The 54590-nt window shown below is 71.4% G+C and carries 59 protein-coding genes (1 of these 59 running past the window's edge); 25 read left to right on the forward strand and 34 right to left on the reverse strand.

What is annotated here, in order from left to right:
- Positions 1–208: 208 nt before the first annotated feature.
- Positions 209–697 carry a hypothetical protein gene (locus tag ABZX22_RS31560; protein WP_354915951.1) on the reverse strand — a complete coding sequence of 163 codons (489 nt, stop codon included), beginning with the start codon at positions 695–697 and terminating at the stop codon, positions 209–211.
- A 183-nt stretch (positions 698–880) separates the two neighbouring features.
- Between ABZX22_RS31560 and ABZX22_RS31565 the strand changes: the two genes are divergently transcribed.
- A complete protein-coding gene (locus ABZX22_RS31565; protein ID WP_354915954.1) occupies positions 881–1510 on the forward strand; it encodes a pyridoxamine 5'-phosphate oxidase family protein in 630 nt (209 codons plus the stop codon).
- Between the two features lie 50 nt (positions 1511–1560).
- Here ABZX22_RS31565 and ABZX22_RS31570 read toward each other — a convergent pair whose 3' ends face one another.
- The 5 genes from ABZX22_RS31570 to ABZX22_RS31590 are packed head-to-tail and all read right to left on the reverse strand — an operon-like array spanning position 1561 to position 5597.
- Complete coding sequence (locus tag ABZX22_RS31570) at positions 1561–2502, reverse strand: asparaginase (RefSeq protein WP_354915957.1); 942 nt, start codon at positions 2500–2502, stop codon at positions 1561–1563.
- The gene (locus ABZX22_RS31575; protein WP_354915960.1) at positions 2495–3292 is read right to left on the reverse strand and encodes an amino acid ABC transporter permease; all 798 of its coding nucleotides are present in this window, start codon (positions 3290–3292) and stop codon (positions 2495–2497) included. The genes ABZX22_RS31570 and ABZX22_RS31575 overlap by 8 nt, the downstream gene beginning before the upstream one ends.
- The gene (locus tag ABZX22_RS31580; protein ID WP_354915963.1) at positions 3289–3933 is read right to left on the reverse strand and encodes an amino acid ABC transporter permease; all 645 of its coding nucleotides are present in this window, start codon (positions 3931–3933) and stop codon (positions 3289–3291) included. Before ABZX22_RS31580 ends, ABZX22_RS31575 begins: the two co-directional genes overlap by 4 nt.
- Positions 3933–4850, reverse strand: coding sequence for a glutamate ABC transporter substrate-binding protein (locus ABZX22_RS31585; RefSeq protein WP_354915966.1), 918 nt, complete (start codon positions 4848–4850; stop codon positions 3933–3935). The genes ABZX22_RS31580 and ABZX22_RS31585 overlap by 1 nt, the downstream gene beginning before the upstream one ends.
- An 18-nt stretch (positions 4851–4868) precedes the next feature.
- A complete protein-coding gene (locus ABZX22_RS31590; RefSeq protein ID WP_354915969.1) occupies positions 4869–5597 on the reverse strand; it encodes an amino acid ABC transporter ATP-binding protein in 729 nt (242 codons plus the stop codon).
- Positions 5598–5744: 147 nt separating this feature from the next.
- Between ABZX22_RS31590 and ABZX22_RS31595 the strand changes: the two genes are divergently transcribed.
- From ABZX22_RS31595 to ABZX22_RS31610, 4 genes are all read left to right on the forward strand, one after another.
- Positions 5745–6884: an ROK family transcriptional regulator gene (locus ABZX22_RS31595; RefSeq protein WP_354915971.1), complete on the forward strand. Its 1140-nt coding sequence runs from the start codon at positions 5745–5747 to the stop codon at positions 6882–6884.
- A gap of 123 nt (positions 6885–7007) precedes the next feature.
- Positions 7008–7232: a hypothetical protein gene (locus tag ABZX22_RS31600; RefSeq protein WP_354915974.1), complete on the forward strand. Its 225-nt coding sequence runs from the start codon at positions 7008–7010 to the stop codon at positions 7230–7232.
- Positions 7222–8370, forward strand: a complete 1149-nt coding sequence (locus ABZX22_RS31605) for an amidohydrolase family protein (protein ID WP_354915977.1) — start codon at positions 7222–7224, stop codon at positions 8368–8370. Before ABZX22_RS31600 ends, ABZX22_RS31605 begins: the two co-directional genes overlap by 11 nt.
- A 293-nt stretch (positions 8371–8663) precedes the next feature.
- Complete coding sequence (locus tag ABZX22_RS31610) at positions 8664–9194, forward strand: hypothetical protein (protein ID WP_354915979.1); 531 nt, start codon at positions 8664–8666, stop codon at positions 9192–9194.
- A gap of 292 nt (positions 9195–9486) precedes the next feature.
- Here ABZX22_RS31610 and ABZX22_RS31615 read toward each other — a convergent pair whose 3' ends face one another.
- On the reverse strand, positions 9487–10392 hold the full coding sequence (locus tag ABZX22_RS31615) for a branched-chain amino acid transaminase (protein WP_354915982.1): 906 nt from the start codon (positions 10390–10392) through the stop codon (positions 9487–9489).
- A 108-nt stretch (positions 10393–10500) separates the two neighbouring features.
- Here ABZX22_RS31615 and ABZX22_RS31620 point away from each other — a divergent pair, with 108 nt between their 5' ends.
- A complete protein-coding gene (locus ABZX22_RS31620) occupies positions 10501–11856 on the forward strand; it encodes a PLP-dependent aminotransferase family protein (protein WP_354915985.1) in 1356 nt (451 codons plus the stop codon).
- A gap of 153 nt (positions 11857–12009) precedes the next feature.
- Here ABZX22_RS31620 and ABZX22_RS31625 read toward each other — a convergent pair whose 3' ends face one another.
- The gene (locus tag ABZX22_RS31625; protein ID WP_354915988.1) at positions 12010–12891 is read right to left on the reverse strand and encodes a LysR family transcriptional regulator; all 882 of its coding nucleotides are present in this window, start codon (positions 12889–12891) and stop codon (positions 12010–12012) included.
- An 83-nt stretch (positions 12892–12974) separates the two neighbouring features.
- Here ABZX22_RS31625 and ABZX22_RS31630 point away from each other — a divergent pair, with 83 nt between their 5' ends.
- The gene (locus tag ABZX22_RS31630; RefSeq protein ID WP_354915991.1) at positions 12975–13346 is read left to right on the forward strand and encodes a DoxX family protein; all 372 of its coding nucleotides are present in this window, start codon (positions 12975–12977) and stop codon (positions 13344–13346) included.
- Between the two features lie 23 nt (positions 13347–13369).
- Here ABZX22_RS31630 and ABZX22_RS31635 read toward each other — a convergent pair whose 3' ends face one another.
- On the reverse strand, positions 13370–14656 hold the full coding sequence (locus ABZX22_RS31635; protein ID WP_354915994.1) for an MFS transporter: 1287 nt from the start codon (positions 14654–14656) through the stop codon (positions 13370–13372).
- A gap of 97 nt (positions 14657–14753) precedes the next feature.
- Here ABZX22_RS31635 and ABZX22_RS31640 point away from each other — a divergent pair, with 97 nt between their 5' ends.
- Entirely contained in the window at positions 14754–15644 is an 891-nt protein-coding gene (locus tag ABZX22_RS31640; protein ID WP_354915997.1) for a LysR family transcriptional regulator, read from the forward strand.
- Positions 15645–15697: 53 nt separating this feature from the next.
- Complete coding sequence (locus ABZX22_RS31645; RefSeq protein ID WP_354916000.1) at positions 15698–16747, forward strand: serine hydrolase domain-containing protein; 1050 nt, start codon at positions 15698–15700, stop codon at positions 16745–16747.
- Between the two features lie 110 nt (positions 16748–16857).
- Here the strand turns inward: ABZX22_RS31645 and ABZX22_RS31650 are convergent, their stop codons facing one another.
- The 3 genes from ABZX22_RS31650 to ABZX22_RS31660 form a co-directional block, all read right to left on the reverse strand.
- Positions 16858–17511 (reverse strand): hypothetical protein, encoded by a 654-nt coding sequence (locus ABZX22_RS31650; protein ID WP_354916003.1) that lies wholly within the window; start codon positions 17509–17511, stop codon positions 16858–16860.
- A gap of 278 nt (positions 17512–17789) precedes the next feature.
- The gene (locus ABZX22_RS31655; protein WP_354916006.1) at positions 17790–18692 is read right to left on the reverse strand and encodes an aminoglycoside phosphotransferase family protein; all 903 of its coding nucleotides are present in this window, start codon (positions 18690–18692) and stop codon (positions 17790–17792) included.
- Positions 18693–19197: 505 nt separating this feature from the next.
- The gene (locus ABZX22_RS31660) at positions 19198–19848 is read right to left on the reverse strand and encodes a hypothetical protein (RefSeq protein WP_354916009.1); all 651 of its coding nucleotides are present in this window, start codon (positions 19846–19848) and stop codon (positions 19198–19200) included.
- 364 nt (positions 19849–20212) lie between these two features.
- On the opposite strand from ABZX22_RS31660, the gene ABZX22_RS31665 reads away from it, so the two are divergent.
- Together ABZX22_RS31665 and ABZX22_RS31670 are read left to right on the forward strand one after the other, a co-directional pair.
- Entirely contained in the window at positions 20213–20377 is a 165-nt protein-coding gene (locus ABZX22_RS31665; protein WP_354916011.1) for a hypothetical protein, read from the forward strand.
- A 382-nt stretch (positions 20378–20759) separates the two neighbouring features.
- Entirely contained in the window at positions 20760–23192 is a 2433-nt protein-coding gene (locus tag ABZX22_RS31670) for an NPCBM/NEW2 domain-containing protein (RefSeq protein WP_354916014.1), read from the forward strand.
- A 116-nt stretch (positions 23193–23308) separates the two neighbouring features.
- Here ABZX22_RS31670 and ABZX22_RS31675 read toward each other — a convergent pair whose 3' ends face one another.
- From ABZX22_RS31675 to ABZX22_RS31690, 4 genes are all read right to left on the reverse strand, one after another.
- Positions 23309–25546, reverse strand: coding sequence for an Orn/Lys/Arg decarboxylase N-terminal domain-containing protein (locus tag ABZX22_RS31675; RefSeq protein ID WP_354916017.1), 2238 nt, complete (start codon positions 25544–25546; stop codon positions 23309–23311).
- A gap of 222 nt (positions 25547–25768) precedes the next feature.
- Positions 25769–26500, reverse strand: coding sequence for a hypothetical protein (locus tag ABZX22_RS31680; RefSeq protein ID WP_354916020.1), 732 nt, complete (start codon positions 26498–26500; stop codon positions 25769–25771).
- Positions 26501–26588: 88 nt separating this feature from the next.
- On the reverse strand, positions 26589–27638 hold the full coding sequence (locus tag ABZX22_RS31685; RefSeq protein WP_354916023.1) for a helix-turn-helix transcriptional regulator: 1050 nt from the start codon (positions 27636–27638) through the stop codon (positions 26589–26591).
- Positions 27639–27707: 69 nt separating this feature from the next.
- A complete protein-coding gene (locus ABZX22_RS31690; RefSeq protein ID WP_354916026.1) occupies positions 27708–28130 on the reverse strand; it encodes a hypothetical protein in 423 nt (140 codons plus the stop codon).
- A gap of 18 nt (positions 28131–28148) precedes the next feature.
- Between ABZX22_RS31690 and ABZX22_RS31695 the strand changes: the two genes are divergently transcribed.
- Complete coding sequence (locus ABZX22_RS31695) at positions 28149–28514, forward strand: SDR family NAD(P)-dependent oxidoreductase (RefSeq protein WP_354916337.1); 366 nt, start codon at positions 28149–28151, stop codon at positions 28512–28514.
- Between the two features lie 165 nt (positions 28515–28679).
- Here the strand turns inward: ABZX22_RS31695 and ABZX22_RS31700 are convergent, their stop codons facing one another.
- A complete protein-coding gene (locus ABZX22_RS31700) occupies positions 28680–29516 on the reverse strand; it encodes a class II glutamine amidotransferase (RefSeq protein WP_354916029.1) in 837 nt (278 codons plus the stop codon).
- 145 nt (positions 29517–29661) lie between these two features.
- Positions 29662–30294, reverse strand: coding sequence for a TetR/AcrR family transcriptional regulator (locus ABZX22_RS31705; protein ID WP_354916032.1), 633 nt, complete (start codon positions 30292–30294; stop codon positions 29662–29664).
- Positions 30295–30380: 86 nt separating this feature from the next.
- On the opposite strand from ABZX22_RS31705, the gene ABZX22_RS31710 reads away from it, so the two are divergent.
- Positions 30381–31208: an alpha/beta hydrolase gene (locus ABZX22_RS31710; RefSeq protein ID WP_354916034.1), complete on the forward strand. Its 828-nt coding sequence runs from the start codon at positions 30381–30383 to the stop codon at positions 31206–31208.
- 214 nt (positions 31209–31422) lie between these two features.
- Here the strand turns inward: ABZX22_RS31710 and ABZX22_RS31715 are convergent, their stop codons facing one another.
- Complete coding sequence (locus ABZX22_RS31715) at positions 31423–31881, reverse strand: hypothetical protein (RefSeq protein ID WP_354916037.1); 459 nt, start codon at positions 31879–31881, stop codon at positions 31423–31425.
- 240 nt (positions 31882–32121) lie between these two features.
- Positions 32122–32988, reverse strand: a complete 867-nt coding sequence (locus tag ABZX22_RS31720) for an alpha/beta hydrolase (RefSeq protein ID WP_354916040.1) — start codon at positions 32986–32988, stop codon at positions 32122–32124.
- 76 nt (positions 32989–33064) lie between these two features.
- Between ABZX22_RS31720 and ABZX22_RS31725 the strand changes: the two genes are divergently transcribed.
- The 3 genes from ABZX22_RS31725 (at position 33065) to ABZX22_RS31735 (ending at position 36811) form a co-directional block, all read left to right on the forward strand.
- A complete protein-coding gene (locus ABZX22_RS31725; protein WP_354916043.1) occupies positions 33065–33604 on the forward strand; it encodes a CGNR zinc finger domain-containing protein in 540 nt (179 codons plus the stop codon).
- Positions 33605–33614: 10 nt separating this feature from the next.
- Positions 33615–35384, forward strand: a complete 1770-nt coding sequence (locus ABZX22_RS31730) for a CocE/NonD family hydrolase (protein WP_354916046.1) — start codon at positions 33615–33617, stop codon at positions 35382–35384.
- Between the two features lie 98 nt (positions 35385–35482).
- Positions 35483–36811, forward strand: a complete 1329-nt coding sequence (locus tag ABZX22_RS31735) for a serine hydrolase domain-containing protein (RefSeq protein ID WP_354916049.1) — start codon at positions 35483–35485, stop codon at positions 36809–36811.
- A gap of 289 nt (positions 36812–37100) precedes the next feature.
- Here ABZX22_RS31735 and ABZX22_RS31740 read toward each other — a convergent pair whose 3' ends face one another.
- Genes ABZX22_RS31740 through ABZX22_RS31765 form a run of 6 tightly spaced genes read right to left on the reverse strand, consistent with a single transcriptional unit; the run spans position 37101 to position 39740 of the window.
- Positions 37101–37664: a hypothetical protein gene (locus ABZX22_RS31740; protein WP_354916052.1), complete on the reverse strand. Its 564-nt coding sequence runs from the start codon at positions 37662–37664 to the stop codon at positions 37101–37103.
- An 18-nt stretch (positions 37665–37682) separates the two neighbouring features.
- A complete protein-coding gene (locus ABZX22_RS31745; RefSeq protein ID WP_354916055.1) occupies positions 37683–37859 on the reverse strand; it encodes a hypothetical protein in 177 nt (58 codons plus the stop codon).
- A 34-nt stretch (positions 37860–37893) separates the two neighbouring features.
- Positions 37894–38208, reverse strand: a complete 315-nt coding sequence (locus ABZX22_RS31750; RefSeq protein WP_354916058.1) for a hypothetical protein — start codon at positions 38206–38208, stop codon at positions 37894–37896.
- Positions 38205–38783 carry a hypothetical protein gene (locus ABZX22_RS31755; protein ID WP_354916061.1) on the reverse strand — a complete coding sequence of 193 codons (579 nt, stop codon included), beginning with the start codon at positions 38781–38783 and terminating at the stop codon, positions 38205–38207. The genes ABZX22_RS31750 and ABZX22_RS31755 overlap by 4 nt, the downstream gene beginning before the upstream one ends.
- Positions 38784–38838: 55 nt before the next feature.
- Positions 38839–39420 carry a MauE/DoxX family redox-associated membrane protein gene (locus ABZX22_RS31760; protein ID WP_354916064.1) on the reverse strand — a complete coding sequence of 194 codons (582 nt, stop codon included), beginning with the start codon at positions 39418–39420 and terminating at the stop codon, positions 38839–38841.
- Positions 39417–39740, reverse strand: coding sequence for a hypothetical protein (locus ABZX22_RS31765; protein WP_354916067.1), 324 nt, complete (start codon positions 39738–39740; stop codon positions 39417–39419). Before ABZX22_RS31765 ends, ABZX22_RS31760 begins: the two co-directional genes overlap by 4 nt.
- Before the next feature lie 796 nt (positions 39741–40536).
- Here ABZX22_RS31765 and ABZX22_RS31770 point away from each other — a divergent pair.
- Positions 40537–41130 (forward strand): WHG domain-containing protein, encoded by a 594-nt coding sequence (locus ABZX22_RS31770; protein ID WP_354916340.1) that lies wholly within the window; start codon positions 40537–40539, stop codon positions 41128–41130.
- A complete protein-coding gene (locus ABZX22_RS31775) occupies positions 41127–41975 on the forward strand; it encodes an alpha/beta hydrolase (protein ID WP_354916070.1) in 849 nt (282 codons plus the stop codon). Before ABZX22_RS31770 ends, ABZX22_RS31775 begins: the two co-directional genes overlap by 4 nt.
- A gap of 197 nt (positions 41976–42172) precedes the next feature.
- On the opposite strand, the gene ABZX22_RS31780 is transcribed toward ABZX22_RS31775, so the two are convergent.
- On the reverse strand, positions 42173–43459 hold the full coding sequence (locus ABZX22_RS31780; RefSeq protein WP_354916073.1) for an MFS transporter: 1287 nt from the start codon (positions 43457–43459) through the stop codon (positions 42173–42175).
- Entirely contained in the window at positions 43459–43812 is a 354-nt protein-coding gene (locus ABZX22_RS31785; protein WP_354916076.1) for a hypothetical protein, read from the reverse strand. The genes ABZX22_RS31780 and ABZX22_RS31785 overlap by 1 nt, the downstream gene beginning before the upstream one ends.
- 124 nt (positions 43813–43936) lie before the next feature.
- Between ABZX22_RS31785 and ABZX22_RS31790 the strand changes: the two genes are divergently transcribed.
- Together ABZX22_RS31790 and ABZX22_RS31795 are read left to right on the forward strand one after the other, a co-directional pair.
- Entirely contained in the window at positions 43937–44515 is a 579-nt protein-coding gene (locus tag ABZX22_RS31790; RefSeq protein WP_354916078.1) for an XRE family transcriptional regulator, read from the forward strand.
- 129 nt (positions 44516–44644) lie between these two features.
- Positions 44645–45109, forward strand: a complete 465-nt coding sequence (locus ABZX22_RS31795; protein WP_354916081.1) for a luciferase family protein — start codon at positions 44645–44647, stop codon at positions 45107–45109.
- A gap of 106 nt (positions 45110–45215) precedes the next feature.
- Here the strand turns inward: ABZX22_RS31795 and ABZX22_RS31800 are convergent, their stop codons facing one another.
- Positions 45216–45779 carry a TetR/AcrR family transcriptional regulator C-terminal ligand-binding domain-containing protein gene (locus ABZX22_RS31800; protein ID WP_354916084.1) on the reverse strand — a complete coding sequence of 188 codons (564 nt, stop codon included), beginning with the start codon at positions 45777–45779 and terminating at the stop codon, positions 45216–45218.
- Between the two features lie 87 nt (positions 45780–45866).
- On the opposite strand from ABZX22_RS31800, the gene ABZX22_RS31805 reads away from it, so the two are divergent.
- The 4 genes from ABZX22_RS31805 (at position 45867) to ABZX22_RS31820 (ending at position 49945) form a co-directional block, all read left to right on the forward strand.
- The gene (locus ABZX22_RS31805; protein WP_354916087.1) at positions 45867–47027 is read left to right on the forward strand and encodes an alpha/beta fold hydrolase; all 1161 of its coding nucleotides are present in this window, start codon (positions 45867–45869) and stop codon (positions 47025–47027) included.
- A complete protein-coding gene (locus ABZX22_RS31810; RefSeq protein ID WP_354916090.1) occupies positions 47028–47642 on the forward strand; it encodes a VC0807 family protein in 615 nt (204 codons plus the stop codon).
- A gap of 177 nt (positions 47643–47819) precedes the next feature.
- Positions 47820–49148: a hypothetical protein gene (locus ABZX22_RS31815; protein WP_354916093.1), complete on the forward strand. Its 1329-nt coding sequence runs from the start codon at positions 47820–47822 to the stop codon at positions 49146–49148.
- Positions 49145–49945 (forward strand): transporter substrate-binding domain-containing protein, encoded by an 801-nt coding sequence (locus ABZX22_RS31820; RefSeq protein WP_354916096.1) that lies wholly within the window; start codon positions 49145–49147, stop codon positions 49943–49945. The genes ABZX22_RS31815 and ABZX22_RS31820 overlap by 4 nt, the downstream gene beginning before the upstream one ends.
- Here ABZX22_RS31820 and ABZX22_RS31825 read toward each other — a convergent pair.
- Positions 49942–50070, reverse strand: a complete 129-nt coding sequence (locus ABZX22_RS31825; RefSeq protein ID WP_354916098.1) for a hypothetical protein — start codon at positions 50068–50070, stop codon at positions 49942–49944. The genes ABZX22_RS31820 and ABZX22_RS31825 overlap by 4 nt on opposite strands.
- 269 nt (positions 50071–50339) lie before the next feature.
- Here ABZX22_RS31825 and ABZX22_RS31830 point away from each other — a divergent pair, with 269 nt between their 5' ends.
- Positions 50340–51311, forward strand: coding sequence for a hypothetical protein (locus ABZX22_RS31830; protein ID WP_354916100.1), 972 nt, complete (start codon positions 50340–50342; stop codon positions 51309–51311).
- Between the two features lie 144 nt (positions 51312–51455).
- Here the strand turns inward: ABZX22_RS31830 and ABZX22_RS31835 are convergent, their stop codons facing one another.
- The 4 genes from ABZX22_RS31835 to ABZX22_RS31850 form a co-directional block, all read right to left on the reverse strand.
- Entirely contained in the window at positions 51456–51686 is a 231-nt protein-coding gene (locus tag ABZX22_RS31835) for a hypothetical protein (protein ID WP_354916103.1), read from the reverse strand.
- Between the two features lie 77 nt (positions 51687–51763).
- Positions 51764–52522: an SDR family oxidoreductase gene (locus tag ABZX22_RS31840; protein WP_354916106.1), complete on the reverse strand. Its 759-nt coding sequence runs from the start codon at positions 52520–52522 to the stop codon at positions 51764–51766.
- 303 nt (positions 52523–52825) lie between these two features.
- Entirely contained in the window at positions 52826–54040 is a 1215-nt protein-coding gene (locus ABZX22_RS31845; protein WP_354916109.1) for a low temperature requirement protein A, read from the reverse strand.
- 159 nt (positions 54041–54199) lie between these two features.
- Positions 54200–54590: the 3' portion of a TetR/AcrR family transcriptional regulator gene (locus ABZX22_RS31850; RefSeq protein ID WP_354916112.1), read on the reverse strand. It continues 182 nt past the right edge of the window; the window shows 391 of its 573 coding nt (coding positions 183–573); the start codon falls outside the window, past its right edge; the stop codon is at positions 54200–54202.

Here is a 54590-nt window from a genome sequence, read left to right on the forward strand (position 1 = left end):
TCCAGATCCAGGTCACTGCCCACCGACACCACCGCGTCCAGCAACGCGTGCACCCGGTCACGGGTGGCCAGCACGGCGTTCAACCGGACCTGGAGCTCCTCCAGCAGCTCGTCGAGCCGCATGTGTGGCAGCAGCGGGTTGGACACACCTGGAAGTTTTCCACCGGGACGGCAAAACGCCCACCACGGATGGGTGGGCGTTTGTTGGACTATTTGAGGTACGGCCTGGCGACGAGCCTGCCGAGACCGAGTGTGTCCCCCGCCCTGACCACGGCGAGCAGGGCCAGCCCGACGGCGTAGACGATGTACTCGTGGGCGAACGGCCCGCCGGGCAGCGGCAGCGCGGCCGCCCACATGAGGGCCAGCGTGATCCCGCCCGCCGTGGCCACCGCCCGGGTGGCGACGCCGAGCACGAGACAGAGACCGAATCCGAGCAGCCCGAACATGAACAGCCCGTCCACCCACGGCTGCCCGGCCAGCGCCGGCAGACCGCCGTGCCGGATGGCCGAGGTCGGGCTGCCGCCGTACATCCATGCCTGGTGGACGGGCGTGACCAGGCCGAAGGCCCGGTCCACGTAGGCCCACAGGAACAGCGAGCCGGCGGCGATGCGGGCCACGCCCCAGACGTAGTCGAGCGGCCTGACCGGATCCTCTGCCGGCTCCTCCGCGGAATCGGCTTCGGTGAGAGAGTGGTGCATTGTTCCTTCCCAGTGCCGAGTGCCGACACCAGCACACCATCCGGATCCGTCCGCCGGGCAGGGCCGAAAGTCCTTTTCTGCTGCCTACGGAGGTCCCGGCGACGCGATGTCCGACGGCCGTGGCGGGCCGCCGGAGGCGTCCGTAGCGTCGGAGCGTACCGGACGACGAGGAGGAGCCCCACGATGACCAGCGATCTGGGCCGCAGGGTCCGTCACCACCGCGAACGCCTCGGCCTCACCACCGAAGAGGCGGCCGAGCGGGCGCGGCTGTCCCCCGGCTACCTGCGGCACCTGGAGGCGCAGGTGGCCACGCCCGGTATGGAGACGTTGCAGCGGCTGGCCGACGCCCTGGGCACCACGACCAGGGACCTGCTCGGCGACGTCCCTGACCGGCCGCAGGGCGGCGCTCCGGCGCTGGCGGCCCCCCGGCTGGAGCCGCTCGCGGCCGAGGAGTGCCTGCGGCTGATCGCGCCTGGCGGGGTGGGCCGCGTGGCGTTCGACGGGCTGCGCGGGCCGACGGTGCTGCCTGTCAACTACCGCCTCGACGAGGGGGCGATCGTCTTCCGCACCGCGCACGGCGGGCCGATGGACGAGGACCTGCGGACGGGTCTCGAAGGGGTCGAGCGGATGGTCGGCTTCGAGGTCGACAGGATCGACGACGCGATGCGGACGGGCTGGAGCGTGCTGGTCCAGGGTCCGGCGCGGCACGAGCCGACCGGGCCGGAGGTGATCCCGTGGGCGGGCGGCGACCGGACGCTCTACGTCAGGATCAGGCCCACCCGGATCACCGGCCGCCGCATCGTCGCCGCGTGACCTGCCCGGCACCGCACCGGCACCGCACCTGTGCGGGGCCTGCCCCGCACCTAAACCGCGTGGATCCGCCCCACGGGCACGCCGCCGCCCAGCACCGGGACCGTGGTGAAGGCGCCGGTGTCCGAGACGTCGCAGCCCATCCGGCGCAGCACCGCGAGCGCGATCGCCGTCGTGGCCCTGGGGCTGCCGTCGATGACCTTGACGGCGACGGCGTGGCCCGAGCCGAGCGCCGCGACCAGCACACCCTCGGCGCCGCCCTTCACCACCGCGCCGGGCAGGGCGCGCATGAGCTCGGTGTTCTGGTGTCCGGTGCCGCCGACGTACTCGGGGTGTTCCCGCATGGCGTCGGCGACCTGGCGGGGCGCGCTGCCCGGCGCGGCCAGCACCAGCGCCCGTACCGCCCCGGCCAGGCCGGCCAGAGACAGCCCGAACAGGGGCGCGCCGCATCCGTCGACGGCCACCGCGGCGGCCCTCTCCCCTGACAGCTCCTCCACGGCCGTCCTGACCCGGCGCTGGAGCGGGTGGTCCTGGTCGAGGTAGGAGGCCACGTCCCAGCCGTTGGCGACGCAGGCGGCCAGCATCGCGGCGTGCTTGCCCGAGCAGTTCATCCGCTCGCGCGTCCTGCCGTGGCCGTCACGGATCAGCCGGTGGCGGGTGGCCTCGTCCTCCGGCCAGTCCTCGGGGCAGCGCAGGTGGCCGAGGCCGAGGCCGTACTCCTCGAGGAGTTCGGCGACCAGCCGTACGTGGAAGTCCTCGCCGGTGTGGCTGCCGGCCGCGATCGCCAGGCGCGGGCCAGACAGGGCCGCGCCCGCGGCCAGGCAGGCCAGCGCCTGGAACGGCTTGGCCGACGAGCGGGGCAGGACAGGGGCGTCCACGCAGCCGAGGGCGACCTCGACCCGGCCGTCGGGGCCGAGGCCGACGGCGCTGCCGTAGTGGACGCTCTCGACGAACCCCGAGCGGACCACCTCGGCGAGGACGGCGGGCTCAGGCACGGGCTTTGCTCCTTCGCTCCAGGACCCTGGCCAGCTTGGACAGCGAGGCGTTGACCACGAGGTAGATCAGCGCCAGCACCACGTAGGTCTGGATGAGCAGGCCGTTGTAGGCGGCCAGGACCTTGCCCGAGTACAGCAGTTCGCCGTAGCTGACCACGAAACCGAGCGAGGTGTCCTTGAGCAGCCCGACGGACTGGCTGACGATCGACGGCAGCACCCGGCGGGCGGCCTGCGGCAGCACGATCATCCGCATGGTCTGCAGGCGGGTCAGCCCGACGGCCAGGCCCGCCTCGGTCTGCCCGCGCTCGACCGACAGGATGCCGGCGCGGAAGATCTCGGCGAAGGCGGCCGCGTTCGAGACGGTCAGCGGCACCACGAGCTTCCAGAACAGCGGCAGGTCGAGGCCGTACCTGGGCAGCGCGAACAGCACCACGTACACCAGCAGCAGCGCCGGGATGACCCGCACCACCTCGACATAGCCGGCCGACGGCCCGCGCACCCAGCGCCGCTCGGACAGCCGGCCGAGGGCCAGCAGCAGGCCCAGGGCCATGGACAGGGCCGCCGACACCACGGCGGCCAACGCTGTCGACCACAGGCCGTTGAGCAGGTAGCGCCACATGGGCCAGGTGGCGTACGGCTGCCAGCGCTCGTAGGCCAGTTGCCCGTTGGCGGCGAACTGGCGGATCGCGAGCGCGGCGAGCGCGAGCGCGGCCAGGACGCCCAGGACGGTGGCGATCCGGATCCTGCGCCTGGCGCGCGGCCCCGGCTCGTCGAACAGGACACTGCTCATCGGATCATCACCAGCCGTCGCTCGAGCCGTCCCGTCGTGAAGCCGATGACGGCGGCGATGAGCGCGTACATCAGGCCCGCACCGACGAAGATCGGGATGGGCTGGGCCTCCATCAGGTTCACCCTGTTGGCCGCGGCGGTCAGGTCGACCACGCTGATCGCGCCGGCAAGCGCGGTGTTCATGGTGAGCGCGATGAGGATGTTGCCGAGCGGCTGGACGACCGTGCGCAGCGCCTGGGGCAGGATGACATGCCACAGGGACTGCCGGAACGTCAGCCCGAGCGCCCTGGCCGCCTCACCCTGGCCCTGGCCGACCGCGTTGACGCCCGAACGCAGCGCCTCGGCCACGTAGGCGGCCTCGTAGACCGAGATCACCACGATCGCGGTCACCATCGGCCCCGCCTTGATCCCGATCTCGGGCAGGCCGAACCAGGCCAGCAGGAGCAGGACCAGCAGCGGCAGGTTCTGGAACGCCTCCACGTAGGCGGTGCCCATGGCGCGCAGCACGCCGACCGGGCTCACCCGCATCGCGGTGACCAGCACCCCGAGCACCGCCGCGCCGACGAAGGACGCGACGGTGAGCTGGAGCGTCACGACCAGGCCCTGCCAGAGTTCGGGCAGGTGGTCCAGGAGGACGGACATCAGGAACCCGGCACCGAGCCGATCTGCGGCGGGGCGGGCGCCTCGCCCTGGACGACGGTGCCGATGGAGTTCTTCCAGGCCTGCTGCCAGACGCCGGTGCTCTGCGTCTTCTTCAGCCAGTCGTTGACGAACGACTTGAACTGGTCGTCGCCGTGCTTGAGGCCGATGCCGTACGGATCCTGGGTGAAGGGGTTACCGACCACCTGGATGGAGGGGTCCTTCTGCGCGTTGGCGATCAGGAGCGTCTCGTCCTGCACGTAGGCGACGCCCCGGTCCTGCTTGAGCGCCTGCATGCACTCGGGGTCGCTGCCGAAGGTGATGATCTCCGCCTGCGGCGCCAGCTTCTTGATCGCGGGGATGGCCGGGGTGTTGGCGCCCGCGATGACCTTCTTGCCGTTGAGGTCCTCGGGCTTGGCGATGCCCGTGGCGCCCTTCTTGACGGCGATCGTCAGGCCGGAGGTGTAGTACGGCCCGGCGAAGGCGACCTGCTTGGCCCGCTCGGGGGTGATCGTGTACGTCTGGAAGACGACGTCGACGGTCCCGTTGCTGAGCAGCGCCTCACGCGTCTCCGAGGCCGAGTTGACGATCTTCACCTTCGGCTCGCCGATGATGTACTTCGCCAGGGCCTTGCCCATGTCGGCGTCGAAGCCCTCGACCTCGCCGCTGACCGGGTTCTGCTGTGACAGCAGCGGGGCGTCGAGCGAGCCGCCGACGAGGAGCTCGCCGCGCTTCTTGATCTTCTCCATCGTCGAGCCGGGCAGGATCGCGGCGGCGTCGGCGACGGGGGCCTTGGCGAGCAGGTCGTCGGCGGCGGGCTTCGCCTCTCCTGGTACGGCGGGGCTGCCGGTGGACTCCGTGCTTGAGCAGGCGGCGAGGCCGAGCAGCGACACGGCGACGACAGCGACCATCTTCTTCATGGGCACCATCCCTTGCGTTCAGTGAGTGAGTACCTTGGCCAGGAAGTCCCTGGCCCGGTCCGTCTGGGGGGCGTCGAAGAAGGCCGCGGGAGCGCCCTCCTCGACGATCTGGCCGTCGGCCATGAACACCACGCGGTCGGCCGCCCTGCGCGCGAAACCCATCTCGTGGGTGACGACGACCATGGTCATGCCGTCGGCGGCCAGGCCGGTCATGACGTCCAGCACCTCGCCGACCATCTCGGGGTCGAGGGCGGAGGTCGGCTCGTCGAAGAGCATGACCTTGGGTCGCATGGCCAGGGCGCGGGCGATGGCGGCGCGCTGCTGCTGCCCGCCGGACAGCTGTCCCGGCAGCTTGCCCGCCTGCGCGCCGATGCCGACGCGGTCGAGCAGGTCGCGAGCGGTCTTCTCGGCCTCGTCACGGCCGACGCCGCGCACCTTCATCGGGGCGAGCGTGATGTTCTCCAGCACGGTCTTGTGCTGGAAGAGGTTGAACGACTGGAAGACCATGCCGACGTCGGCGCGCAGCCTGGCCAGCTCGCGGCCCTCCAGCGGGGCGGGCGCGCCGTCGATGGCGATCTCGCCCTGCTGGGCCGTCTCCAGCCGGTTGAGGCAGCGGCACAGCGTGGACTTGCCCGAACCCGACGGGCCGATCACCACCACGACCTCGCCGCGCGCGACGTCGAGGTCGATGTCGCGCAGCACGTGGTGCCGGCCGAACCACTTGTTCAGCCCTCGTACCCGAATCATCCAGTCCTCCCACGGTCACGGAACCCTCTTTGCCAGGTATCCCGCGACACTTCCTTCGATATCGAAGATATGGCGGACCGTAATGGATGATTTCGCGCTAAGTCAACACATTGTCGTACGAAGGTAAAGCGTGGTATTCATCTGCTCATGTCTGGCAAAGAGCGGCTGCCCGTGACGGGGGCGCAGGGGGAACTGCTGCGGCTCGTCGCCACCGGCCAGGCCGAGTCACGCGCCGATCTGGCGCGGCTTTCCGGCCTGGCCGCCTCCAGCGTGTCGCTGCGGGTCGAGGAGCTGCTCGAGGCCGGGCTGCTGGTCGAGGAGGGCTCGGGCACCTCGCGCGGCGGGCGCAGGCCCCGCCGGCTGCGGCTGGCCCCCAGCGCGGGCCTGCTGGCGGTCGCCGACCTCGGCTCCCATCACGTACGGCTCGGCCTGCTCGATCTGAGCGGGACACCGCTTGCCGTACAGGAACGGGCCTGTGACATCGCGGCCGGCCCCGAAGCGGTGCTCGACTGGATGGCCGACGCCTTCGACGACCTGCTGCGCACGCGCGCCCCCTCCGGGATGCCGCTGCGCGGCGTCGGCACCGGGATCCCCGGGCCGGTCGACCCGGCCTCCGGGCGCGTCGTCGGCCCCTCCCGCATGCCGGGGTGGAACAACTACCCGGTGGCCGAGCACCTGGGCGCCCGCTACGACCTGCCGGTGCTCGTCGAGAACGACGCCAACCTCATGGCCGTCGGCGAGGCCCGCTCGTGGCCCGGCTCGGACAACCTCATGGTGCTCAAGACCGGCACCGGCATAGGGTGCGGCGTGATCGTCAACGGCCACCTGCACAGAGGCAGGGGCGCGGCGGGCGACATCAGCCACGTCAGGGTCCGCACCGACCCCTCGGTGATGTGCTCGTGCGGCCACCCCGACTGCCTGGAGGCCTACGCCAGCGGCGCCGCGCTGATGGCCGCGCTGGCCGAGGCGGGCATCGTGGTCGACCGGCCCGCCGACATCATCGGCCTGGTCAGCGACGCGGTGCCCGAGGCGACCAGCCTGGTGCGCGGCGCCGGACGGCTGATCGGCGAGGTCCTCACCGTGCTCGTCAACTTCTTCAACCCCGACGTGATCGCCGTCGGCGGCAGCCTGTCGGCGGCCGAGCCACTGATCGCGGCGATCAGGGCGGCGGTGTACGAGCGCTGCTTGCCGCTGGCCACCCGCGACCTGGAGATCGCGCCGGCACGGGCGGGCAAGGACGTCGCGCTGCTCGGCGCGGGCGCCCTCCTCCTCGACGCCGTCCTCTGACCCCCGGGCCGGACGCGGCCCGGCGGTACGGGGAAACGGTTCCTAGAGCCGTTCGACGCGCTCGCCCTCGGCTCGGCGACCGGCCAGAATGATGGGCGGGACAACCCTGATCGAGAGGCGTCGATGACTGGAGAGCGCGCGGAGGTGTGCGTCTCGGTCGCGGCCGTGCCGCCGCTGCCGAAGCCGCAGGACGAGGCGCTCGACGCACTCGAGGCCGACCAGGTCGTCCGCGGCCTGTTCGCGCCCGACCTCATCGACACGTACCTGTCGGCCAAGCGGGCGGAGTCGCGCGCGCTCGACGGTCTGGACGACGTGGAAAGCCGCCGGAGGATCGCTGATGTCTTCTGAGTCCCTCGATCAGTCGATCGAGGCCATCGCGCTGGTGGACCACCATGTCCACGGCGCCGCGGGCAACGACCTGTCCAGGGCGGAGTTCGAGGAGCTCATCACCGAGTCGGACCGGCCGGTACCCGGCTGGATGAGCCAGTTCGACACCCAGATCGGCTTCGCGATCCTGCGGCACTGCGCGCCCGTGCTGGGTCTCGACCCGCACGCCTCGCCCGAGGCGTACATGGCGCGGCGTGCCGAACTCGGCGCCGCGGAGGTGAACAGGCGGCTGCTGGCCGCGAGCGGGGTCGGCCACTTCCTGGTGGAGACCGGTTGTCGCGGCGACGAGATCCTCGGGGTCGCGGGCATGGCCGAGGTCACCGGACGGCCCGCCGAGGAGGTCGTCCGCTTGGAGGCGGTGGCCGAACAGGTGGTCGCCGAGGGCGTCAGCGCGGCCGGGTTCGCCGCGCGCTTCGCCGAACTGCTGTGGAAGCTCAGCCGTACGGCCCGCGGCCTCAAGACGATCGCCGCCTACCGGCACGGGCTCGACCTCGACCCGAGCCCGCCCGCCCCCGCCGAGGTCACAGTGGCGGCGGGGCGGTGGCTGCGGGCGGTCGAGGAGACCGCGACGGTCCGGGTCGACGATCCGGTGCTGCTACGCCACCTGATCTGGACCGGGATCGAGCGCGGGCTGCCACTGCAGTTCCACACCGGCTACGGCGATCCTGACGTCGACCTGCGCCGCTCCGACCCGCTGCTGCTGCGGGGGCTCATCGAGCGGGCCGAGCCCAGTGGTGTGCCGCTGCTCCTGCTGCACTGCTATCCGTTCCACCGCAACGCGGGCTACCTGGCCCAGGTCTACCCCAACGTCTACTTCGACGTGGGCCTTGGAGTGAACTACACCGGAGCGCGCAGCGTGGCCGTCGTGGCGGAGAGCCTGGAGCTGGCGCCGTTCGCCAAGATCCTCTTCTCCTCCGACGCCTGGGGCCCGGCCGAGCTGCACCACCTGGGCGCCCTGCTGTGGCGCCGGGCCATGTCCCGCGTCCTCGGCGGCTTCGTGGCCGACGGGGAGTGGTCGCCGGCCCAGGCGGTCCGGGTGGCCACCATGATCGGCAAGGACAACGCGCGTCGCGTCTACCGCCTGGGAGACGACGCGTGACGGATCAGACCGAGCGCTACCCCGGACAAGACACGCGAACACACCCCGACGAGAACGCGTGCAGTCGGAGGGCGCGCAGCGTGCCGCCCGATCGGGACCGCACGACCTCCCTCCAGCCCGCCCCCTTCGCTGACACCCATCAGCGGCTCGACCCAGGCCGGGTGGGTGGCGGCGGGGTCTGGTGGCCACGCCGGTCGGGGCGGTGCTCCGGCTCGCGGCGGAGCGTTGACGGGAGCGGCCGCATCGAAGGTCGGCGGCTTGCGATGATGCCAGGTTGACGCCATAGTGGCGTCATGGATCTCGCGCCATACGTCGACTATCTGCGCCAGGAGCTGGCCGCCGCCGCCGAGGTCGGTGGCGACGACGCCCGTGCGCTCGCCGAGCGGCTCACCGGGCCGCTGGAGTCAGCGACCAGGCTCGCCCTGCTGGAGGCGCTGTCAAAGGCGGCCGACGAGATCACGCGCGACCTCGCACCCGGGTCGGTCGACGTCCGCCTGCGCGGTCGCGACCCGGATTTCGTCGTCAGGGTCCCCGTCGACGAGTCCGCCGACCAGACCGTCGAGCCCGTGCCCGCCGTCGCGGCCAGGCCGCCGGCTCCCCCGCTGCCACCGGAGGGCGACGAGGGCGGTACGGCGCGCATCAACTTCCGGCTCCCCGAACACCTCAAGGTCAGGGTGGAGGAGGCGGCCGGCAGGGAGAGCCTGTCGGTGAACGCCTGGCTCGTCAGGGCGGTCGCCGCCACCCTCGAACCCGCCGAGGGCCGCGGCGGCGGGCGCTCCTCGGGCACGTCGTCGGGACGCCGCTACACCGGCTGGGTCCGCTGACACCCCAGCCTGACCATCCGCCGGCCTCCCCATCCACCGGCCCTCGTCCGCCGGCCTCCCCGTTCGTCGACCTGCCGGTCCGTCGACCTGCCGTTCGCCTGCCTGCTGACCGTCCTGCTGTCCACCCGACCGCCTCCACGTCCGCCGACTCCCCGTCCGCCCGACCGTCCGTCCTGCCGTCCTCCTGCCCACAGCGCCCCGCGCGCGTCATGGACGCCGCCCGCCGCCCCGCGAGTACCGCGTTCCATCCGGCCCGCATGCGGACCTGATCACGCCGCGGGGTCGGCCGGACCTAACCGACAGGGGTGAGCCAGTCGCGGTAGCGGTCGTCACGACCGTGCACGGCCGCGTCGTAGGCGTTTCTGAGCTTGGCGGTCACCGGGCCTTCCGGACCGCTCTCGCGGTGGTCGACGGAGGCGACCGGCACGATCCCGACGGCCGTGCCGCACAGGAACAGCTCGTCGGCCGTGTAGAGCTCGGCGCGCAGGATGTCGCGCCGCCGTACGGGCAGGCCGAGGTCGGCGGCGAGCCGCTCGACGGTGTCCTGGGTGATGCCCTCCAGGGCCCCGGCGGTGGCGGGCGGGGTGGCCAGCGCGCCGTCGCTGACGAGGAACAGGTTGGCGGCCGTGCACTCGCTCACGTGGCCGGCGGCGTTGAGCAGCACGGCCTCGTCGAAGCCCGCGTCCAGCGCCTCGGCCTTGGCCAGCACCGAGTTCAGGTAGGGGCCGGTCGCCTTGGCGACCGTGGGGACGACGGCGGGGTCGTTGCGGCGCCAGGAGCTGGTCATCAGCCGCACCCCGTCGCCCAGGTACGTGCCCCACTCCCAGGTGGCGATCGACACCGTGACCGGGCAGTTCCGCGCCGAGATGCCCATCTCGCCGTAACCGCGGTGGACGAGGTGGCGGATGTAGCAGGTCGAGTGGCCGTTGTCCCTGACCGTTCGCAGGGTGGCGGCGTGCAGCTCACCCGGGGTGTACGGCACGGCAAGGCCGATGATCTTCGCGCTCCGGTAGAGCCTGGCCAGATGGGCGTCGAGCCGGAAGACCGCCGGGCCCTGCGGGGTGTCGTGGACGTTGGTGCCCTCCAGCACGGCCGTGCCGTAGTGCAGGGCGTGGGACAGCACGTGGACGCGGGCCTCCGGCCACGGAACCAGCGCGCCGTCCATCCAGATCGTCCCGGTCTCGGGCAGCTTCATCATGTCCCCTCAAGTGGCTCAATCAAGTGGCCACTTCTGAGCCACTTTTCCAATGAGTGGCGAATCTAGCGGCGGTCGACCAGGCCACACAAGAGCGGGCACAATAGCCCGGTGGGAACCGAGGATCTGAACAGGTTCGCCGTGCTCGTCCGCGACCGGCTGCGGCTGCGCGAGGGCAGGCAGCCGCCCAGTCGCAGGCTCGCCGGGGCGCTGAGCGATCTCGCCGAGATCGGCGCGCTGGCCCCCGGCGGCAGGCTGCCGTCCGAACGCGACCTCGCCCTGATCGTCGGGCTCAGCCGCGGCACGGTCGCCGCCGCACTCAACGCCCTGTGCGAGGAGGGGCTGTTCGAGCGCCGCCACGGCAGCGGCACCTACCTGCGCGAGACCGTCGCCACGGGCACGCCGTCCTTCTCGGGGCTGCTGCGCGCGGGCGCCGTCCTCGCCGACCTGTCGACCTCGGTCGTGCCCGACCCCTCACACCTCGTCGTGCCCCCGTTCGACGCCGCGGAACTCCTGCGCACACCCACCGGCCACGGGTACGACGCCAAGGGTGACCCCCGCCTGCGCGCGCTGCTGGGCGGGGACGTCCTGATCACCGGTGGCGCCCAGCAGGGCATCGATCTGGCGGCCAGGGTCCTGCTGCGCCCGGGGGACAAGGTGCTCGTCGAGGATCCGACGTACGGCGGCGCGCTCGCGGCCTTCCAGCGGGCCGGAGCGCTGGCCGTACCCGTCGAGCTGGCCGACCCGCGAGCGGCCCGCGCGGCGATCGGCCTGCACCGGCCCGCGCTGATCTACGCCGTCAGCGTCAACAACCCGACGGGCGCGGTCCCCGACCTGCGGCACGTGGCCGACCTGGCCCGCGCCGAGGACATCCTGATCGTCGAGGACCGGACCCTCGCGGAGCTGGTGTTCGAAGGCGCCTGCCCGGCGCCGCTCGCGGACGGTCACCCGCACGGCACGGTCACCGTGGGCTCGCTGTCCAAGGTGCTGTGGGGCGGACTGCGGGTGGGCTGGCTGCGCGCCGCCGAGCCGCTGCTGGCCCGGCTGGCCGAGGCCAAGCAGGACGCCGACCTCGCCACCAGCGCCGTCTCCCAGCGGATGGCGGCCGAACTCCTGGAAGGCAACCCCGCCGGCTCCTGGCGCGCCGAGCTGGCCGCCCGCCGCGACCACCTGTCCGCCGCGCTCGCCGCCGCACTACCGGCGTGGACCTGGGAACCGCCGGGCGGCGGCCTGTCACTGTGGGTCCGCCTGCCCGGCACCGACACCGACCGCTTCTCGGCGCTCACCCGCCGGTACGGCGTCGCCGTCGCCCCCGGCTCGCTCTTCTCCGCCGACGGCCGCCACCGCGACCGCCTGCGCCTGAGCTTCGCCCTGCGGCCCGAGCTGCTCGACCAGGCCGTCGCCGGCCTCGCCGAAGCCTGGCGCGCCCGCGACCAACGGACCGGCACGCCCGCGCAGAACGGCTGATCCCCGTCTCGATCGGCTCGGGCCCTCGCCCTACGCCCACGAGCACGGTCGAGGTCGCGGCGGGCGCTCGCCGGTCGTCAGGGTCGCCCCGGACCGCGGTCATCAGGTCCGCGCCGGACCGGAGGAATCAGGTTTCGCGCCGGACCGGAGGAGTCAGGTCCGGGCCGGACCGCGGTCGAGCTCGTCGCGAAGGCGGCCGACGGCCTCCCTGCCGTCGGCACGGCGCCAGGCCAGGGCGACGCGGTGGCGGGGGGCGTCCCGCAGCGGGCGCCAGGCCAGCTCGGGATGGCCGGCCTTGGCGGCGGGCACCAGCGTGACCAGGTCCGGCTCGGCGGTGAGCAGCAGGACGACGGCGCTGAGCCGCCGGCTGTCGCACACCTGGATCTCGGGCCGCCATCCGGTTGCTGCGCAGGCGTCGAGCACGTGGTCGTGGTAGCCGGGGGCCTCCTCCCGGTCGAACCAGAGCAGGCGGGTGCCGGTGAGATCGTCCGCGGTGAGCCGGTCCGGCAGCCGGTGCCGCTTGCCGGCGATCACGCCGAGGGGTTCGTCGACCAGGCGCAGCAGCCTCAGGTCCGTGTCGTCGGTCGCGGGCTCGAGCACGAGGCCGAGGTCGAGTTCACCCCTGCGCAGCAGGTCCGGCTGTTCGGCGGAGGCGGCGTCGCGGAAGGCGATGTCCACCCCCACGGCTGCGGCGGCCAGCCGTACCCGGCCGAGCAGGTCGGGACCGATCCCCGTGGACAGCCCGAGCCTGAGCGCGGGCGCGGAGCCGGCGGCCAGGTCCCTGATGTCGCGCAGGGTGCGGTCGGAGCGGGCGAGCAGGTCGCGGGCCGCCTCCAGCGCCGCCGCCCCCGCGGGGGTCAACCGCACCCCGCGCGGCGTGCGCTCCAGGAGGGTGGCGCCGACCGCCCGTTCCAGAGCCTTGATCTGCTGGCTCAGCGACGGCTGGGCGATGTGCAGCCGGCGGGCCGCCCGGCCGAAGTGCAGTTCTTCGGCCACTGCCTGGAAATACCGCAGCCGCCGCAGATCCCATCCCATTCCGGCCATGATAGGCCGCGCCTGTCGGGCAGGTGGAAACCGGTCTTGGACAGTCCCGTCGGGGACGCTGTGCACTGAACGGCATGTCCATTGTGTTCTGGGTGTTTCAGGGGTTGCTGGCGGTGTTGTTCCTCCTCGCCGGTGGCCTCAAGATCTTCGCGCCGCTCGAGGCCATCAGCGGGATCATGCCGTGGGTCGAGGACTTCTCCCGGCCCCAGGTGGCGGGCATCGGGATCCTGGAGGTGTGCGGCGCGGCGGGCCTCGTCCTTCCCGGCGTGACGCGGATCGCGCCCGTGCTGACGCCGGTCGCGGCGATCGGTCTGGTGATCCTCATGGCCGGCGCCACGATCACGCACCTGGGTCGCGGGGAGGCGCACCTGGTCGGCGGGAATATCGCCGTCATGGTCGTCGCTGCGATCGTCGCATGGGGGCGTCTCACCTCGTGGCCGCTCTGAGCCCGCCCGCCGGGGCCCCGATGTCACCTCAGCCGGGCGCCGGCGGGCTGCAGGAAACCGGCGGCCGCCACCGCGCAGACGGCCGCGGCCAGCAGGAGCGGCAGGGCCGGGCCGGTGGTCACCAGCGCGCCCATGGCCGCCACCCCGAGCGTCGCGCCGACCTGCCTGACGCTGTTGAGCAGCCCGCCGGCCGCGCCTGCCGTACCCTCAGGAGCGGCCGCGACGACGGCCGCGGCCAGCGCGGGCAGCACGAAGGAGACGCCGAGGCCGGCCAGCAGCAGCCCGGCGGGCAGCCATCCGGCGGCCAGCGCGAGGCTGCCGGCCACCAGCAGCGCCAGCCCGGCCAGGATGGGCGGGCGGGGGCCGAAGCGGGCCACCAGCCGGCCGGTCAGCGGCGGGTTGAGCACGAAGGGCAGGGTCATCGGCAGGAACGCCAAGCCGGTGGCGGTCGCGCCGAGGTGCTGGTCCCGCAGCAGGAGCGGCAGCACGAACAGGATGCCGTTGAGCGTGAAGGTGACCGCGGCGCCGGCCGCCAGCCCGGCGCGCACGCCGCGGCCGGCCAGCAGCCCGCGGTGGAGCACCGGCGCCGGGCTGTGACGTTCGAACGCCGCGAAGAGACCGGCCGCCGCCAGGGTGACCGCTCCTGAGGCGGCCGCGTGCGCCCAGGCGCGGGAGCCGGCGGCCACCACGGTGTTGGTGAGCAGCGCCAGCACCGCCACGGCGGTCAGCTGCGCACGCCAGTCGATCCGCCGCTCCCCCGCCGGGCAGGTGATCGCCGCGCCCCTGACCAGGGACAGCACGAGGAGGGTGATGGGCACGTTGACGAGGAAGATCGCCCGCCAGCCGGCCAGGTCCACCAGCGCTCCCCCGGCGATCGGGCCGGCGGCCACCGCCGCGCCGCTGACGGCCGCCCAGGTGGCCAAGGCGCGTGCGCGGCGCGGCGGGTCAGGGTAGAGCCGCGCGATGATCGCCATCGAGCTCGGCAGGCAGGCCGCCGCCGCTGCCCCGAGCACGGCGCGCAGGCCGACCAGGGCCGGCAGCGTCGGCGCCAGCGCCGACAGGAGCGAGAGCGCGCCGAACGCGCTCACCCCGGCGCGGAAGACGCGGTGCGCGCCGTACCGGTCGGAGACGGCGCCGGCCGACAGCAGCGACGCCCCGAACACCACGGTGTAGGCGGTGGTCGCCCACTGCAGGCCGGCCACGGAGGTCTCCAGCGAGGCGGCCAGGTCCGGCTCGGCGACCGCCAGCACCGTCATGTCCAGCAGCACCATGAAGTAGCCGAGCGAGACGCCCACGAGATATCTGATCATGGCGCCCACCCTCGCCCGGCACCGACCGCCGCCTCCACCGGCTGACCCGAAGGCAGCGTTCGGAATTTCCGAACGCCCGGCGCGGGTTGGCAGCGGCATGGAACTGCGCCAGCTGCGCACCTTCGAGACCCTGCTACGGCACGGCACCGTCACCGACGCCGCCGTCGCCCTGGACCTGGCGCCCTCCAGCGTCTCCGAGCAGATCCGCGCGCTGGAGCGCTCGCTCGGGGTGTCACTGTTCGAGCGCACGCCGCGCGGCATGCGCCCCACCGCGGCCGCCGAGCGGCTGACCGGCTGGGCGCGCCGCCTGCTGGAGCTGGCCGAGCAGGCCCGGCTGGAGGTGACCGGGCAGCCGTACCGGCTGCGCCTCGGGGCGCTGGAGACCATCGCCGCCACCCACGCGCCGCGCGTGCTGGCCCACCTGGCCGAACACCATCCCGGCTTGGAGGTGCGGGTGCGTCCCAGCTCCAGCAGGGACGAGCTGATGGCCGAGGTCGCGGCCGGGCGGCTGGAGGCGGCGCTGCTGCTGGACGCGGGCCAGGCGCTGGGCGGGCTGGGGTTCGCGCCACCTGAGCCGCTGACCTTCCTCGACGTCGACGAGGTCCCGCTGGTGCTGGTGGCGGCACCGGGACACCCCCTGGCCGGGCGCGGCCTGGTCGGCCCTGGTGACCTGGCGGGCGAGCGGCTGCTGGTCAACGTGCCGGGCTGCTCCTTCCGCCTGGCCGCCGACAGCGTGCTCGGGCCGGCGCCCGAACGGGTCGCCGCGGGCGGGGTGGCGGTGATGCGCGCCTGGGCCGAGCAGGGTCTGGGCATCGCGTTGTTGCCGGAGTTCGCGGTGGCCCCGGCGCTGGAGTCGGGTGCACTGGTACGGCTGGCGCTACCGGCTCCGCGGCTGAGCCTGCGCCTGGTGTGGCGGGAGGACCGCGAGGAACTGCCGGGGTTGCGGCAGCTGCTGTACGCCGCCGCCGGCCGGCCACACCACTCGTAGCCGCACGGTTCGGCGGCTCCGCCCGCACGCCGCAACACCGATAATTGCCAGATGTGACAGATCTGGACGGCCTCGTGAGGGAGTCAGCTGAGCGGCTGGCCGCGAAACACGTCGGCGTGGTGGTCGCCGCGCTGACCCCCGGCTCGGTGGAGATCCGGGGTGCCGGTCGCGCCGGCGGTGACAACGACGGCCCGCCCGGCGCCGAGACGGTGTTCGAGGTCGGCTCGGTGACCAAGGTGTTCACGGCTCTAACCCTGGCGCGGCTGGGTGTCGCCGGCACGGTCGACCTCGACGAGCCCGTGGCCGCGCTGCTGCCCGAGGGGGCACGCGTGCCGTCACGGGATGGCCAGGAGATCACCCTTCGCCATCTGGCGGCCCACACCTCAGGGCTGCCCCGACTGCCCAAGGGCATGATGCTGGAGGCGCTGCTCCGCCCGTGGAAGCCGGATCCGTACGCCGGATGCACGATCGATCTCCTGCTCCGGGGGCTGGCTCGGACCCGGTTGGGCGCCACGCCCGGACGCCGGTTCCGTTACTCCAACCTCGGCGCCGGCCTGCTGGGAGCGGCGCTCGCCCACCGGGCGGGCACCGACTACGAGACGCTGATCTCCCGGGAGATCAGCTCCCCGCTGGACCTGACCGGCACCGGCATCACCGTCGAAGGTGCCGTCGGCAGCGGCCGGTCGGCGCGCCTGGCGCAGGGCCACACCCGGCGGGGCAGGCCCGCCGCGGCCTGGCACCTGGCGGACATGGCCGGTGCCGGAGGGCTGCGATCCACGCCGGCCGACCTGGTCGCCTTCCTCCGCGCCCACGTGGACGACGGCGCCGGCGCGCTGGCCGAGGCGATCCGGCTCAGCCGCCGGACCGAGCATCGGATCAGCCCCTTCTCCTGGGTTCACCTGGGCTGGATGGGGCAACGGCTGCATGCTCGGCAGGGCGCCCACCTGCAGCTCTGGCACAGCGGGATGACCGGCGGGTTCTCCTCGTTCGTGGGCTTCGACCCCGAGAAGGGGGTGGGCGTCGCCGTCCTCAGCAACACGCGACGTTCCGTGGACCGTCCTGCCTTCGAGCTGCTCCGCACCTTGCAGACGGCGCGTTCCTGAGCTGTTGAGCCGGTCGGGCAGCCGCGGCGGGGGGTGAGTGCTCACCCCCCGCCAACTGATCGCCGACATCGCTGTACTCATCCGCGGCTGCCGATCAAACCGGCAGGAAATCAGGGGCGCAGCAGGGGACGTCCTTCAAGCGCGGCTTCCCAGAGCTTTTCCGCGGCATCTTCAGTGTCGCCGTCCAGGAACTCGGGCAACAGGATGTCAGCCGCGTCATCCGCGTCGGCGTCTTCAAGGTAATCGCCCTCGGACACGCGCAGCCGACGGGCCTTCAGATCATCGACAAAGGCGACCTCGCCCCTGTCCCATGTTTCGAGCCACGCGCCCGCAGATGCAGCACCGTGTACGACGAGCATTCCCGAGTCGGAGAGTTCCGTCATCAGCAGGCCCCCGACGGTGAGCGAGCCGCCGATGAACAGATTGCTGTCCACGAGGCACATCAGGTGCTGCGCGGTGACCGAGCCGGTGACATAAAGCGGCGTGTAGACGTCTGCGTTCAAAAAGCGCATCGGCCCGTTGACCGTCAGGTCGCCATCGATGACGTAAACGGTGTCCTGCGCCAGACCAGGGTCGTTCCCTATCGACAAAGGCCCGTCGATGGTGAGGTCACCCTGGTGAACGAAGAAGCACTCTGGTTCGTCCCCGAAGAGTTCTTCCAGGTCATCCACGTGATTCTCGCTGGCTTTGCAGATGTCGTAGCGCTCTGTCGCCTCGGACAGCGGTACTGATTCCCAACGTGTGCTCCACTGCTCGAAGGACACCTGACTCCTCGCGTTCTGTCCGATCCCGGTTTGCTGTGCTGGGGGCCGCATGCGGGCCGCAGCACAGCAAAGGCAATCCAACGAGTCTTGCACACGCGTCATGGGCAGCATCGGCAGAACTACGCAGTCCATTCCGTCAACCCGTTCCCGCTGGACCGGCGCGTCGCTCCGGCCGCGCGCACGCGCACCACAACCCAGATAGACGCCTGGGCGCCGGAGCGGACAGGCCGCTACCGGCCCACGGTTCACCAAGATCGAGAATGTCAAAGAATCGTGCGTCAAACGCCCTTCAGAACACGATCAAGTGCCGCCCGGCCTGCGGGTCCCCAGTTCGGCTTGCCGCCGGGAAGGCCCCGATCTCCGTTCTGCCCCATGAGCATCAGGAAGAGGCTCTTCATAGCGGCCAGCCCGCGGGCGCGCCGGATCGCCGCCTCGTCTGCGTGCGCGTACATGTCGAAGAACCGTGCGGCCGTGCCCGCGGGTAGCAGCACCCATGCGGCGGCGAGGTCCCACGCCGGATCGCCGGCGAACATGCCACCGAAGTCGACGATGCCCGAGAGCGTTCCGTCCGAGACGACGACGTTCGCGGGATGGAGGTCGCCGTGCACCCACACCGGCGGGCCCTCCCACTCGGGGGCCGCGACGGCGTCGGCCCAGACGGCCCGGACGGCGCGGACATCGCCGACGGCGTCGCGGTCAATGGCCTGCAAGAACTGCTCGAAGCCGCCCGTGCACCTCTTGGGGTGAGCGCCGAAGTCCGAACTGGCGGGGGCCTCGGCGGGCGCCTCCACATGGAGCGCCTGGAGGAAGCCCGCCAGCGTGTCGGCCGCGTGGGTGCCGCGGCTGATCGAGCCGTGGTCCAGCGGCTCGCCGGGAACCCACGTCATCACGGTCCAGTGCTTGGGGAAGCGCTCGGACGGTTCGCCGAACCGCACCGGGGTCGGCACCGGGAGCGGCAGGCGCGGGGCCAGCACGGGTAGCCACCGCCGCTCCTTGAGTTGGAGCTCCGGGGTGGGGTCCATGCGCTGCATGCGCACGGCCAACTCGTCCCCGAGGCGCCACATCTGGTTGCCCCAGCCGCCCTCCACCTCGCGGATGGCCAGCCCAGCAAGGTCCGGATGTTGCTCCTGCAGCAGGTCGCGAACCAGGTCTGCGGTGATCTCAATCTCGGTGTCGGTCATGCGAGATCACAGTACTGAGGCGGCAGGCGGAGCGGCTCGGTACGGCAGTTCGCCGGCGTGGTCATGGCCACACCTTCCCGCCCGCGATCCGACTCCGTGACGCCCTCCCGCGACCACGGATCCTCACCGGGCCATACGGTCAACCTGCCGACATTCTCGGCAGGCGCCTGGAACGCTGATGACCGGTGACTCTTCCGGCATGCGCCCAAGCACGCGATCGCCACGGCCCGGTTCGGTAGCTGTCGTAGTGGTCAGACGTCGGGAGCGGCCATTCACGTAGGCCGGAGGCGAGAAGGCAGACGGGACCGTGCGATCGCGTGCTGGTGGCCGGCGCAGGTCCCGCGCCGCGGCTGGGACCGGAGCGCCGGCGTGGCGCCCGCCGAGCGAGCCTGACCAGCTACGGGCCGGGCTCGCTCGGGCAACAGCCCAGAGGGGCATCGCTCGGCGGAAGAAGCCAGCGGAGAAGGCCGAAGAAGCCAGCAGAGAAGAACGAAGGGACCGTGAACTATTGACGGGGCATGGCGAATATGTGATCACACTCAGGGCGCTCCAGAAGCGCCACCACGTAGGTCGTCGTAGCGACCACCACGTCCCAGATCGGGCCATCCGCCCTCTCGAACTCTTCCATCGATTTCCGAACAGCTCGGCGGGCCCTGGAGATCTCCTGGTCCGCCCCGATGCTCAGCGCTTCATGGAGGGCTTCGCCGAAGCCGATGATCCTTCGGCAGGTGGCGATGTCCCGCTGCCTTCCGCGTGGGAGGACTCCCCGTTCTATCTGTGCGGCATGCGCTGAATCGCCGGCCTCTTCGGCGTCCCGGAACCCGAGGACACGGGCCGCCCTGGTCGCGAGGTCGGTATCCAGTTTCTCCCACGCCTGAGTATCCAGCCGGGACAGCATGTAGATCGTCCGGCCGACGAGGAGCTCATAGGCCGACGACCGCTTCTTCGAGGTTTCCTTCGTGGCATACCAGTCGAAGCCGATGCTGATCACGAGGGACGCCGCGGAGAATCCCACAACGCCGGACAGCAGGTTGACCATGATCGGATGCCGGTCGAGGTACTCCAGATGGTTTTCCTCCAGGTACACGCTCAGGCTGAATGACAGAAGCGCCACGAGAGCCAGGAGAAGTTGCAGCCTTAGCGGAAGTGACTTCATGGGTACTCCGTGAGGCGTCGAGGGCGATCGCCCGAAGCTGGCGGCTGTCGATCCAACGGTCAGTGGTCCAGCACGGTTCCCTGCCGTGTCCCGCCGGTGAGGGGCGCGCGCGCAGGGTGCGGACCTTCTCCTCCAGACCCGGCCTGCCGACCTCCTTGAAGTCGATCAGGTGATAGGTGCCGGCGTCCGGTCGCGTGGTGCAGGAGACCGGTGTCGGGGGCGGCACGGCGGCGCCGCCGAGCATCTCCACCTCCTGGCCGAGCGTCCCGGTAGCCGGTGCCGCGGGGTCGGCGTGGTCGTATGCGCGCGCCAAGGTGTCGAGGACCCGCCGAAGGGGCACCCCGGGCGGGCAAGGGTGACAGCGGTGATCGTTCGGGCTCGCAGGCCGCCCAGCTTCGGCCGCGCGATGATCACCGGGCATCGGCCGGAGGGCGGCACCGCTCCGCTCCCGCGCACGACCGGCGGGGTAGGGCCGGTAGGCCAGGCGGCATACCGGCAGAGCCCTGGTGCGCTGCTGGTCGAGCGTTGACGAGCGGCACTCACCCAGAGCCGAGCGTGAATCAACAGGACCGAACCCGCCGCTTCGCCCGCATGTATCGCCATCGCTGTCCGTCTTTCCGACTGCTTCCAGCCCGTCCGAGTGCAGATGTGTTGAGATCTAGTCGTTATAAAGTGCGGTATTGCATGATTCTGATGATTCATGGTGAATTGCAAGGGCAAGGCTGTTCGTATTCGTCCCGGCCGCCCCATCCCCGGCCCGCGACGGGCCACCGTCCCAGCACTTCCCACCCGTTTTCACCGTGCCGCCTCACGGCTCTCCCCAGCACCCCCGCGAGGGCAGGCTCCGGCATGCCCCAGCCGGGCCGTACCAGTGGAGCCTGCCCGCCATCCACCCCCCATGGAGGCAGTTCGTGCGTGCGCTTCGACAACTTCTCTCCGGCTTCGCCGCGACGACCCTGCTGAGTACGGCCCTGGTGAGCGCCGGGCTGGCCGCGACCGTGGCAACGGCCGCTCCCGCAGCCGCGGCGGCGGTCGACGACGGTCTCGCGCTCACCCCGCCCATGGGTTTCAACAACTGGAACAGCACCCACTGCCGTGCCGAGTTCAACGAGGAGATGGTCAAGGGAATCGCGGACCTGTTCGTCTCGAAGGGACTGAAGGACGCGGGATACCAGTACGTCAACCTCGACGACTGCTGGGCGCTGCCGCAGCGCGACCAGAACGGCAACCTGGTGCCCGATCCCGTACGGTTCCCCCACGGCATCAAGGCGGTGGCCGACTACGTCCACTCCAAGGGCCTGAAGTTCGGCATCTACACCAGCGCCGGCACCAGGACGTGCGATGTCCAGGGCTTCCCCGGCGGGATCGGCCACGAGCAGCAGGACGCGAACCTGTTCGCCTCCTGGGGCGTGGACTACCTCAAGTACGACAACTGCGGCGACCATCTCGGGCAGAGCGCGCTTGAGCGGTACACCACGATGCGCGACGCGCTCAGGGCCACCGGGCGGCCGATCGTCTTCAGCATCTGCGAGTGGGGCTCCAACCAGCCGTGGCTCTGGGCCCAGGGCGTCGGCCACCTGTGGCGCACCACGGGCGACATCAGCGACAGCTGGTCCTCGATGCTCGACATCATGAAGCGCAATCTGGCGCTGGCGCAGTACGCCAAGCCGGGGGCCTGGAACGACCCCGACATGCTCGAAGTGGGCAACGGCGGCATGACGGACACCGAGTACCGCACCCACTTCAGCATGTGGTCGATCATGGCCGCTCCGCTGCTCATCGGCTCCGACCTGCGCAGGGCCTCCGGCGAGACGTTCGACATCCTGCTCAACAAGGAGGTCATCGCCGTCGACCAGGACCCGCTCGGGATCCAGGGAAGCGTGCTGAAGTCCGAGGGCGGCCGGTGGGTCGTCGTCAAGCCGCTGGCCAACGGGGACAAGGCGGTCGCCCTGTTCAACGAGAGCGACCGGGCGCAGCGCGTCGCCACCTCGGTGACCGAGATCGGGCTGGCCGACGGCAGCCCGGCCTACCGGGTGCGCGACCTGTGGGCCCGCACGGACGCCCACACCGAGGACGTGCTCGCGGCGACGGTCCCCGCGCACGGCACGGTCATGCTGCGCGTCTCCAAGGACGCCGGATGGGCTCGGTACGCCCCCGCGGTCGAGCTGAGCCCGCAGGGCGAGGCCGCCTATCCGGACGGCCCGGTGCTCGCCCACCCCGGCAAGCCTCTCACCCTCACCACGACCGCGGTCAACCACGGGCACGTCCGGGCCGAGCGGCTCTCGGTGCGGGTGAACGCGCCCGAAGGGTGGAAGGTGGAGGCGACCTCCCCCACGACGAAGGGCATCCTCGCTCCCGGCAGGACCTTCCGTACCACCTGGAAGGTCACCGCGCCCGCCACAGCCCCCACCGGTCACCACGAGGTGACCGCCACGCTGGACTACACCGGCCCGGGCGGCCGGCCGCAGGCCCGGACCACGGGCACGACGGGCCTGCTGGTGCCGCCCGCGGCCCCCACCGGCAGCGCCCACCTCAGCGACGTCGCCTGGCTCAGTTCGACGAACGGCTGGGGCCCCGTGGAGCGGGACCGCAGCGTCGGTGAGGACGGCTCGGGGGACGGCGGGCCGCTCACCGTCGGCGGAGCGGTGTACGCCAAGGGCCTCGGCGTGCACGCCCCGAGCGCGGTCGAGTACTACATCGGCGGCGCCTGCACCCAGGTGACGGCCGTGGCCGGCCTGGACGACGAGGCGGGGACCCGCGGCACGGCCGCGTTCGAGATCTGGGCGGACGGGCGGAAGGTCGCAAGCACCGAGGTCATGACCAACGCGATGCCCGGGCAGCGGCTCACGGCCGACATCTCGGGAGCCGCCCTGCTGCGCCTGGTGGTCACCGACGGCGGGGACGGCATCAACTACGACCACGCCGACTGGGCGGACGCCAAGCTCACCTGCGCCGGCCCCACCCACAACCACTACGAGGCCGAGGCGCCGGCCAGCGCCGTCGAGGGCGCTGCCCTGCGGGCCGCGTGCGGCGGGTGCTCCGGCGGCGCGAAGGTCGGCTACATCGGCAACGGCGCCGCCAACGCCGTCACCCTCACCGGCGTCACCGCGCCGAGCGAGGGCGACTACCGGCTGGAGATCCACGGCCTGGTCGACGGCTCCCGGTCCTTCTCCGTCAGCGTCAACGGCGGCCCCGCGACGCAGGTGGCGCTGACCGGCACCAGCTGGTCCGTCCCGGCCGTCGTGACCGTCACCGTACGGCTCGCCGCCGGCGCCAACACGCTCCGCTTCGGCAACGACACCGCCTATGCCCCCGACCTCGACAAGGTCGTCGTCCACGGATGACCACGGCTCCCGGCCCCGGGCGGACCGCCGCCCGGGACCACGGATCCGGCCCGGGGTGAACCGCCGCCCGGGGCCGTCCGGCCGCCCACCGGCCACCCGGCGCACGACCGCCGACCTCAGTCCTTGACGACCTCCACCCAGTAGCGGCCGTCACCGTCACGGTGGGCGCCGTGGATGTCGGTGGCCAGGTCGGGGAAGGCCCGATCGAAGTCCTCCAGAGCCCGTAGATAGGTCATCAGCGGACCGTCGGCCGGGCCGGTCGCCTCGCCGGGCATCAGCATGGGGATCCCGGGCGGGGTGACCACCACCGTGGCCGCGGCTACCCGCCCCGGCAGGCCGTCCAGCGAGACGCGCTCGGTGCGGGCCCGGATCATGGCCTGGTAGCAGTCGGCGGGAGTCGACACCGCCTCGGGCAGGGTGGTGAAGACCTGGTCGAGCAGCTTCCCGACACCGGAGTCGCGCAGCTTCTCATGGACCAGGGTGCAGAACTTCTGCAGCGAGATCGCGGACGGCCCGAAGCCCGGCAGCACCTCCGCCAGGTCCAGATCGTTGTCGTAGGCGTTCTTGAAGTCGGTGAGCGCGTCGATCAGCGTGCCCCACTTGCCCTTGGTGATCCCCATGGAGAACAGCACCAGCAACGTGTGGTCGCCGGTCTTCTCCACCACGATGCCGCGCCGCTCCAGGTAGGCGGCCACGACGCGCGCCGGGATGCCCCAGTCGAGCGTGCCCGTGGCGGCGTCGGCACCCGGGCAGGTGATCGTCACCTTGACCGGGTCGAGCAGGCAGTAGCCCTCGGACATCCCGTCGAACCCGTGCCACGCGGCCCCCTCGTCCAGCGTCCAGCACCGGGGCTCGGCGCACAGCAGCGCAGGGTCGGCGTCGGCGAACGAGACGTCCTGGCCGGTGCGCGGGTCGGTGACCGTGGGGGGCTGCCAGACGCCGAAGAACCAGTCGGGCCGCAGGCCGTCCTCGCGGATGCGGGCGGCCAGCCGTACCATCGCCTGCCGGAAGCGGACCGCCTCGACGATCGCCTCCCCGGTCAGGAACGGCCCGGACGGGCCGTCCATCATCGCCGCCGCGACGTCCAGCGAGGCGATCATCGGGTAGAGCGGCGACGTGGAGGCGTGCATGAGGTAGGTCTCGTTGAACGCGTCGTAGTCGACCGGCGCCCGCTCCGCCGGGCGGACGTGCAGCATCGCCGCCTGCGACAGCGCGGCCAGCAGCTTGTGGGTCGACTGGGTGGCGAACACGGTGGGACGCCCCGCGCCCGGCAGCGTACGCTCGTCGATCGCCATGCCGTAGCGGCCGGCGTAGAGCGGGTTGAACCGGGCGTAGGCGAACCACGCCTCGTCGAAGTGCAGCCGCGGCACGCTGGCGCCCAGCAGCTCGCCGACCCGCACCGCGTCGTAGCACACCCCGTCGTAGGTGGAGTTCGTGATCACCGCGTACGTCGGATCCCCGGCGGCGAGGGGGTGGGCGGCCACCCGGTCACGGACCGCGTCCGCCTGCAGTACGGCGGGCGGGATCGGGCCCGCCAGCCCCAGCCCGTTGCGCTCGGGTACGAGGTAGACCGGGCGGGCGCCGCTGATGGCCAGCGCGTGCTGGACCGACTTGTGGCAGTTGCGGTCCACCAGGACCGTGTCGTCACGGGCGATCGCGTGGTGACCGACGATGCGGTTGGCGGTGGAGTTGCCGTTGACCACGAAGAACGTGCGGTCGGCGGCGAAGACGCGGGCGGCGTTGCGCTCGGCCTCGCCGATCGGGCCGGTGTGGTCGAGCGGCGATCCCAGCTCGGTGACGGAGATGGACAGGTCGGTGCGCAGCAGCCGCTCGCCGTAGAAGTCGAAGAACGCCCGCCCCACCGGCGACTTGAGGAACGCCACCCCGCCCGCGTGCGCCGGTGTGTGCCAGGAGTAGCGATGGTGATCCTGAAGGCGCCGCAGCGCGCTGAAGAACGGCGGAAGGATCTTCTCGGCGTACTGCTCGGCCGCGTGGGCGATGCGCCCGGCGATGAACTGCGGGGTGTCCTCCAGCAGGAAGACGTAGCCCTGGATGACCTCGTACACCCACAGCGGAAGCTCCTGCTCCTGCGTCATCAGGAAGACGGGCAGGCCGCGGAACCGTTTGGCCACCGCGCCCAGCAGTTCCTCGGCCCCCGGCGCGTCCCATGCCGCCAGCACCGCCGTCAGTGACGCGTCCGACCCGACCACCGCCAGGGCGTCCTCGGCCCGGTGGGTCCAGCGCACCTGGAGCCCGTGCTCGTCCATCGCCGCGCACACGCGGCGGAGCTGATCGGCGAGTGCCGAATCGGCGTCGGGACGTTCGGTGACGGCGGCCAGAACCGTTCGCTCCATGCGGCACTCCATGATCGGGGGAAGGGATCGGGGGAAGGGTGGAAGACCTCCACGCAATAGTAACGGTACGCCGTCGATTGGCAACTCTGTGTAACACGGCTGGGTGGCGGACGAGGGGCGGGCCTGACCGGCCGCGCGCAGGTGGTGGTGCCGTCCTGCGCATGCGGCGCGGCCAGGCCCGCTTACCGGCCCGATCCTCCGCCTAGGGCGGTGGTGTGCGGATCAGCCGAGGTTCCAGACGGAGGAGATGCGGTCGTTCCAGCCGCTGGGGACGAGGTTGGGGATGTCGGTGAACGGTGCGACGAACAGGGAACTGCCACCGAAGTTGATGTGCTCGTAGTAGCGGACCGAGCAGTTCGTGCCGCCCATGGAGCTGATGACGTCGTTCCAGTCGTGCAGGTGCAGGGGCCCGTGGTGGACGCTGGTCAGGTCGTTGTGCGCTTCTCGGGCCGCACACCAGAACCAGTCACCGGCGTACTCCACGTGCTCGAACATCTGGACCTGGCCCCACGTCGCGGGGCGCGGGTCCCGCGCGGCCCCTGCCTGGGCCAGTTGCGAGGCCGCCCACAGCGCGCCGTTGAGCGCGCTGTCGTCGGTGAGGGCCGACAGCCGCTCGGGGCCGTAGATGTAGGTCAGCGGACGGCCGTCGAACCGCGACAGGTCGCGGGGGTCGTGCTCGACGCCGTCCACGACCACCGCCATGGCGGGTGCCGGGTGCGTGATGGGCTGCGTGGAGGTCGCCCTTGGCGCGCTCAGCGCCTGGGCGGCGTCCATCTTGACGGGCGGGGCCGAGCGGGGCGCGCTGACGGCCTTGCTGACGAGTGCCTCCAGTGTGGTGATGCCCTGGTCGCGCAGCAGCGCCAGCACGTCGGCCTCGGCCAGTCCCCCGACGTGGTCGGAGAACTCCAGGAAGCGCTCGACCTGGCGGCGGGCGGGGGTTGAGATGCTTTTCACGGGTGTTCCTCCCCTGTGAGTGGTGCGAACTCCTTCATGGTCGGGTGAGGCGGCGGCCCGGACATCCCCCCAGTGTTGGGGATGGCGTTCAGGTGGTGAAGGCGGCCATGAGCTCGTCCCTGCCGGCCGCGCCGGTCTTGCGGAAGACCGCCTTCAGGTGGTCGTTCACCGTGTACGCGGACAGGCCGAGCAGCCGCGCGATCTGCTTCGGCGCGGCTCCCCCGCACAGCAGTTCCAGCACGCCGCGCTCGCGCGGCGTGATCGCGTACCAGTCGCAGAACGAGGGCAGCATGAGCGCGCCCGCGGCCGACTGGATGACCACGGCCACGTCGCCCGTGCCGTCCTCGTCCAGGGCTTGGCCCTCGACGGCGAGCCAGCGGCCGTAGTGGGCCGCGGGGGCGCAGATGAGCGGCCGGCCGCCGCCCGATCCGCGGACGTGCTCGCCAGCGTCGATCGCCAGCGCCGTCACGAACGTGTCGGCCAGCCAGGCGTGCGTGCCGTGCCGGACAGGGCCGCGCAGCCGCTCGAGCCACGCCTGGGCCTGCGGGGTCACGGTACGGATCGTGCGGTCGGGGCCGACGACGATCACGCCGGCGGGCAGCGCGGCCGCGGTGGGCGCCAGCGGACCCGCGGTGACGTACCGGCGCAGCGCGGTCACCAGCGCCGGGCCGAGCAGCGCCGCCCTGCGCAGGTCGTCGCCGGTGAAGGGGTGGTCGTCGCAGGCGCGCACCAGCCCGAGCAGGCCCCACACGCCGCGGCTGTCACGCAGGAGCAGCCGCAGCTCACAGGAGACGCCGCAGGCCGCGAATGCCCGCCGCGCCCCCTCGTCGGCGCCGGCCACCGCGACCGGCACCTGCCGGCGCACCAGGGACGAAGGCCGGCAGGGATCGCCGTGGGTGTGACGGTGGGCGAGCAGGGCCGTGGCGAGTTCGCGTTCGTACCGGTGCCAGAAGCTGAACGAGCCCTGCCCGAGCCCGGTCGCCGGGCTGGTGCCGATCAGGCGCAGCGCGTCGTGGCGTACCCACGGCGCGATGGCCGCGGAAAGCGCGGCGCCGAGATCCTCGGCGGCGATGCCCCGATCCATCAGCGTGCGCAGTTCGTGGACCACCCGGTCCTGGCATGAGGTCACGCCGCTCACGTCAGCACAGCGTGGAAAGCATCCGCAAGCGGAGGGTAGTGTTTTGACTACTCACAGCTTGAGCAGGCTCTAGCCAGGCGCGCCCTGCCGTTCGGGCAGGGACCAGCTCGCCAGCAGCCGCAGCGCCTCCTGCGAGGGCGAGCCGGGCTCGGCCGCATAGGCCACCAGCACCTGGTCGGACTCTCCGGTCACCGTGAACGACTGGAAGCTCAGCGACAGCTCGCCCACCACCGGATGACGAAGCCGCTTGGTCCCGCGCGTCTTCTCCAGCACGTTGTGATCGGCCCACCAGCGGCGGAAGTGCGCGTTCTTCACCGACAGCTCGCCCACCAGCGCTGCCAGCAGGGCGTCGTCCGGATACTGGGCCGCCTTCAGCCGCAGGTAGGCGACGACCTCCCTGGCCTTCTTCTCCCAGTCGACGAAGATCTCCTTGCTCGCCTCGTCGAGGAAGCAGAAGCGCGCCCAGTTAACGGCGCGCTGCGCATCGTCCACGCGCTCACGCCCTCCCTGCTGCGGGCGGCGGCCACCGGGCCCGCCGACCTGATCAACATCTCCTCGATCGCTTCGCACGTGCCTTTCCCCAGCTTCGCCGCCTACACCGCGAGCAAGGCCGCCGTCACCCACCTGTCCACGACCCTGCGCGCCGAACTCGGCGGCCGTGGGGTGCGGGTCACCGCCGTCGAGCCGGGGGTCGTCGCCACCGAGCTGCAGGGGCACGTCACCGATCCCGCGGTCAACCAGTGGCTCGACGGGCTGATCGGCAGCATCGAGGTGCTGTCGGCCCAGGACGTGGCGGAGGTGATCGCGTTCACGGCGGCTCAGCCGGCGCATGTCAATCTCTCGCGGATCACCATGTATCCGACTCGGCAGGTGTAATGAGCCCGGACCTGGGCGACGGTGTGGGAGCGGCTGGGTTTCGAGCCACTCCCACACCGTGTGGACGCTCAGGGGGGAGCCGGCCGGTAGGGGCACGGACAGCGCCCGCTCAGCCTGGGGAGGCCGGCGGGCCCTGGTGCCCGTCGGCGCGGGGCGGATGCCTGGCTAGGTCAACTGTCCGACGGTGAACCCGGCCAGCAGCTCGCCGTCGGGCGGGATGACGCCGTAGCTGCTCTCGGGCAGCTCGTTCCAGGCTCCCGGCAGGTCGCCGAGCGGCTCGGACACGACCAGGCGGGTGTCGGCGGACAGCCCGCGCAGCCACGCGACATCCGGGTGCAGCGAGCGCACGGACTCGACGCTGGAGCTGTAGAACAGCGTGCGCGACTGGCGCCGGCTGGAGTAGCGGAAGACCCACACCCGCTCGCCGTTCGACGTCGCGACCGTCATCTGCAGCGGGAACTCGATGCCGTGCTCGTGGCCGAGCCGTTCGACCAGGCCGGCCATGCGGGCCACGGCCTCCGGCGGGTCGTCGTCCAGGCCGAACGTCAGCGCCAGGTAGAACATCACCTCCGAGTCCGTCGTGCCCTCGATGCGGGAGAACAGCGCGGGGTCGACGGCCATGCACAGCTCTCGCCGGAGTCGGTCGAAGCCGGTGACCACGCCGTTGTGCATCCACAACCAGCGTCCGTGCCGGAAGGGGTGACAGTTGGTCTGCTGCACCGCCGTACCGGTCGACGAGCGGATGTGGGCGAAGAACAGCGGCGAGCGGACATGCTCGGCGATCTCCCGCAGGTTGCGGTTGTTCCACGCCGGGCCGGTGTCCCGGAAGATCGCGGGGGTGCCGATGCCGACGGTGTACCAGCCGATGCCGAACCCGTCGCCGTTCGTCGTCTCCACGCCCATCCGGGAGCGCAGGCTCTGGTCGATCAGCGACGGCTGCGGACGGTACAGCACGTCGCACAGCAGCATGGGCGTTCCCGAGTAAACGAGCCATCTGCACATGAGCCACGCCTTTCCTCAACAGGTCGTACAACCTCCGCCGTACCCTCTCGGCCGGGTGGTATGGCGTGGCCTGCGCGCGACGGTGCCGGCGAAGGAGCAGGTCAGTGACCGGAGCCCCGTGCGGGTGGGCCCGCACGTGAGGTCGCTAGGTGGCGTACCGCCGCAGGAACATGTCGACACCCTCGCGGATGAGGCGTTCGGCGAGGTCGGCGGTGAGCGTGGTCCCGAAGGAATTGAAGATCAGGTGGGGGTAGACCGTCAGCCCGAAGAACTGGATCGTGGCCACCTCGATGTCGCCGACGGCGAGCCGGCCGCGCTCGGTCAGGTGGCCCAGGATCTCGCCGAGGAGCCCGGCGAACCGGCCAGGCCCGCGCTCCTGCCAGGCCCGGCCGATCTCGGGGAAGCGGCGCAGCTCGCCGGTGACGAGGTTGCGCAGCTCCGGCCGCGGGGGCTCGATCGCCTCGGCGACCATGGCGCGCGCGGTGCGCGTGAGCACCTCGCGGACGTCCTCCGCGGCAAGCACGTCGGCCTTGACCTGGGAGAGTGTCGAGCCGATCTCGTCCAGCGCGTCCTCGACCACCGCGGTGAACAGGTCTTCCTTGCAGCCGAAATGGTTGTAGACGGTCACCTTGGACACGCCGGCGGTGGCGGCGACCACGTCGACGCTGGCGTCGAAGCCGTCGCGCAGGAACACCTCGCGCGCGGCGGCGACGATGGCGCGCCTGCTGCGCTCGGCGCGCTTGCCGGTGGGAGCGGATGCGGCGGTGCCTCTGGCCATGGCGCCATCCTACCCAACAGCTGAACGATTGAGTACAGTAAAACTTTCCTGTACCGTACAGTTCAGTTGATTCGAGGAGGTTCGCCATGCCCGATACCGTCACCACCGCCACCCTCGCCGTACCCGGCGCCCGGCTGCACTACGAGGTGCGCGGCCAGGGGCCCGTCGTGGTCCTGGTCGGCGCCCCGATGGACGCCAGGTCGTTCGAACCCCTGGCCGACCTGCTGAGCGCCGACCACACGGTGCTCACCACCGATCCGCGCGGCATCAACCGCAGCCCCGTCGACGACCCCGGCCAGGACTCCACGCCCGAGATGCGCGCCGACGACCTCTCGCGGCTGCTGACTCACCTGGGCGCCGGTCCCGCCGCCGTCCTCGGCTCCAGCGGCGGCGCCGTCAGCGCGCTGGCCCTCGCCCAGGCGCACCCCGACCAGGTCCACACCGTCATCGCGCACGAGCCCCCGCTGATCGAGTTGCTGGAGGACCGCGAGGAACTCCGCAAGGGCACCGAGGAGATCATCGCGACGCATCTGGCGGGGGACGCCCGCGGGGCGTTCCGCAAGTTCCTGGAGCAGGCGAACATCTTCCTGCCCGAGGAGGTGTTCGAGCACATGGTCGGGGGCGATCGCGACCCGCAGGACGTCGCGGACGCGGACTTCCAGCACGCGCACATGCTGCGGCCCACGGTCCGATGGGTGCCCGACGTGCACGCCCTGCGCTCGGGGACGCCGCGGATCGTGGTGGGGATCGGCACGGACTCGGCCGGGCAGCTCTGTGACCGCTCCTCGCGAGCCCTGGCGGACACGCTCGGGGTCGAGCCGACGATGTTCCCGGGGGACCACGTCGGGTTCGCGGGGGATCCCGAGCGCTTCGCCGCCCGGCTGCGTGCCGTACTCGCCGCGGCCGACCTCTAGCGTGGGCCGCACCCCCTGATACCGGCGCGGGCCGATCACGGGCGATGGCGCCGGCCCGCACGGTCGGGATGCCGGTGCGGGCCGATCACGGGTGACGGGATCGGCCCGCACGGCCGGGCCACCGACGCGGGCCGATCCCGGTCTCAGGACGCGAGAGCCGGCGCCGCGGCGAGCGCACGGCGGAGCCGGTGGCCCCACGCCCGTTCGCCGACCCTCATGGGATGGGATCGCCGGCGTGGGGTGGTCGCGCGGGGGCCCGGCCCCCGAGGTGCCGCTCGATCAACGCCAGATCCGCTCGGTCCTTCGGGCGGCCCAGGAGCCGCTTCCAGCGGCGTACGTCCGCCAGGGACTCGTACCTGAGGCCGTCGACGACCTCGGACCGGGCGATCAGCTCGTCCACGGAGCCGGCCTCGGCGAACCAGCCGTTGAATATCTCGATCCTTCCGTCCAGGACCGCGACCTTCTCTACGTGCTCGCCGAACGGGGACGGCTCCGGCGCGCCGAACGCGCACGCCCTGGCCCAGGCCCGGCCACGGGCGACCACGTCGAGGTCGCGGATGTCGTCCTTGATGCCGTGGGCGAGGAGCGGCCCGCTGCCCGCGATGACGAAGTCCGCCGAGGGAAGCTCGAGCGACAGCAGTGCTCGGACCAGGGGATGGTCAATGGCTCTCATGAGAGCTCATTCTCGGCGCTTCCCCGGCGCGGTCCGGCCGGTGACGGGGCGAGCCGCGCGCCGCTCCAGCCGGCGACGTCCGGCGCCGACGACACGCTCGCCAGCGGCGTGCCGTTCCGCGTGCCGGCCGGGCCCGAGCGGTCCGAACGGCTCGCCGCCGTCCTGCACGTGCTGTACACGCTGCGCGCCCCGCTCCCTGCCGCGCCTCGGACCGTGCCTCGGGGCGCCTCGGGACGTGCCTCAGCGCCACACCTTGTCGAGGAACCCGGCGACGAGCGGGGCGATCTCGGGCAGCTTCTCCTCCAGGGCGAAGTGGCCGGTGTCGAACAGGTGCAGCTCGGCGTCGGGCAGGTCGCGCAGGTAGGCGTGGGCGCCGGGCTCGGGGAAGAACATGTCGTGGCGCCCCCAGGTGATGAGCGCCGGCGGGGTGTGCTCGCGCAGCCACGCCTGCCACCTGTCGTACTGCTCGACGTTGGAGTGGTAGTCGAAGGCCAGCGCGACCTGCGCCTCCTTACGCCCGGGCAGGTCGAGGAAGTGCTGGTCGAGGGTCCAGCCGTCGGGGGCGACCGCCTCGGGGTCGCCGGTGCCGCCTTCGTACTGGCCGCGCGTGCTCTCCAGCGTGAGCAGCCCGCGCACGGTCTCCTCCGCCCCCGCCACCTCCGGGCGCAGCGCGATGAAGTCGCGCGCACCGGCCGACAGCCCGTCCTCGTAGGCGTTGCCGTTCTGCACGATCAGGCCGGCGATCCACGACGGGTTGCGCAGGGCGAGTCGGAAGCCGACGGGCGCGCCGAAGTCGAAGACGTACATCACGAAGCGCTCCAGCCCGAGCCGCCGCACGAAGCCCTCGGTGATGTCGGCCAGCCGGTCGAAGGTGTAGGTGAAGTCGTCGGGGGCCGTGGTGTGGCCGAAGCCGGGATAGTCGGGGGCGATCAGCCGGTAGCGGGCGCCGAGCGCGTCGATGAGCCGCCGGTACTGGTGGGACGCCGACGGGAAGCCGTGCAGGAGCAGCAGCACGGGGGCGTCGGGATCCTCGGGGAGCGACTCCCGGTAGAAGACCTTCACCCCGTCGACGTCGACGAACCTGTGCACCACACGCGGGACCAACATGTCACATGCCTCCGTAGCGAGAAGATGCATTAGTTATAGCACTAATGGGCCAGGATGGCGATGTACCATTAGAACCATGCTCATCGGAGAGCCCCTGGCGCTCGACCTGATCAATACCCGCCCGGCCGGCACCGACCTGATCGCCACCCCCGAGGGGCTCAGACACTGGCTGGACCTCGAGGCCGACCGGCTGCAGGGCCTGGACGGCCTGCCGTCGGCGGCCGACCTGGCCGCCGTGCACGCCGTACGCGACCACGCCGGCACCGCCGTCCACACGCTCATGCGGGGTGAGCGGCCCGCGCCGGCCGCGCTGCGCGGCCTCAACACGGCCCAGCGCGCGGCGCCCGCGGTCAGGGAGCTGCGCTGGGACGGCGAGGCGCTCACCGCGGTCCCCGTCCGCACGGGTTCGCCGGGTGTCCGGCTGGCCGCGATCCTCGCCGAGGCGGCGGCCGACCTGTTGAGCGATCCCGCCGCCGGGAGGATCCGGCAGTGCGCGGCCGACGACTGCGTGATGCTGTTCCTGCCCGCCCACCCCCGGCGGCGCTGGTGCTCGGCCGCGCTGTGCGGCAACCGGGCCAGGGTGGCGCGCTACTACCAGCGCCACAAATCAGTGTGAAACTTGCCGGATGAGATCATTACTAGTCGCGATGTGCATGGCGCTCGCGGCGGCGATCCCCGCCTTTCCTGCGCATGCCGAGACCTATTCCTACGCCGACGCGATCCGCGAGACCGCGTGGGTGGAGCTCGACGTCGACCTCGATCGCGACGGCCACAGGGACCGCCTGGCCGCCGACGTCATCCGGCCCGCCGAGCCGGCGGCGAGCGGGCTCAAGGTGCCTGTCCTGATGGACATCAGCCCCTACTACGCCTGCTGCGGCCGGGGCAACGAGGCCCAGAAGAAGACCTACGACGCCGACGGCAAGCCCACCGGCTTCCCGCTGTACTACGACAACTACTTCGTGCCGAAGGGCTACGCGGTGGTGCTGGTCGACATGTCGGGCACCAACCGGTCGACCGGCTGCATGGACAGGGGCGGCCGGCACGACGTGGCCGCGGGCGCCCAGGTGGTGAACTGGCTGAACGGCAGGGCCCGCGCCTACACCGAGCCGTTCGGCGGCGAGCCGGTGGCGGCCGGCTGGTCCACCGGCGCGGTCGGCATCTGGGGCAAGTCGCACGACGGCTGGCTGGCCAACGGCATCGCCACGACCGGGGTGCGCGGCCTGAAGACCGTGGTGTCGATCGCCGGGAACACCGACATCTACCGCACCTACAACGCCAACGGCGCCTGGCGCGGTTACGTCCGGACCGACGACGGCCCGCCGCGGCTCTACAACGAGCGCGCCATGCGGCTGTGCAAGCCGTTCACCGAGGAGCTGAACCGGCTGGAGGGCAGCGACGGCGACTGGAACCGCTACTGGCAGGAGCGCGACTACCCCGGCAAGGCCGACCGGGTGCGGGCCAGCGTCTTCGTGACCCAGGGGTTCGGCGACTACGCCGTGGCGGCGTCGAACTTCTCCCTGTGGTGGCAGGCGCTGCGGGTGCCGCGCAAGGCGTGGCTGTTCCAGGGCGGCCACGTGGACCCGTTCGACCTGCGCAGGGCCGACTACGTGCGCACCGTCGAGCGGTGGTTCGACAGGTGGCTGCGCGGCGTCGACAACGGCGTCGACCGCGAGCCTGCCGTGACGATCGAGCACGCCCCCGACCAGTGGCGTGAGGAGCAGGCCTGGCCCGCGGCCGGCGCGCGGCCCCGTACGTGGTGGCCGGGGCAGGACGGCCTGTCGACCGCCCCTCCCCCGGCGTCGGCGCGGGCCACCTTCCAGGACGACCCCGACATCGGCCGGTTCGAATGGGTGAAGGAGGGGCCCTCGAACCACCGGCTGCTGTACAGGTCCGAGCCGCTGGCGGCCGACACCCGCCTGTCGGGCACCGGCAGAATCACGGTGACGATGAAGTCCTCCACGCCGGTCGCCAGGGTGGGGATCGCGGTGGTCGACTACGGCCCCGCCACCATCAGGGACTACGTCGACATCACCGGGACGGGCGGCATCCGCACCCTCACGACGCGCTCGTGCTGGGGTGAGGGCAGCGCCACCGACAGCGCCTGCTACCTCGACACCGAGACCGCCACCACGACCGTCGACCACGAGATCGTCGCCACCGGATGGGCGGACCTCGGCCACCACGCCACGTTGCGGCGCGGCATGCCGCTGAACCCTGAGCGGTTCTACACGATGAGCTTCGACCTGTCGCCGCTCGACCACGTCGTGCCCGCCGGGCACCGTATCGGCCTGGTGATCGGCGGGACGGACTACTGGGAGTTCCTCGAACCCGGCCAGCGGCCCACGCTCACCGTCGACCTGGCCAGGACCACGCTGACCCTGCCCACGGTCGGCTGACCCCCGCTCCGAGGCATCCACCCGGGCGGACGAACGGCGCGGCGGAAATGGTGCGGGCCGACGAAGCCCGCCGCTCCCGCAGTCAGCAGGATGAACCGATGACCGACCTCACTCCCCTGCAGCGCCTGCTCGACAGCGAGGCGACATCCCGCCACGTCCCCGGTGCCGCCGTCGGCGTGCTCGCCGACGGCGTGCAGCACATCCTGACCACCGGAGTCACCAGCGTCGACGCGCCGGCCCCCGTGACCGGCGACACGCTGTTCCAGATCGGGTCGACCACCAAGACGGTCACCGCGACAGCGGCCATGCATCTCGTCGAACGCGGCCGGCTCGACCTGGACGGGCGCGTGCGGCAGTACCTGCCCGGCTTCCGGCTCGCCGACGAGCGGGCCGCGGACGAGCTGACCGTCCGGCACCTGCTGACCCACACCGGCGGATTCCTCGGCGACATCGACGACGGCGAGAGCTGGGACACCTCGGCGCTGGCCGACTCGATCGGCACCTACGACCGGCTGCCCCAGCTCTTCCCGCCCGGGGCGCTCGCCTCCTACAACAACGCCGGGTTCCGGCTGCTCGGCCGGATCGTCGAGGTCGTGTGCGGCGAGCCGTACGAGCAGGCGGTCAGGCGCATCGTGCTCGAACCCCTGGGCATGAGCTCCAGCTTCTTCTTCCCCTGGGAGGTCGCGACGCGGGCGCACGCGGTCGGGCACGCCGTACGCGAGGACGGCCCGCGGGTGGCGCACACGTGGGGGCTGTTCCGCGAGGGCATGGCCGAGGGCGGGCTGGTCTCGTCGGTGCGCGACCAGCTTCGCTACGCCGCCTTCCACCTGGGCGCCGACGGCGAGGCGCCGATCTCGGCGGCCACCAGGGAGCTGATGCGGGCCGAGCACGTGCGGGTCGGGGCGCCGTGGACCGGCATCGGGCTGCCGTGGCTGCTGGAGGAGCAGGCGGGCGTGCGGCTGGTCACGCACGGCGGCAACATCGGCAACCTGCAGCTGTCCACGTTCGTGCTGGCGCCCGAGCACGGCTTCGCCGTCACCACGCTCACGAACTCCGCGCCCGGCAAGGCGCTGGGCGCGCTGGTGACCGACTGGTGCCTCGAGCACCTGCTCGGCGCGAAGCCGCAGGCCGTACGGCTGGCGCTGCGCGCGCCCGCGCCGGAGTACGCGGGCGGCTACGACGCAGGGCAGTGGACCTTCGAGGTCGACGAGAACCTGACGGCGCGGTTCGTGCTGCGGCCCGAACTGGTGAGCGCGGGGGTGGAGGGCATGCCGGACCTGCCGCTGGCGCTGGTCGAGGGCGGTGACGAGGTGACGATCGCCGCCGACCCGCGGCGCGTCGTGGGCCGCTTCCTTCGCGACGACGCGGGTGAGATCGCCTTCCTGCACCTGGGCGGCAGGGCCGCCCGGCGGATCCCGACATCGTGATCCGCGGCAGAGTCGACCGGTTGCTCACGTGCTCCTGAGGTGCCGCGACCACGTCCCCCCACCCACGACCCGAGGTACACCCGATCCGGCGGCACCCGGCCCTGTCGATGTCGTGGAACCCGAGCACGCGCCGACGCCGCCAAGGGCCACTTCGTGGCGGTCCTCCAGCAGGTCGGCCATCGGCTGTCCCGAGTGACGGTCAGCCGCAGCGGCCGGGTGGCCGGGGGCGATGCCGTACGGCTCGCGCCCTCCCCACGAGGCTGCGAGCCGTACGGTCAGGGGCCGGGTTTCAGGCCCCGATCCACACCGCCGCCAGGATGATGAGAATCACCGTCTCGGCGACGTCCAGCCGTCCCGCCCACCGGGAGAAGCGGCGCAGGTCGGCGGAAGGATGCCTGCCGCGGCTGAAGGATCGCGCCGCGATCAGCACCAGCGGGAAGGCGCGCCCCGCCGCGACACCCAGGAACGGAAGAACGGCCGGCCACCAGTTCGGCGCGCCCAGTGGCCACAGCACCAGCAGGTAGAGGCCCGGCGACGACAGGGCGGTGGCGAGCCCGGTCCCGAGCGCCACGCCGAAGACTCCGGCGTAGGGGATGGGGCCGAGCGCCACCCAGTGCCGCGGGACCCGCCACGGGCTGCCCTCCAGCCGTACCGGCAGGAGCCCGCCGGCCACCAGCGCCAGGACCAGGGCCACGCCGCCGAGCGCCCACGCCGGAAGCCCGCCCGTGACCTCGCCCAGCAGGTAACCCGTGGTCGCGGTCGCCAGCGCTCCCAGCGGAAGGCCGGCGGCATAGGCCGCGACCGCGAACGCCTTCAGTTGCTCTCTCCCCCGGACCGGAGGAGACGCGATCACGTGGACCGCGTTACCGCCTCAAGGCGTCTGCAGCCCCTGGATGCCGCTCAGGATGCCGAGCAGCGCCAGCAGCGGAATCTCCCAGCCGTCGGCGACCCTGGGGACGGACAACGTCACGGCGCTGACGCCGACGCCCGCCACGAGAGCGGGACCGGCGACCGACCACCTGGGGCTCAGCGGAACCGTCAACCGCATAAGACCCCTCCTGGACTGATCACGACCAGGCCGGTCATCGGCCGTTGCAGTAGCAGTAGCTTCCCCCGCACTTGCAGTCGCAGCAGTAGTAACCGGGCGAGTACGACCAGCAGGCGCCTCCGCCGCAGCCGTTGTAGTAGCTGCACCCCGCGCTGCTGAGGCAGTCGCTTCCCGAGCATCTGCTCGATCCGCAGTAGCCGCTCCCGAACGGCCCGGTGCACACCGCCGCCTGCACGGGCGACTGCCCGACGGTCAGCCCGGCAAGGGTTCCGAAAGCGGCCGCGGTGGCCCCACGCAGCACCTGGCGGCGGTTGACCCTCGACGCGGTCCAGGTGAGCAGTCGTTTCATCGGGAAGTGCTCCTCTCCTCTGTGGGCGCGGACAGAACTGTCAGCTGGGTGGCCTCGTGGGCGGCCAGTTCCAGGCCGTCGAGGCCGTTGACGATCCCGCGTGACCGCACCCGGCCGTCATGGCCGACCGCGACCGAGAACGGGGTCAGGCCGACCTCGTACCGGGCGGCGATACGGCCTCGGGGATCGGGGACGACGCGGATCACGGAGGCCAGGTCACCGGCCCATTCACGAACCGCGCGGGGATGGCCGTCGCAGATGACCACCACCAGGACGTCGGGGTGCTCCGCCGCGAACCTCCGCAGCACCGATCGCAGGGCACCGCACAGGGTGCATCCGGTGGAGGCGAACACCGTGATGAAGGGACGGTCCTGCGCGGGAAGCGTCACGGCTGCGCCGTCCAGATCCCTCGCGTCCAGGGCCGGGAAGAGGCTCCCCTCGTCGGGACCGTGCGCGACCCGTCCCTCCGGACTGGTCATGTACATCTGCCCGAAGTGGTGGTAGAGAGCGAACACCGCGCCCACCAGCACAGCGACGAGAACCCACAGAACGACATACGAAATCACGAACAACATACTCATGTGCACCTCGTGCTCGATCCGGCAGCGGCGGGAGCGGAACCGCCGGGAGTCACCTGCTCCCTCTGAGCGTCGAGCGGAACCTTTCGAACTGGATCGTCCGCCCGAGCAGTGCGAAACAGGCGATGCAGGCCACCCCGAGCAGCACGCCGGTCAACGCGGCCGGCAGGGCCGTCGGGTCGGTGATCGGCGACGTCGCGCCCTGGCCGCCCACCGACGCTCCGGGGCCGCCCGTCGACAGCGCGAGAAGAACGAGACTCCCCGCGAGAAGAACGGCCGCCCGGACAGCGCTGACCGATGTCGGGACACCGGAATCCAGCGCTCCGAAACATCGGCAACTCTCAGAGACGCCCAGACGGGCGGCGTTCACCAGGACGGCGGTGAATCCCAGGGACAGTCCGGCGGCTCCCAGGGCCGCCCACCATCCCGTTCCGGCGATGAGGCCGAGCCCCACGACCGCCTCACAGAGGGGGACCGCCCCCCGCGAGATCCGCACCAGGACAGGAGGGACCGCCATGGCTTCGAGGAAAGGGGACAGCGAGACACCCCCTCCCGCCTTCATGAGGGCGGCGAAGACCAGCTGGAAACCTATCGCCGTCTGGAGGACGACGACCCACTGCCCCGAGCCGCTCAAGACGAGACCAGCTCCGGGAGGGACCTGGCGACCTTGACGAGTTCGTCGGCCCCGACGTCGCGCGGCGCCCTGAGCGCATAGGTGCCGCCCGGGGCGTTGACCGTCACCGAGTGCGCGTTCGGCGCCCAATACCGGTCGCCGTCAGGTCCGGTGAACATCCACAGGCCGTCGTGGTAGACGGCGCTCGCCCCGGGAATCCCGAGGTCCACAGCGATTCCCGGACGGTTCTCCGTGCCCTCCAAGGTGCGGCCCGGCTCGGCGACGAAACAGACCACCAGCGGTGAGGCCTGCTCCTCGCGACCGGAGCCACGCGTGTACACGAGTGCGATCTGGTTTTCCAGGGTGCCGAACCCGGGGGCCTCAGGCCCTTCCGTCCGGAACTGGAACTTGAATCCTCGGAGGACGTACGAAGGCTGCAGATTTCTCGTTTCCACAGTTCTCCTCATTCTCCCTGCAGACGATTTGACCGAACCCCCTGAGCACCGAATCGATAACCTCACTCATGTGATCACACGGGTTGATCTTCGTCAACACTGAAGGTCAACTTGTTTTCACCATCGATTCGAATCGCGCCCATTCTCATTCCCGGACGATAATCTGCCTGGTCACAGCATGATCACTTCGCATGCCGCTCTCTCGCACCCAGGTCGACGGGGTCCCGTACGACACCGAACCACCCGGACCCGACGATCTTCGGCTGTCGAAGCCGGTCACGCGCGCCCCGGATCCGTTCCACCCTGAAATCCGAAGCCCAGGGCACGACATGGTCCCGTGCGGCTGGAACCACGGGCCGGAAAAGCCAGGGATCCATTTCAGCGCCGACCGCCTAATGCATTCGCCTCGCAGCGCTCGTGACATGCGGATTTACCGGCAACCGAATAGGGCGGCACATCAGGACGGACACGATGCGCCTTTTTCATCCCCGGGCCGCCGCGGAGTTTCTGTGGTCCGCAATGATCCGCACCGGGTCACCAGGGCGACCCGCCAGGGCTGATGCGGCCACATGTCCGTGTCGGCGACGGTCGCCATGCGGCTTGTTGCGCAACCCTTGACTCCCAAGATATAACCTAGGATCACTAGGCAAATCCGAATGACTCTAGGGACGGTGGTGTGCGCATGGCGCGGGCCGGGTTGACGGCGGATCGGGTGACGCTCGCCGGTGCCGAGCTGGCCGACGAGGTCGGGTTCGACCACGTGACCATGTCGGCGGTGGCGCGACGACTCGGGGTGAAAGACGCCAGCCTCTACGCGCACGTCCGTCACCTGGCGGACCTGCGCGGGCGGATCGCGCTGCTCGCCGCCGACGAGAAGTCCATCCGCATCGCGGAGGCCACCGCCGGGCGGGCCGGAAAGGATGCGCTGGTGGCGTACGCGAACGCCTGGCGGCAGTACGCCCACGACCATCCGGGCCGGTACACGGCGACGCAGATCCCGACGGAGATCGATCCCGAGCTCCTGGCCCGAGCGCCCGGGCCACGACGCGCGGTCGAGCTGACCTACAGCATGCTGCGCGCGTACGCGCTGGACGAGCCCGCCCTGACCGACGCGGTCCGGCTGATGCGCAGCATGTTCCACGGGTTCCTCGGCCTCGAGGCCGCGGGCGGGTTCGCGCACGCGCGCCCGGCCGAGGACTCCTGGGTCCGCTGCCTCGACGCCCTGCACGACCTCCTGGAGCACTGGCCCGCATACCATGAAGGAGACCCGACATGACCGGCCCGACCATCAGCCACCTGCGCGTCGACGGCGCCACCCTGCGCTACGAGGTGCGTGGGAAGGGCCCCCTTCTGCTGCTGATCCCCGGCGGCACGGGCGGCGCGGCCTCCTTCGACGGCGTCGCCGACGAGCTGGCCGCCGAGTACACCGTCGCCTCCTACGACCCGCGCGGCCTGTCCCGCAGCCCGCTGGACGACCCGGAGGCCCGGCAGCAGGTCGCCCAGCACGCCGACGACGCGTTCCAGCTGCTGGAGCTGCTGTCTCCAGCCGCGCCCGCCCGCGTGGTCGGCTGCAGCTCGGGGGCGATCGTCGCGCTGCACCTGCTGGCCACCCGTCCCGAGCGGATCGAACGCGTCGTGGCGCACGAGCCGCCGGTGGTCGAGGTGCTGCCGGACGCCGCCGAGCATCGCGCGCTGCTCGCCCGCGTCCAGGACACCTTCCTGCGGGACGGGCTGATGCCCGCGGCGGCCCTGCTCGCGGCCGGTCTCAGGCGGCCCGGCGCCGATCCCGTCGACGCTCAGGCCACCGAGCTGCCGCCGCAGGCGAAGGAGCGAGCCGAACGAACGATGGCCGACATGCCCTACTTCATCGGGCGCATCATCCCGACCTTCATGGCCTACGCCCCGGACGTGGATCGGCTGAAGGCCCTGTCGGACCGGCTCGTGCTCGCAGGCGGAACGGACTCACGCGGTGAGCTGCCCTACCGTCCCGCCGCCTTCCTGGCAGAGCGGTTCGGCACGGAGCTCGTCCACTTCCCCGGCGGGCACACCGGCCTCAGCACGCACCCCGCCGAGTTCGGCGAGCTGCTCCGCAAGGTGCTGAGCGTCCAGTCGTACGGCTGAGCGCCCGTCCCCGGACCGTACACCGGTGATCCGTCAGGCGGACCGCCTGTGCTCGCCGTGGCGAGGCGTTCGGACGGGTCACCGCTGGTTCCTTTCAGGGTCCGGGCGGGCCGTGGCGACCTCCTCGTGGGCCGAACGGCCGGCGGCTGAGGTCGGGTCAGCCGCCTGTGCTCGCCGTGGCGAGGCGTTCGGACGGGTCACCGCTGGTTCCTTTCAGGGTCCGGGCGGGCCGTGGCGACCTCCTCGTGGGCCGAACGGCCGGCGGCTGAGGTCGGGTCAGCCGCCGGGCGGGCCTGTCGCGCCCGGTCCAGGAGAATGAGGGGTAGCGCGGCCGCGGCGAGGGCGGCGCCGATCAGGCAGACCGACGTGAGTGCTGCCCCTTGCGTCAGGGAGACCGCCGCCAGAACCGGGGTGATGCTGATACCCAGCTGGAATGCCGACACGGTGGTGGCGCCGGCGAGGGTCGGCGCATCGGCGGCGAGAGCGAAGACGCGTCCGTAGACGGCGGGGTTCAGCACGAACGCGGCGACGCCGAGCAGGAACACCGTGGGCACCACCGCCCAGGCCTGCTGAATCACGACAGCCATGACGACCGACAGGATCACGATCGCCGACGCGCCGGTGAGGAGTGCGACGTGCGGGCGCTTGTCGGAGATGCGGCCGCCGATGGACAGGCCGACGAAGGCGCCGACCCCGAACAGCGCGAGGATCGCCGGGATCCAGACCTCGGGGATGGCGGTGATGTCGGCGAGCATGGCCGCCAGATAGTTGAACGTGATCATGTACGCCGCGGTGGTCAGGATCGTGATCGCGTAGATGCCCCACAGCATCGGTTTCCGCATCGTGGCCAGTTCCCGCGAAACACTCGGCTCGGCGGGCCGGTTGCCGTCGGAGTCGGCGGCGGGAAGCCCGAGGAGGCAACCGATGATCCCGGCGACGGTCAGAGCCACCACGGCCCAGAAGCCGCCGCGCCACTGGATGAAGTGGCTGAGCAGCGTGCCCGCGGGGCCGCCGGCGACCATGGCCACGCTGAGCCCGCTGACCACGACTCCGGAGGCGCGGGCGTTCCGGTCCGGCGTCACCAGGCTGATCGCGGTCACCGACGCGACGGCGAAGAAGCCCGCGTAGGCGATACCCGCGACCACCCTCGTCAGCAGCAGGAGCTGGTAGTCGCCCAGCAGGCCGACGACGATGCTGACCGCGAACAGGCCCTGGGTCGCCACCAGCGCGGTACGGCGCGGCCAGTGCAGACTGAGCACGGCGAACGGGGGCCCGCCGATCACGACGCCCAGCGCGAACGCGGTGATCAGGAACCCGGCCGAGGAGAGCGTGACCTCCAGGTCGGCGGCCACCGCCGGCAGTACGCCGGCCAGCAGGAACTCCGCGGTTCCCATGGCGAACAGGCTGAAACTGAGCAGGTACACGCCGGCAGGCAACCGGTCGGAGCGAGTGTTCCTGGGCGTCTCCGCGGTGATGCCGGCCATCAGATCGCACCCCCGGCGTCGAGCCCGCCACCAGGCGAGACGGCGGCAGCCGGCTCCCGTTCGTGCAGCCGGCCGGTCATGCCGATGGCGGCGACGACGTGTGCCCCGGGGTTGACCTCGTTCCCGCCTGCCCAGATCTCCGAGACATGCGTGGCACCGGGGGAATCGGCGGCGCCGAGTCCAGGGACCCCGTCCCTGGTCAGGTACCCGTGCGGGTGGTCGGCGGGCCCGTTCCCTGGCTGACCGCCGCCGACGACCGGGGCCGCGAACCGTGCTCTCGCGGGCACGAACCCGGCCCGCGGGCCGGCGGCTCCACCGCCGACGATGACCGTGTCCCACAGCACCTCTGACACCGATCCGCTCGTTGAATCCGTTGTTGCGTCCATGCGGATCACCTCCACCGAGAGGATCGGGAGATCTGACCGAAATCAACAAACTCCATTGCTGATTCCGGGACACATTGGTTGACTGCATCCCATGGACGAGCAGCCGACCGTCAGCGCCGTGATAGACCAGATCGCTCCCCGGCTGCGACGCGCCCGCGAGAAGAAGGGCATCAGCCTGGCCGACCTCGCGCGCGCCACCGGCATCTCGACCAGCACGCTGTCCCGGCTGGAATCAGCCCAGCGCAAGCCGAGCCTCGAGCTTCTCCTGCCGATCACCGCGGCGCTGGGCATCCCCCTCGACGAGATCGTCGCCGCACCCCGGATCATCGATCCGCGCGTGCCGCAGCAGCCCACCGGAAAGAACGGCCGGGTGCTGATCCCGTTGTCGCGGCATCAGGGAGAGCCACGCGCGTACAAGATGACCATTCCAGCGCACGACGAAGAGCCCCACCTGCGCACCCACGCGGGCTACGAATGGCTCTACGTCCTCCGCGGACGGCTCCGCGTGAAACTGGGTGACCACGACTTCATCATGGGAGCCGGCGAAGCAGCCGAGTTCGACTGCCAGATTCCGCACTGGTTCGGCGCCGCCGGCCGCGGCAGCGTCGAAGTACTCAGCCTCTTCGGGAAGCAGGGTGAACGCATCCACCTGCGCACCTCACGGCGCTGACGCGGGAGCACACGCACATCGGTGTGCGGTGGGCGGGTTGAAGTGCCTTCTTCCGTCATGGATGCATGGTGGACCAGACTCTCGAGGTGCGCACAGAACATAACCAACGCACAGAAAGTGCGGTACCTCATGTTTGACCCACCGAAGAGATCGGGACCCAGGCCGGCCACCACCGGGCTGGAGATCCCGCATGACCAGATCGACCAGTTCTCTCCCGCACCGATCCGGGAAGCGCTGATCGAACAGGCCCGCGCCCTGCCAGGAGTGTTCCTCGGGCCGAGCCAGGTCTCCGAACCCGCCTCGCTGGCGCTGCGGCTGCATCGGCCCGCCGGGCCGTGGGAGGCGTTCCTGCACCCCAGCCCGGACGAGTTCGCCCACATCCATCGCGCCGGCTTCCTGCACCTCACCCTTCCTCAGCCGATGATCGCCCCGCTGGTGGCGGCGGGCTGGGCCGAACCGCACCCGATCAGCCTGCGCCCGCAATGGCCGGACACGATCGTCATGCTGTACGCCCCTCGCGACGAGGACGAACTGTCCGTCGTCGGCACCGCACTGCGGGCCTCCTGGCGCCAGGCGTCGCTCGAGGAGGAGTGACCGGACCGCGCCCCCGGGCGCGCCGGTCCGCACCGATCCGCGCCGCATCCGCACGGCGCGAGCCCGCCGGTGGACGGTCGCCCGAGGCGGCCGAGGACGGCAGGCGTCAGGAGGGTCGGCCGCCGAGCCGCAGGAGCCGGTCCACCAGGGCCTTGGCCTGGTCCGGCCCCATGGGGGCGTTGAAGAACATGGCGTGGAAGTAGACCGGGGCCTGGACGATCTCCATGAGCTCGATCAGCGCGGGGGGATGCTCGCCTCGCTCCTTCGCGCGGTCCAGCATGGCCTGCAGCTGCACGCCGCGCTCGATCAGATAGATCCGGTCCTCGGCGTTGCCGGAGCCGACCATGGCCGCGCGCAGGAAGAGGCGCCCGGTCGGGGCGGCGATGTCCCGGGCCAGTTGGACCGCGTAGGCCTCCAGGTCGCCCCGCAGCGTCCCGGTGTCGGGGATCGGGGACGTACGGCGCAGCAGCTCCATGACCACGTCGTCGACCAGGCCGGTCACACTCCCCCAGCGGCGGTAGATGGTCGCCTGGTGCACCTCTGACCGCTCGGCGACCTTGGCGATCGTCAGCTCGTCCCAGGTCGATTCCTGGAGCAGCGCTATCACCGCCTCGTGCACGGCGACGCGGACGCGTGCCGTACGGCCGCCGGGGCGTCGTTGCGTGGTCATGCCGACCATCTTAACGCGAAGCCTCTTGCGTTAGCGATGCATCAGGGCTTACCTTAATCACGAAATTTCTCGCATTAAGGAGGCGTGGTGCGGCCCATCGTTTTCGAGAAGGACGAGACGTTCTGGTATGAGACGCTGCGCATGTTCGGCCACATCGCGTACGGCGGCGCCGACTTCGGCGAGGTGCTGGTCACCGCGCAGCGCATCGTCGAGGGCGACTACGACAGCTGGCACGACGAGTGGCGCGCGACCGCCGACCGGGTCGCCGCCGAGGCGGAGCGCAGCCGCGGGATCAGCGCCAGGGACGGGTTCCTGCGGGCGTCCAACTACTACAGGTCGGCCGAGTTCTTCCTGCACGGCGACCCCGCGGACGCGCGGATCGCCAGCGCCTACGAGCGGGCGGTCGAGTGCTTCAGGAAGGCGCTGCCCGAGGTGGCACCCGTGGAGATCCCCTACGAGGGCACGACGCTGCCGGGCTACTACTACGACGCGGGCGCCGGCCGTACCGTCGTCATGCACAACGGGTTCGACGGCAGCGCGGAGGAGATGCACTTCGTCGCCGCGGCGGCGCTGTTCGAGCGCGGCTTCAACGTGCTGGCCTTCGACGGCCCCGGCCAGCCAGGCCCGATGCACCGGCAGGGGCTGGTGTTCAGGCCCGACTGGGAGAACGTGGTCGGCCCGGTCCTCGACTTCCTGCAGCACGACCTGAGGGCCGGCGGCCCGGTCGGGCTGCTCGGCAACAGCCTGGGCGGCATGCTCGCTCCTCGGGCGGCGGCGTTCGAGCCTCGGATCAAGGCGCTGGTGGCACTCGACGGCGTCTACGACATGGGCGCGAAGGCCACGGAACACTTCGGCGGCGACAGGGAGCTGGCCAGGAGCACGCTGGCCGGCCCCGAAGCGGATGCGGTCCTCGAACGGCTCATGGCGACCGACCCGGGCGTGCGCTGGGCGTGCACCCACGGGATGTGGGTGACCGGGGCAGGCAGCCCGCGCGAGTACACGGCGACGCTCTTCGACTACCACCTGCGCGACGGGATCGCCGAACGCATCACCTGTCCGACGCTCGTGTGCGCGGCCCAGGACGACCACTTCTTCCGCGGCCAGCCCGAGCAGCTCTTCGAACGCCTGACCTGCGACAAGACCTTCCTGGAGTTCACCGAGGAGGAAGGCGGCGACGCGCACTGCCAGGCAGGAGCACAGCGCCTGGCCATGTCCCGGATCGGCACCTGGCTGGAGGAGGTTCTCTGAATGAACCGTTCGATCGTCTCCGTGGTCCTGTGGGACGTGGCGCCCATGGTCGCCGCCTACTACGCGGGCCGGGCGCTCGGCGTCGGCGAGTACCTCGCCATGCTGGCCGCCAGCTGCGTCGGCCTGCTCCGCGTCGGGTACGTGGCCGTCAGCAAGCGGCGCCTCGACGGATTCGCCGCCTTCACCTCGTCGATCTTCGCGATCGGCCTGGTCCTCTCGCTCATGACGGGCGACGAGAAGTTCATCCTGGCGCTCAAGTCCGTGACCACCGCCGCGGTCGGCGTGATCTTCCTCGGCACCGTCATCGCCGGCCGCCCCGCCGCCTTCGCCGTGGCCAAGCGCTTCGGCGCCGAAGACACGGAGACGGCCGCGCGGTGGGACGTCCTGTACGCGGCCGAGCCGCGGTTCCGCCGGGTCTACGTGGTGATGACGCTGGTGTGGGGCGTGGCGATGCTGGCCGAGTCCGCCGCCCGGCTCCCGCTCGTCTACCTGCTGCCCACCGACGTGATGGTCACCGTCTCCACCGTCATGCTGCTGGGCACCATGGCGCTCCTCGGCCTGTGGAGTGCCTGGTACGGCAAGCGGGGCGAGCTCAGGACCCGCCCCGCCGCGTGATCCGCCGCCCCGGCCGATCACGGGCGGGCGCCGGCCGCGGCCTCTTCTCGACAGCGCCGCCGGCAGCCCCTCTTGCGGCCTGTCGCGCCCGCGGCCATGCTCGGATTCCCAGCACGAGTCGATCTCGGGAGGCGCGGTGCCCGCCCACGATCCCGGCGTCTCCCGCCGGAGCAGGCCATGACCGTGACGGCGACGCCCCCGGTCCGGCGCAAGGAGTCGGTCTCCGGGCGGGTGCGCACGCTGGCCGGGCTGTCCCTGCTGACGCTGGCGCTGCTGCTGGGCGCGATCCTGGCCGGCGCGGCGAGCACGGGCTCCAGCCTGCGCGTCATCGGGCATGACGCCGGGCCGCAGGTGCTGGCCACCACGGGCCTGCACCGGCAGATGTCGGAGATGGACGCGCTGGTGGCCGAGACCCTGCTGCTGGGCAGGGAGTACGGCCCGCAGCGGCAGGCCGACCTGACCGGCTACGACCAGCGGCGGCTGGAGATCTCCGAGAGCCTGCTCAAGGCCTACCGGCTGGCCATGGACGACCCCGCCGAGCAACGCACGGTCGAGTCGCTGATCGAGGGGCTGGGCCGCTACGAACGGCTGGCGGCCCGGGCCCGGCTGCTGGACGCGCAATCCGGGCACACCGCCGGACAGCCGCCCGACGACGTGGTCGCGGCCTACCAGCAGGCCACCGACCTCATGCATCGCGAACTGCTCCCCCAGGCCTACAACCTGACCCTGGAAACCGGGACGATCGTCAGGCGCGCGCACGACGCCCAACGCTCGGCCACCTCGCTGGCCCGCACCGCCGTCATCGTCACCGGGCTGCTCGCGCTGGCCTGCCTGCTGGGCCTGCAGGCCTACCTGACCAGCAGGTTCCGCCGGGTCTTCGCACCGGCCCTGGTAGTGGCCACCGTGCTCACCGCGGCCGGCCTGGTGACCGGCACGGCCCTGCTCAACCGGCAGGGCCAGGCGCTGGAGGAGGCCAAGCGCCGCGGTTTCGACTCGGTGCTCACCCTGAGCAGAGCACGGGCGATCAGCAAGAGCATGCACGCGGACCAGAGCCGCTACCTGCTCGACCGCTTCCGCAGGGACACCTACGAACACACCTTCCTGGACAAGTCCCGGACCGTCGCGGCCGTCGAGTCCACCAGCCTGCCCGACTACCAGAGCAGGCTGCACGCCGACTTCCAGGGACTGCTCGGCGGCCTGACGGGCCGGGACCGGCACCGGCTCTTCGCCGTCTACCAGAGGTTCCAGCAGGCCGACGCGCGGATGCGGACCATGCCGGCCGAAGCGGCGATCACGTTCTGGGACGGCGAGCTCACCCAGACCTACGAGAGCTACGACAAGGTACTGGAGGAGCTGGTCCGGCGGCACGAGTCCGACTTCGAGCGCGCCATCGACAGCGGCGACGGAGCCCTGGAGACGCTGTGGCGCTCGATCCCCGCCGGGCTGGCCGCCGGCGCCCTGCTCGTCCTGGCCGGCGTCTGGCCACGACTCAGGGAGTACCGGTGACAAGAGTGCTGATCTGCCTGATCCTGCTGCTCACCGCCTGCGGCGCCGCGCGACCGCAATCCCTCGTGGACAAGGACGAGCTGGTCGTCGCCATCCGCTCCGACGTCCCGCTGATCAGCTTCAAGCGGCAGGACGGCGCCTACGACGGCTTCAACATCGACGTGGCCAAGGATCTGGTGTCCCGGCTGGGCAAGCGGATCCGCTGGCTGGAGATCAAGGCCGGCGACCAGCTCACCGTGCTCACGGACGGGCGTGCCGACCTGGTCTTCGCCCACATGTCGGTCACTCCGGAGCGGAAGAAGGTGATCGACTTCGCCGGGCCGTACCACGTCGACTTCCAGGACATCGCGGTACGGCCGGCCGACAAGGGCGTCATCCGCGACGTCCGTGACCTGGCGGGCCGCCGGATCTGCTGGGTGCGCGGCACGAACATCGCCCAACGGATCGTCGACGAGCGCCGGGTCAAGGCGGTCGTCGTCGCGGCACCCGACTACAACGTCTGCCTGGAGATGATCAAGGATGGCAGGATCGACGCCATCTCCACCAACAGCCAGATCCTGGCCGGGCTGCTCACCAGGCCGGGCGTCGACCTGCACCTGGTGGGCGCCACCTTCAACGAGCAACGCACGTCGATCGGCGTCCGCAAGGGCGACGTCGACGGCTGCGAGGAGCTCAACCGGGCCATCACCCGGATGTACCAGGACGGCACGGCTCACATGCTGCTGGACAAGTGGTTCGGCAGGTCGGGCATCGACCTGTCGGTGGTCTCGGTCCCGCAGTTCGAGGGCTGCTCCTAGTCAGGCGGCCCGGCGATCTGCGCGCTGAACCTGTCGACGAGCGCCTGCTTGGCGCGCCCGGCCCTCGGTGCCGCGCAGCCCGCCACCGTCAGGACCGCCACCACTGCGATGGCCAACGGCCTCATTGCCCCTCCAAGGGGTTGCCGACGTCTCGCCCGTGTGCCGATCCCATTCGACACTCCGGCGCGAGAGCCGTGCAAGATCCCCGCCTGGCCGACCCATGAAGAGAAGGCCTGACCTTGTTCCGTCATGATCTGTCCATGCGGTGCCGATACGGGGCATGGCGCGCTCGACCTCCTCGACAGGCTCCTCGCGCGGGCACATGCGGCACATGCCGTCGCCGGCGAGCAGATCGGGGCAGATCACGGCGTTCCGCCATGAGATGATCCATGGCATGACTGGCCCGTCTGACCTGCACCGCCGCGGTGTTCCCGATTCGCTGGAGACGCCCATTCCCATGGTCAGGGGTGTCGGGCAGATTCCCGGCCTGCGGCCGCGCCGCCGTCCCGGTGACGGCGGCACGGTGAGCGGTGCCGACATCGAGGTGGTCGACACCTTGGACGAACTCAGCCGGCAGACGGTGACGGCGTGGCTGCAGAGCACCCCCTCCCCTGCCGCGAGGCAGACCCGGCTGCGGGTGGTGGCCGCGTTCCTGCGCTGGTTGCGCGCCACCGAGCCAGGTCTCGGCCTGCTCTCCGTCACCGGAGCCGAGGTGGACCGCTACTGCGCGGCGGCGCGCGCCGGCGGCCTCAGCACGCCCAAACCCTTGTCGGGCACCACGGTGGCCAGGAAGCGTGCCGTCCTCACCTCGCTGTACACCTTCGCCTGGCGAAGCGGGGCCCTGCGAGCCTCTCGGCACGCCGACCCGAAAGCGGCCGAGGGCGGCGACAGCGCCGCCCCCGGCGTGCTCACCCGGGACGAACGCCGGCTGCTGCGCCGCGGCATCGCCCGGCTGGCAGCCGACGGCCGATCGGCCGAGGCGGCCGCGGTCGGGCTGCTGGAGGCCACCGGCGCCTGCGGGGACGTGCTGGCCGACGTCGCCCCGCAGGACTTCCGCGTTGTCGCCGACGGCGATGGCGAGCACCTGGTCATCGTGATCCACACCAGTCGTGACGACATCGTCGCCTACCCGGTGCCTTCGGCCGTTCGCGCACTGGTGAGAGCGCTGTGCCACGACCGGGCGGCCACGGAACCGATCCTTCGCCGCGACGACGGCAAACCTGTCGACCAGGAGTGGGTCGGCGCCGCGCTCACCCAGGCCGCCCTCGCGGGCGGCATACCCGAGCACCGGGCCGTCGGCCTGGACCCGCGCAGCATGACCCGGCCCCGACGAGGCCCCGATGACGCCACGGTTGTGACACGGTGAGCGCCATGCGGCGCCGGATCGAGCGGCATGGGCCCTGCCCCACGTGCAGGGTCCGGGGGTACGGCGGCAGCATGTCCGGCGTGTCCGGGCGGGGCCGCCCACTGCAGGTGCTGACGCAGGCTGTCGAGCGTGTCGATCCGTGTCTCAGGCGACGTGACCGCCGGGCCGGATGTCGTCCTCGAGCGCCTCGACCGCGTCACGCAAGCCCCGCAGCCCGATCTCCGCGCGTTCGACGTCTGTCGGATCGAACCGCCACTCGGTGGCCGGCAGTCGCATCTCCTCCTCCGGACGGCTCGCCTCGACGATGGTCAGTTCGGCCTCGACCTCGATCTGAAGCTCGTGCAGGAACTCGTTCTCGCTGTCGGACGTGCTCATGTTTCCTCCATGCGTGGCTGGAACGGATGTCCGGCTGATCGCGTGGATCAGCCGGACGGCGATCTGACCGGCGGCCATCAGTGGCCGGCGGCGGCGTTCTGGTCGAGCCAGTCGCGGTATCGCACCTTGCCCAGCACAGCGCCCTCACCCGGCACCAGGGTCCGCTCGCCCGGCACGCTGCCGAAGTAGCGCGCCCGCGGATCAGTCACCACCTCGCGCGCGTCGCCCCACGCCGCCAGCGCCTCGCGGAAGAACTCGTCCATCCGGACCTGCTCCGGTCCGGCCACCTCGAGCCGGCCGTTCAGCGGGGTGCCCACCGAGACCCTGCCGACCGCCTGCGCCACCTCGTCACCCGCGATCGGCTGGAACCGCACCGGCGCGATCCGCGTCTTGCCCTCCGCCGTGGCCTCGTCCGCGATGCTCCGCACGAACTCGAAGAACTGCGTCGCGTGCACCAGCGAGAACGGCACCCCCGAGGTCTCGATCAACCGCTCCTGAGCGATCTTCGCCGCGAAGTAGCCGTTCTCCGGCATCCGCTCGGTCCCCACCACCGACACCGCCACGTGATGGCCGACCCCGGCCGCCGCCTCCGCCGCCAGCAGGTTCCGCGTGGAGGTCACGAAGAAATCCATCACCGCGGCCGGCTCGAACGACGGCGAGTTCGACACGTCGACCACCACCTGCGCCCCCGCCAGCACCTCGGCCAGCCCCTCTCCGGTGAGCGTGTTCACCCCGGTGTTCGGCGCCGCGGCCACCGCCTCATGGCCACGTCCCCCCAGCTTGGTCACCAGCTTCGATCCGATCAGACCCGTCCCACCGACGACGACGACCTTCATCGCGAACCTCCTCCTGTCCATCAGCGGCACCCGTGCGCCACCCGGTCACCGGCTAAGACAAGACACCCCCCACACCTGTGACAACAACCGCGAAAATTCTCCGGAAATCAGGTCAGGGACCCGGGACCGGCTGGACGGCGTGCGAGCTGTTCGACGAGCTTGCCGCGGTCGAGATCTCACGCATGAACGCCGCGACCTCAGCGGAGGTCAGCCTCCCGCTCCACCGATCCAGGACCAGACGAGGTCGACCCGCAGAGCGGGATGGTCCTCTGGCCGCGCCTGCCGTCCGCGGGTGAGTCTGCTTCACGACTCGCGTGAGTCTGTGAACCGCGGACCACGATCTTGCGCGCCGGCGCGGGCCGCGACGGCCGCGCTCCAGAGCGTGACGGCGACCAGGACGACGCAGATGGCCGCGACCAGCGCGACCACGGCGGCCACGCCGATCCACGGCGTCCCGAGCGGCAGCAGCAGGACGGCTGCGACGCAGCCCACCACAGCGGCGACTGAGATGACCGGCTCCGCGACGGCAAGCGCGTGCACCGCCCACAGCAGTGCGAGATACACGCCGACCGGGACGGCCACCGCGTAGCCGATCGCCTGCGGTGATGCCGCCACCTGGTGCCCGCTCTGCTCCACGGCCACCTCGAGCCCTGCGCCGAGAGCCGCGAGCGCCGCGAAGATGCCGTAGTGACCGTATCCCCACCAGTAGGACCGGTGACGGCGGTCACTGAGCCCGGCCCCGGCCTGGATGAGGAAGTACAGCCACCACAGCGCGAACAGCAGGACGAGACCGGACCCGGCGACGACGACAAGGGGACCGCTGATCTGGCCCGACTCGAGCGCGCCTTCGACTCCCCGGCTCGCGGCCAGGACACTCTCACCCAGCAGAATGATCGTGAACAAGCCGTACCGCTCGGCGATGTGGTGCGGGTGCCAGTTGGTGGCCCTTTCCCGCTCCGCCCACCGCGGTACCGCCAACTCCAGGACGGCCAGGCAGACGAAGAGCGGCAGCTGGAACGACGCGGGGACGACGCCCGCCGCCACGAGCGCCAGCCGGAGCAGCCAGCCCAGCTGCACGAGGCCGATGCCGGCCGCGTAACGGAAACCGGTGCGGCGGCTGGCCGGATCTTCCAGAGCGGCCCGCAGCCATTGCGCGACGAGCCCGGCTCTCATGATGAGGTAGCCCAGCGTGATGATCCCCAGGTCGGAGCGGCCGATCGCGGCGGGTACGCCGGCGGCCAGCACCAGCACCCCGGCCATCTGCACCATGGTCAGCACCCGGTAGAGGACGTCGTCGGTGTCGTAGGACGAGGCGAACCACGTGAAGTTCATCCACGCCCACCAGATCGCGAAGAACACCTGGAGGAACGGGATCAGTTCGCTCAGGCCGTGACCGTCGGCGATGCCGTGCGCGAACTGCGCGGTCACGGCGGCGACCGCGACCACGAACGTGAGGTCGAACAGCAGCTCCAGCTGGCTTGAAACGCGATGTGGCTCGTCGATGGGACGCGAGCTCATCCGGACTCGAATCCGGAGGGTGGTACTGGCTGGTGGCACGGTCAGGCTCCTGTCACTGCGCGATGTCCGGTCCATCTCAAGGACAGGACAGTAGTGCGATCTGTGACAGCGGCCGCGAGCGCGTGCCCATGCCGCCTCCGGCGTCGGTCGCCGGCGTTCTCAGGTCACCACCACCCCGCTCTCGAAGGTGCGGATCACCGTGGCGGTGATGCCGTGGCGCGGCAGTTCCCCCTTCTCGGCGGCCTCCCAGCCGGTGTAGGTCAGCGCCCAGATGACGCGCTGGATCCACTCGGGGCTGGCGGCCGGGTCGAAGACGCCCTCCTCCTGGCCGCGCTTGATCAGGTCGAGGGTGGTCGGCACCGACATGTCGGGTTCGAAGCGGTCGGTGAACTCCTCCAGCACGTGCGGGTCGCCGAACAGGAACGCCAGCCGGTCGCCGGACTCCACCATGGCCGCGATCAGGCGTCGCATCGCCTCGAGCGCCGGCCCCTGGTCGATCGCGGCCGCGCGGACGGAGTCCTCCACCGCGCCGAAGGAGTCGACGATCGCG

The sequence above is a fragment of the Nonomuraea sp. NPDC003804 genome, from assembly GCF_040610675.1.
Lineage (GTDB): Bacteria > Actinomycetota > Actinomycetes > Streptosporangiales > Streptosporangiaceae > Nonomuraea.

Coding starts and splice junctions, on each gene's coding strand:
- ABZX22_RS31595 (WP_354915971.1), top strand. CDS start 5,745: ATGTCTGGCAAAGAGCGGCTGCCCGTGACGGGGGCGCAGGGGGAACTG.
- ABZX22_RS31630 (WP_354915991.1), top strand. CDS start 12,975: ATGTCCATTGTGTTCTGGGTGTTTCAGGGGTTGCTGGCGGTGTTGTTC.
- ABZX22_RS31745 (WP_354916055.1), bottom strand. CDS start 37,859: ATGCGGTTGACGGTTCCGCTGAGCCCCAGGTGGTCGGTCGCCGGTCCC.
- ABZX22_RS31575 (WP_354915960.1), bottom strand. CDS start 3,292: ATGAGCAGTGTCCTGTTCGACGAGCCGGGGCCGCGCGCCAGGCGCAGG.
- ABZX22_RS31675 (WP_354916017.1), bottom strand. CDS start 25,546: ATGGAGCGAACGGTTCTGGCCGCCGTCACCGAACGTCCCGACGCCGAT.
- ABZX22_RS31600 (WP_354915974.1), top strand. CDS start 7,008: ATGACTGGAGAGCGCGCGGAGGTGTGCGTCTCGGTCGCGGCCGTGCCG.
- ABZX22_RS31730 (WP_354916046.1), top strand. CDS start 33,615: ATGAGATCATTACTAGTCGCGATGTGCATGGCGCTCGCGGCGGCGATC.
- ABZX22_RS31590 (WP_354915969.1), bottom strand. CDS start 5,597: ATGATTCGGGTACGAGGGCTGAACAAGTGGTTCGGCCGGCACCACGTG.
- ABZX22_RS31735 (WP_354916049.1), top strand. CDS start 35,483: ATGACCGACCTCACTCCCCTGCAGCGCCTGCTCGACAGCGAGGCGACA.
- ABZX22_RS31800 (WP_354916084.1), bottom strand. CDS start 45,779: ATGACCACGCAACGACGCCCCGGCGGCCGTACGGCACGCGTCCGCGTC.
- ABZX22_RS31770 (WP_354916340.1), top strand. CDS start 40,537: ATGGCGCGGGCCGGGTTGACGGCGGATCGGGTGACGCTCGCCGGTGCC.
- ABZX22_RS31775 (WP_354916070.1), top strand. CDS start 41,127: ATGACCGGCCCGACCATCAGCCACCTGCGCGTCGACGGCGCCACCCTG.
- ABZX22_RS31725 (WP_354916043.1), top strand. CDS start 33,065: ATGCTCATCGGAGAGCCCCTGGCGCTCGACCTGATCAATACCCGCCCG.
- ABZX22_RS31780 (WP_354916073.1), bottom strand. CDS start 43,459: ATGGCCGGCATCACCGCGGAGACGCCCAGGAACACTCGCTCCGACCGG.
- ABZX22_RS31715 (WP_354916037.1), bottom strand. CDS start 31,881: ATGAGAGCCATTGACCATCCCCTGGTCCGAGCACTGCTGTCGCTCGAG.
- ABZX22_RS31815 (WP_354916093.1), top strand. CDS start 47,820: ATGACCGTGACGGCGACGCCCCCGGTCCGGCGCAAGGAGTCGGTCTCC.
- ABZX22_RS31705 (WP_354916032.1), bottom strand. CDS start 30,294: ATGGCCAGAGGCACCGCCGCATCCGCTCCCACCGGCAAGCGCGCCGAG.
- ABZX22_RS31565 (WP_354915954.1), top strand. CDS start 881: ATGACCAGCGATCTGGGCCGCAGGGTCCGTCACCACCGCGAACGCCTC.
- ABZX22_RS31755 (WP_354916061.1), bottom strand. CDS start 38,783: ATGTTGTTCGTGATTTCGTATGTCGTTCTGTGGGTTCTCGTCGCTGTG.
- ABZX22_RS31625 (WP_354915988.1), bottom strand. CDS start 12,891: ATGGGATGGGATCTGCGGCGGCTGCGGTATTTCCAGGCAGTGGCCGAA.
- ABZX22_RS31560 (WP_354915951.1), bottom strand. CDS start 697: ATGCACCACTCTCTCACCGAAGCCGATTCCGCGGAGGAGCCGGCAGAG.
- ABZX22_RS31655 (WP_354916006.1), bottom strand. CDS start 18,692: ATGACCGACACCGAGATTGAGATCACCGCAGACCTGGTTCGCGACCTG.
- ABZX22_RS31580 (WP_354915963.1), bottom strand. CDS start 3,933: ATGTCCGTCCTCCTGGACCACCTGCCCGAACTCTGGCAGGGCCTGGTC.
- ABZX22_RS31700 (WP_354916029.1), bottom strand. CDS start 29,516: ATGTGCAGATGGCTCGTTTACTCGGGAACGCCCATGCTGCTGTGCGAC.
- ABZX22_RS31635 (WP_354915994.1), bottom strand. CDS start 14,656: ATGATCAGATATCTCGTGGGCGTCTCGCTCGGCTACTTCATGGTGCTG.
- ABZX22_RS31605 (WP_354915977.1), top strand. CDS start 7,222: ATGTCTTCTGAGTCCCTCGATCAGTCGATCGAGGCCATCGCGCTGGTG.
- ABZX22_RS31830 (WP_354916100.1), top strand. CDS start 50,340: ATGACTGGCCCGTCTGACCTGCACCGCCGCGGTGTTCCCGATTCGCTG.
- ABZX22_RS31835 (WP_354916103.1), bottom strand. CDS start 51,686: ATGAGCACGTCCGACAGCGAGAACGAGTTCCTGCACGAGCTTCAGATC.
- ABZX22_RS31710 (WP_354916034.1), top strand. CDS start 30,381: ATGCCCGATACCGTCACCACCGCCACCCTCGCCGTACCCGGCGCCCGG.
- ABZX22_RS31610 (WP_354915979.1), top strand. CDS start 8,664: ATGGATCTCGCGCCATACGTCGACTATCTGCGCCAGGAGCTGGCCGCC.
- ABZX22_RS31840 (WP_354916106.1), bottom strand. CDS start 52,522: ATGAAGGTCGTCGTCGTCGGTGGGACGGGTCTGATCGGATCGAAGCTG.
- ABZX22_RS31660 (WP_354916009.1), bottom strand. CDS start 19,848: ATGAAGTCACTTCCGCTAAGGCTGCAACTTCTCCTGGCTCTCGTGGCG.
- ABZX22_RS31795 (WP_354916081.1), top strand. CDS start 44,645: ATGTTTGACCCACCGAAGAGATCGGGACCCAGGCCGGCCACCACCGGG.
- ABZX22_RS31640 (WP_354915997.1), top strand. CDS start 14,754: ATGGAACTGCGCCAGCTGCGCACCTTCGAGACCCTGCTACGGCACGGC.
- ABZX22_RS31845 (WP_354916109.1), bottom strand. CDS start 54,040: ATGAGCTCGCGTCCCATCGACGAGCCACATCGCGTTTCAAGCCAGCTG.
- ABZX22_RS31750 (WP_354916058.1), bottom strand. CDS start 38,208: ATGAAACGACTGCTCACCTGGACCGCGTCGAGGGTCAACCGCCGCCAG.
- ABZX22_RS31615 (WP_354915982.1), bottom strand. CDS start 10,392: ATGATGAAGCTGCCCGAGACCGGGACGATCTGGATGGACGGCGCGCTG.
- ABZX22_RS31720 (WP_354916040.1), bottom strand. CDS start 32,988: ATGTTGGTCCCGCGTGTGGTGCACAGGTTCGTCGACGTCGACGGGGTG.
- ABZX22_RS31810 (WP_354916090.1), top strand. CDS start 47,028: ATGAACCGTTCGATCGTCTCCGTGGTCCTGTGGGACGTGGCGCCCATG.
- ABZX22_RS31790 (WP_354916078.1), top strand. CDS start 43,937: ATGGACGAGCAGCCGACCGTCAGCGCCGTGATAGACCAGATCGCTCCC.
- ABZX22_RS31825 (WP_354916098.1), bottom strand. CDS start 50,070: ATGAGGCCGTTGGCCATCGCAGTGGTGGCGGTCCTGACGGTGGCGGGC.
- ABZX22_RS31585 (WP_354915966.1), bottom strand. CDS start 4,850: ATGAAGAAGATGGTCGCTGTCGTCGCCGTGTCGCTGCTCGGCCTCGCC.